This window comes from Streptomyces sp. NBC_01267 (genome assembly GCF_036241575.1).
Lineage (GTDB): Bacteria > Actinomycetota > Actinomycetes > Streptomycetales > Streptomycetaceae > Streptomyces.
In genome coordinates this window covers 4,272,672-4,330,342 of record NZ_CP108455.1, presented here as the reverse complement: position 1 = coordinate 4,330,342, position 57,671 = coordinate 4,272,672, and the positions used below count along the sequence as shown (strand labels likewise).

Annotated in this window: 51 protein-coding genes, 1 tRNA gene and 2 pseudogenes (2 of these 54 cut by a window edge); 33 read left to right on the top strand and 21 right to left on the bottom strand. The window is 68.1% G+C overall.

Features of this window, described 5'->3' with window-relative positions:
• The 6 genes from OG709_RS19915 to OG709_RS19890 all read left to right on the top strand — a co-directional run.
• Positions 1–2,252, top strand: partial view of a SulP family inorganic anion transporter gene (locus OG709_RS19915; RefSeq protein ID WP_442815277.1) — the 3' portion only. 502 nt of this gene lie to the left of the window's left edge; only the last 2,252 of its 2,754 coding nucleotides appear in the window; its start codon lies beyond the left edge, outside the window; its stop codon occupies positions 2,250–2,252.
• Between the two features lie 131 nt (positions 2,253–2,383).
• Complete coding sequence (acs, locus tag OG709_RS19910; protein WP_250305529.1) at positions 2,384–4,378, top strand: acetate--CoA ligase; 1,995 nt, start codon at positions 2,384–2,386, stop codon at positions 4,376–4,378.
• 305 nt (positions 4,379–4,683) lie between these two features.
• Entirely contained in the window at positions 4,684–6,126 is a 1,443-nt protein-coding gene (gene nhaA / locus OG709_RS19905) for a Na+/H+ antiporter NhaA (RefSeq protein ID WP_374211363.1), read from the top strand.
• A 90-nt stretch (positions 6,127–6,216) separates the two neighbouring features.
• Complete coding sequence (locus OG709_RS19900) at positions 6,217–6,723, top strand: phage holin family protein (protein ID WP_266641584.1); 507 nt, start codon at positions 6,217–6,219, stop codon at positions 6,721–6,723.
• Positions 6,720–7,646, top strand: a complete 927-nt coding sequence (locus tag OG709_RS19895) for an alpha/beta fold hydrolase (protein WP_250305531.1) — start codon at positions 6,720–6,722, stop codon at positions 7,644–7,646. The genes OG709_RS19900 and OG709_RS19895 overlap by 4 nt, the downstream gene beginning before the upstream one ends.
• 154 nt (positions 7,647–7,800) lie before the next feature.
• Positions 7,801–7,980, top strand: a complete 180-nt coding sequence (locus tag OG709_RS19890) for a hypothetical protein (protein WP_250305532.1) — start codon at positions 7,801–7,803, stop codon at positions 7,978–7,980.
• A gap of 22 nt (positions 7,981–8,002) precedes the next feature.
• Here OG709_RS19890 and OG709_RS19885 read toward each other — a convergent pair whose 3' ends face one another.
• From OG709_RS19885 to nth, 4 genes are all read right to left on the bottom strand, one after another.
• Complete coding sequence (locus OG709_RS19885; protein ID WP_250305533.1) at positions 8,003–9,349, bottom strand: 6-phospho-beta-glucosidase; 1,347 nt, start codon at positions 9,347–9,349, stop codon at positions 8,003–8,005.
• Positions 9,346–10,551, bottom strand: a complete 1,206-nt coding sequence (locus OG709_RS19880; RefSeq protein WP_250305534.1) for a MarP family serine protease — start codon at positions 10,549–10,551, stop codon at positions 9,346–9,348. Before OG709_RS19880 ends, OG709_RS19885 begins: the two co-directional genes overlap by 4 nt.
• Positions 10,552–10,689: 138 nt before the next feature.
• Complete coding sequence (locus OG709_RS19875; protein ID WP_250305535.1) at positions 10,690–11,400, bottom strand: NUDIX hydrolase; 711 nt, start codon at positions 11,398–11,400, stop codon at positions 10,690–10,692.
• A 55-nt stretch (positions 11,401–11,455) separates the two neighbouring features.
• Positions 11,456–12,433 (bottom strand): endonuclease III, encoded by a 978-nt coding sequence (gene nth / locus OG709_RS19870; RefSeq protein ID WP_329167237.1) that lies wholly within the window; start codon positions 12,431–12,433, stop codon positions 11,456–11,458.
• Positions 12,434–12,728: 295 nt separating this feature from the next.
• Between nth and OG709_RS19865 the strand changes: the two genes are divergently transcribed.
• Positions 12,729–13,403 carry a Crp/Fnr family transcriptional regulator gene (locus OG709_RS19865; RefSeq protein ID WP_164258843.1) on the top strand — a complete coding sequence of 225 codons (675 nt, stop codon included), beginning with the start codon at positions 12,729–12,731 and terminating at the stop codon, positions 13,401–13,403.
• A 63-nt stretch (positions 13,404–13,466) separates the two neighbouring features.
• Here the strand turns inward: OG709_RS19865 and OG709_RS19860 are convergent, their stop codons facing one another.
• From OG709_RS19860 to OG709_RS19845, 4 genes are all read right to left on the bottom strand, one after another.
• A complete protein-coding gene (locus tag OG709_RS19860; RefSeq protein WP_250305536.1) occupies positions 13,467–14,297 on the bottom strand; it encodes an MBL fold metallo-hydrolase in 831 nt (276 codons plus the stop codon).
• Positions 14,298–14,420: 123 nt separating this feature from the next.
• Positions 14,421–15,308 (bottom strand): NUDIX hydrolase, encoded by an 888-nt coding sequence (locus tag OG709_RS19855; RefSeq protein WP_250305537.1) that lies wholly within the window; start codon positions 15,306–15,308, stop codon positions 14,421–14,423.
• A 187-nt stretch (positions 15,309–15,495) separates the two neighbouring features.
• Entirely contained in the window at positions 15,496–15,963 is a 468-nt protein-coding gene (locus tag OG709_RS19850) for a RidA family protein (RefSeq protein WP_250305538.1), read from the bottom strand.
• Positions 15,960–16,121 (bottom strand): DUF4177 domain-containing protein, encoded by a 162-nt coding sequence (locus OG709_RS19845; protein ID WP_164258849.1) that lies wholly within the window; start codon positions 16,119–16,121, stop codon positions 15,960–15,962. The genes OG709_RS19850 and OG709_RS19845 overlap by 4 nt, the downstream gene beginning before the upstream one ends.
• A gap of 71 nt (positions 16,122–16,192) precedes the next feature.
• Between OG709_RS19845 and OG709_RS19840 the strand changes: the two genes are divergently transcribed.
• Positions 16,193–17,152, top strand: coding sequence for an ArsA family ATPase (locus OG709_RS19840; RefSeq protein ID WP_250305539.1), 960 nt, complete (start codon positions 16,193–16,195; stop codon positions 17,150–17,152).
• Positions 17,149–18,519 carry an ArsA family ATPase gene (locus tag OG709_RS19835; protein ID WP_250305540.1) on the top strand — a complete coding sequence of 457 codons (1,371 nt, stop codon included), beginning with the start codon at positions 17,149–17,151 and terminating at the stop codon, positions 18,517–18,519. The genes OG709_RS19840 and OG709_RS19835 overlap by 4 nt, the downstream gene beginning before the upstream one ends.
• 48 nt (positions 18,520–18,567) lie before the next feature.
• Here the strand turns inward: OG709_RS19835 and OG709_RS19830 are convergent, their stop codons facing one another.
• Positions 18,568–18,915, bottom strand: coding sequence for a WhiB family transcriptional regulator (locus OG709_RS19830; RefSeq protein WP_250305541.1), 348 nt, complete (start codon positions 18,913–18,915; stop codon positions 18,568–18,570).
• A gap of 426 nt (positions 18,916–19,341) precedes the next feature.
• Here OG709_RS19830 and OG709_RS19825 point away from each other — a divergent pair, with 426 nt between their 5' ends.
• Complete coding sequence (locus OG709_RS19825) at positions 19,342–21,597, top strand: transglycosylase domain-containing protein (protein WP_266641593.1); 2,256 nt, start codon at positions 19,342–19,344, stop codon at positions 21,595–21,597.
• A 234-nt stretch (positions 21,598–21,831) separates the two neighbouring features.
• Here the strand turns inward: OG709_RS19825 and OG709_RS19820 are convergent, their stop codons facing one another.
• Entirely contained in the window at positions 21,832–22,296 is a 465-nt protein-coding gene (locus tag OG709_RS19820; protein ID WP_266641594.1) for a GatB/YqeY domain-containing protein, read from the bottom strand.
• A 77-nt stretch (positions 22,297–22,373) separates the two neighbouring features.
• Between OG709_RS19820 and OG709_RS19815 the strand changes: the two genes are divergently transcribed.
• Positions 22,374–23,312: a metallophosphoesterase gene (locus tag OG709_RS19815; protein ID WP_250305544.1), complete on the top strand. Its 939-nt coding sequence runs from the start codon at positions 22,374–22,376 to the stop codon at positions 23,310–23,312.
• A gap of 87 nt (positions 23,313–23,399) precedes the next feature.
• Positions 23,400–23,473: transfer RNA gene (locus OG709_RS19810), tRNA-Pro, on the top strand.
• A 191-nt stretch (positions 23,474–23,664) separates the two neighbouring features.
• On the opposite strand, the gene OG709_RS19805 is transcribed toward OG709_RS19810, so the two are convergent.
• Positions 23,665–24,525 carry a hypothetical protein gene (locus tag OG709_RS19805; protein ID WP_015609461.1) on the bottom strand — a complete coding sequence of 287 codons (861 nt, stop codon included), beginning with the start codon at positions 24,523–24,525 and terminating at the stop codon, positions 23,665–23,667.
• Positions 24,526–25,340: 815 nt separating this feature from the next.
• Between OG709_RS19805 and OG709_RS19800 the strand changes: the two genes are divergently transcribed.
• Complete coding sequence (locus OG709_RS19800; protein ID WP_329167223.1) at positions 25,341–26,408, top strand: hypothetical protein; 1,068 nt, start codon at positions 25,341–25,343, stop codon at positions 26,406–26,408.
• Here OG709_RS19800 and OG709_RS19795 read toward each other — a convergent pair.
• From OG709_RS19795 to OG709_RS19780, 4 genes are all read right to left on the bottom strand, one after another.
• A complete protein-coding gene (locus OG709_RS19795) occupies positions 26,338–27,183 on the bottom strand; it encodes a PE-PGRS family protein (protein ID WP_266922517.1) in 846 nt (281 codons plus the stop codon). The two genes, OG709_RS19800 and OG709_RS19795, sit on opposite strands and share 71 nt — an antisense overlap.
• A gap of 190 nt (positions 27,184–27,373) precedes the next feature.
• Positions 27,374–28,897, bottom strand: a complete 1,524-nt coding sequence (locus OG709_RS19790; protein ID WP_266922516.1) for a LacI family DNA-binding transcriptional regulator — start codon at positions 28,895–28,897, stop codon at positions 27,374–27,376.
• 30 nt (positions 28,898–28,927) lie between these two features.
• Positions 28,928–29,278, bottom strand: a complete 351-nt coding sequence (locus tag OG709_RS19785; protein ID WP_266922515.1) for a helix-turn-helix domain-containing protein — start codon at positions 29,276–29,278, stop codon at positions 28,928–28,930.
• A gap of 196 nt (positions 29,279–29,474) precedes the next feature.
• The gene (locus OG709_RS19780) at positions 29,475–29,726 is read right to left on the bottom strand and encodes a helix-turn-helix domain-containing protein (protein ID WP_032791520.1); all 252 of its coding nucleotides are present in this window, start codon (positions 29,724–29,726) and stop codon (positions 29,475–29,477) included.
• A 623-nt stretch (positions 29,727–30,349) separates the two neighbouring features.
• Between OG709_RS19780 and OG709_RS19775 the strand changes: the two genes are divergently transcribed.
• The 6 genes from OG709_RS19775 (at position 30,350) to OG709_RS19750 (ending at position 36,443) form a co-directional block, all read left to right on the top strand.
• Positions 30,350–31,267: a hypothetical protein gene (locus OG709_RS19775; RefSeq protein ID WP_329167219.1), complete on the top strand. Its 918-nt coding sequence runs from the start codon at positions 30,350–30,352 to the stop codon at positions 31,265–31,267.
• Entirely contained in the window at positions 31,264–31,962 is a 699-nt protein-coding gene (locus OG709_RS19770) for an ATP-binding protein (RefSeq protein WP_266922513.1), read from the top strand. Before OG709_RS19775 ends, OG709_RS19770 begins: the two co-directional genes overlap by 4 nt.
• A 176-nt stretch (positions 31,963–32,138) precedes the next feature.
• Entirely contained in the window at positions 32,139–33,353 is a 1,215-nt protein-coding gene (locus OG709_RS19765) for a hypothetical protein (protein ID WP_329167216.1), read from the top strand.
• A 542-nt stretch (positions 33,354–33,895) separates the two neighbouring features.
• Positions 33,896–34,183, top strand: coding sequence for a plasmid mobilization relaxosome protein MobC (locus tag OG709_RS19760; RefSeq protein WP_266922511.1), 288 nt, complete (start codon positions 33,896–33,898; stop codon positions 34,181–34,183).
• Positions 34,180–35,919: a relaxase/mobilization nuclease domain-containing protein gene (locus OG709_RS19755; protein WP_266922510.1), complete on the top strand. Its 1,740-nt coding sequence runs from the start codon at positions 34,180–34,182 to the stop codon at positions 35,917–35,919. Before OG709_RS19760 ends, OG709_RS19755 begins: the two co-directional genes overlap by 4 nt.
• Positions 35,920–36,026: 107 nt before the next feature.
• The gene (locus OG709_RS19750) at positions 36,027–36,443 is read left to right on the top strand and encodes a hypothetical protein (RefSeq protein ID WP_329167213.1); all 417 of its coding nucleotides are present in this window, start codon (positions 36,027–36,029) and stop codon (positions 36,441–36,443) included.
• Positions 36,444–36,648: 205 nt separating this feature from the next.
• Here the strand turns inward: OG709_RS19750 and OG709_RS19745 are convergent.
• Positions 36,649–37,461 (bottom strand): annotated as a pseudogene (locus OG709_RS19745) (DUF317 domain-containing protein).
• A gap of 121 nt (positions 37,462–37,582) precedes the next feature.
• Complete coding sequence (locus OG709_RS19740; RefSeq protein ID WP_329167211.1) at positions 37,583–37,990, bottom strand: DUF317 domain-containing protein; 408 nt, start codon at positions 37,988–37,990, stop codon at positions 37,583–37,585.
• A 399-nt stretch (positions 37,991–38,389) separates the two neighbouring features.
• On the opposite strand from OG709_RS19740, the gene OG709_RS19735 reads away from it, so the two are divergent.
• The 4 genes and pseudogenes from OG709_RS19735 (at position 38,390) to OG709_RS19720 (ending at position 41,728) form a co-directional block, all read left to right on the top strand.
• The gene (locus OG709_RS19735; RefSeq protein ID WP_329167209.1) at positions 38,390–39,172 is read left to right on the top strand and encodes a hypothetical protein; all 783 of its coding nucleotides are present in this window, start codon (positions 38,390–38,392) and stop codon (positions 39,170–39,172) included.
• 195 nt (positions 39,173–39,367) lie between these two features.
• Positions 39,368–40,061: pseudogene (locus OG709_RS19730) on the top strand (nucleotidyltransferase domain-containing protein).
• A gap of 129 nt (positions 40,062–40,190) precedes the next feature.
• Complete coding sequence (locus tag OG709_RS19725; protein WP_266922505.1) at positions 40,191–40,859, top strand: HAD family hydrolase; 669 nt, start codon at positions 40,191–40,193, stop codon at positions 40,857–40,859.
• Entirely contained in the window at positions 40,856–41,728 is an 873-nt protein-coding gene (locus OG709_RS19720) for a DUF1932 domain-containing protein (RefSeq protein ID WP_323179497.1), read from the top strand. The genes OG709_RS19725 and OG709_RS19720 overlap by 4 nt, the downstream gene beginning before the upstream one ends.
• On the opposite strand, the gene OG709_RS19715 is transcribed toward OG709_RS19720, so the two are convergent.
• Entirely contained in the window at positions 41,704–42,255 is a 552-nt protein-coding gene (locus OG709_RS19715; RefSeq protein ID WP_329167204.1) for a guanylate kinase, read from the bottom strand. The two genes, OG709_RS19720 and OG709_RS19715, sit on opposite strands and share 25 nt — an antisense overlap.
• Positions 42,255–43,292 carry an AAA family ATPase gene (locus OG709_RS19710; protein WP_266922503.1) on the bottom strand — a complete coding sequence of 346 codons (1,038 nt, stop codon included), beginning with the start codon at positions 43,290–43,292 and terminating at the stop codon, positions 42,255–42,257. The genes OG709_RS19715 and OG709_RS19710 overlap by 1 nt, the downstream gene beginning before the upstream one ends.
• 194 nt (positions 43,293–43,486) lie before the next feature.
• Between OG709_RS19710 and OG709_RS19705 the strand changes: the two genes are divergently transcribed.
• From OG709_RS19705 to OG709_RS19680, 6 genes are read left to right on the top strand one after another with little or no spacing between them, the layout of a single operon-like run.
• Positions 43,487–44,164 carry a class I SAM-dependent methyltransferase gene (locus OG709_RS19705; protein ID WP_266922502.1) on the top strand — a complete coding sequence of 226 codons (678 nt, stop codon included), beginning with the start codon at positions 43,487–43,489 and terminating at the stop codon, positions 44,162–44,164.
• Positions 44,161–45,477 carry a N,N-dimethylformamidase beta subunit family domain-containing protein gene (locus tag OG709_RS19700; RefSeq protein WP_266922501.1) on the top strand — a complete coding sequence of 439 codons (1,317 nt, stop codon included), beginning with the start codon at positions 44,161–44,163 and terminating at the stop codon, positions 45,475–45,477. Before OG709_RS19705 ends, OG709_RS19700 begins: the two co-directional genes overlap by 4 nt.
• A gap of 13 nt (positions 45,478–45,490) precedes the next feature.
• Positions 45,491–46,633, top strand: a complete 1,143-nt coding sequence (locus tag OG709_RS19695; protein ID WP_266922500.1) for a glycosyltransferase family protein — start codon at positions 45,491–45,493, stop codon at positions 46,631–46,633.
• Positions 46,634–46,666: 33 nt separating this feature from the next.
• Positions 46,667–48,235, top strand: a complete 1,569-nt coding sequence (locus tag OG709_RS19690; protein ID WP_329167198.1) for a hypothetical protein — start codon at positions 46,667–46,669, stop codon at positions 48,233–48,235.
• The gene (locus tag OG709_RS19685) at positions 48,187–48,741 is read left to right on the top strand and encodes an FkbM family methyltransferase (RefSeq protein WP_329167196.1); all 555 of its coding nucleotides are present in this window, start codon (positions 48,187–48,189) and stop codon (positions 48,739–48,741) included. Before OG709_RS19690 ends, OG709_RS19685 begins: the two co-directional genes overlap by 49 nt.
• A gap of 22 nt (positions 48,742–48,763) precedes the next feature.
• Positions 48,764–49,402 (top strand): histidine phosphatase family protein, encoded by a 639-nt coding sequence (locus tag OG709_RS19680; RefSeq protein WP_266922497.1) that lies wholly within the window; start codon positions 48,764–48,766, stop codon positions 49,400–49,402.
• A 32-nt stretch (positions 49,403–49,434) separates the two neighbouring features.
• On the opposite strand, the gene metG is transcribed toward OG709_RS19680, so the two are convergent.
• Complete coding sequence (gene metG / locus OG709_RS19675) at positions 49,435–51,156, bottom strand: methionine--tRNA ligase (RefSeq protein ID WP_266922496.1); 1,722 nt, start codon at positions 51,154–51,156, stop codon at positions 49,435–49,437.
• A gap of 326 nt (positions 51,157–51,482) precedes the next feature.
• Here metG and OG709_RS19670 point away from each other — a divergent pair, with 326 nt between their 5' ends.
• Entirely contained in the window at positions 51,483–52,787 is a 1,305-nt protein-coding gene (locus tag OG709_RS19670; RefSeq protein ID WP_399963792.1) for a nucleotide sugar dehydrogenase, read from the top strand.
• A 14-nt stretch (positions 52,788–52,801) separates the two neighbouring features.
• On the top strand, positions 52,802–53,815 hold the full coding sequence (locus tag OG709_RS19665; RefSeq protein ID WP_266922494.1) for an NAD-dependent epimerase/dehydratase family protein: 1,014 nt from the start codon (positions 52,802–52,804) through the stop codon (positions 53,813–53,815).
• A 128-nt stretch (positions 53,816–53,943) separates the two neighbouring features.
• Here OG709_RS19665 and OG709_RS19660 read toward each other — a convergent pair whose 3' ends face one another.
• A complete protein-coding gene (locus tag OG709_RS19660; protein ID WP_266922493.1) occupies positions 53,944–55,089 on the bottom strand; it encodes a DNA cytosine methyltransferase in 1,146 nt (381 codons plus the stop codon).
• Between the two features lie 384 nt (positions 55,090–55,473).
• Between OG709_RS19660 and OG709_RS19655 the strand changes: the two genes are divergently transcribed.
• Together OG709_RS19655 and OG709_RS19650 are read left to right on the top strand one after the other, a co-directional pair.
• Positions 55,474–57,306 carry a hypothetical protein gene (locus OG709_RS19655; protein ID WP_266922492.1) on the top strand — a complete coding sequence of 611 codons (1,833 nt, stop codon included), beginning with the start codon at positions 55,474–55,476 and terminating at the stop codon, positions 57,304–57,306.
• Positions 57,306–57,671 carry the beginning of a hypothetical protein gene (locus tag OG709_RS19650; RefSeq protein WP_329167193.1) on the top strand. It continues 1,074 nt past the right edge of the window, so 366 of the gene's 1,440 nt are visible here — the first part of the coding sequence; its start codon is at positions 57,306–57,308; its stop codon lies off the right edge, out of view. The genes OG709_RS19655 and OG709_RS19650 overlap by 1 nt, the downstream gene beginning before the upstream one ends.

The window sequence follows — 57,671 nt, the reverse complement described above, 5'->3', positions numbered from 1 at the left end:
TCGTGCACGGCACGCTCGCCGGGATCGGCGTCGCCATCGCTCTCGCCCAACTCCACATCGTGCTCGGCGGCACACCTCAGAGCTCGGCCGTCGCCAACGCGCTTGCTCTACCCGGACAGTTGAGCCGCGTCGGCCCGGCCGCGCCGCTGATCGGTGCGCTCACCATCGCCGTACTGGTGCTGTGGTCACGAATCCCCGGCCGCACCGGCCGGGTGTTGGGCAGAGTCCCGGCCGCGCTCGCCTCGGTCGCCGTCGCCACCGCGGTCGCTGCCGTCGCCGCACCAGGCATCACCCGCGTCGACCTGCCGTCCTGGCGCACGCATGCGCTGCCCGAGGTGCCGCACGGCCCGGTGCTCGGGCTGCTCGGCGCGGTGTTCACGGTGACGCTGGTGGCCGGCCTGGAGTCGTTGCTCTCCGCAGTGGCCGTGGACAAACTGGCGGCGGACCGCCCTGGCCCGGCCGTCGAGCGGACCGGTCTCGACCGGGAGTTGCGCGGGCAGGGCATCGCGAACGCGGTGTCGGGGCTGCTCGGCGGGCTGCCGGTGTCGGGCGGAGCAGTGCGTGGCGCGGCAAACGTACGGGCCGGGGCGACCGGACGCGCCTCCACCGTGTTGCACGGGGTGTGGATGCTGCTCGCCGCCGGGCTGCTCGCCGCCGTCCTGGAGTGGCTGCCCCTCGCCGCCCTGGCCGCACTCGTGATGGCCGTCGGCCTCCAGATGGTGAGTTACGCGCACATTCGCAACGTTCACAAGCACCGGGAGTTCCCGGTGTACGGGGCCACCGTGGGCGGTGTCCTGTGTTTCGGGGTGATACAGGGAGTGGCGATCGGGATCGCGGTCGCGGTCGGCGTGGCACTGCACCGCCTGTCCAGAACCCGGATCACGCTGGCGGAGCAGGACGGTGTCCACCGGCTGCGGGCGCGTGGCCAATTGACGTTTCTGGCCGTCCCCAAGCTGAGCCGGACGCTGGGGCAGGTGCCACCGGGGGCGTATGCCGTCGTGGAGTTGGACGGCTCGTTCATGGACCATGCCGCGTACGAGACCCTCCAGCACTGGCAGGAGGCTCATGCGGCCCAGGGTGGCCAGGTCGAGGTCACGGGCCGGGCCGGGGCCCGGATCGCCGAGCCCGAGTCCGCCGTACACACCTGTTGCCGCCCCTGGACCCCTTGGCGCAATCACCACTGCACCGACCGCGGCACGCTGCCCGTAGCCGTGCCCATGCCCGCGCCCGCGCCCGCACCCGGCACAGCGGATCCGGCAAGGGATTCGGCAGCGGAACCGGCAGGGGATCCGGGCCCACCGGCGACCCCCTCCGGCCCCACCTCCGAGGTCGCCTGCCTCCGTACGGGGGCGGACACGGGTACGCCCGCAGACAGCACTACGGACCCGACGACCACTGCCCGCACGACGGCCTTCGCCGGCAGGGAGGGTGTACCTGGTGACGTTGCACCCGGCACAGGAATCGTGCCGGACCCGGAGGTCCCGCGCTCTACTCCCTGTACAGAGGTCGCGGTCCGGCCAGGAACCGAGGCTGGGGCAGCGGGCGCGTTCCGTGGGGAGGAGCCCCTGCCCCATCGGCCCGGGAGCCGTCAACTGGTCAGCGGGCTCAGCTCGTTCCAGCGTCATACGGCCCCGTTGGTACGGGGCGAGCTGGCGCGACTCGCCCGCGAGGGGCAGCGGCCCTCGCAGCTCTTTCTCACCTGCGCCGACTCCCGGCTGGTCACCAGCATGATCACGTCGAGCGGTCCCGGCGATTTGTTCACCGTGCGCAATGTGGGCAATTTGGTACCGCTGCCGGGCACGGACAGCTCGGACGACTCGGTGGCGGCGGCGATCGAGTACGCCGTCGACATCCTGCGCGTCGACTCGATCACCGTATGCGGGCATTCCGGCTGCGGGGCGATGACGGCGCTGCTGAACGGCCCACCGGACAGTCCGCCGGACGCCCCACAGACCCCGCTGCGGCGGTGGTTGCGGCACGGGCAGCCCAGCCTGGACCGGATGCTGAGCCGCCATCACTCCTGGGCCCGGATCTCCGGGCGGATGCCTGCCGATGCCGTGGAGCAGCTCTGCCTGACCAACGTGATCCAGCAGCTGGAGCATGTGCGCGCGCACGCATCGGTGGCGAGACGGCTCGCGGAGGGCGAGCTGGAACTGCACGGCATGTACTTCCACGTCGGCGAGGCCCAGGCGTATCTGCTCGCCGACCCTCATGAGCGGGACGGGGTCTTCGCCCAGGTGGCTCCGGTCTGACCGTTCGTATCCGAGTGATCCGCCCACGCCCGGCAGCCAGACGGAAGGAGCACGGCCGGAGCACGGGACACAGGTCTAAACCAATTTCTTACGGTTAGCCCTTGTCAGAGTGGCTCGTGGGCTGATGAGCTATGACCTGGGACATAAGGCTTTGTCGAAAGGGCGATCTCGTGAGCAACGAAAGCTTGGCCAATCTGCTCAAGGAGGAGCGGCGCTTCACGCCGCCCACCGAGCTGGCCGCGAACGCCAACGTCACCGCGGCGGCGTACGAGCAGGCAGCGGCAGACCGGCTGGGCTTCTGGGCGGAGCAGGCCCGGCGGCTGAGCTGGTCCACCGAGCCCACCGAGACGCTCGACTGGTCGAACCCACCGTTCGCGAAGTGGTTCGCCGACGGTGAGCTGAATGTCGCGTACAACTGCGTGGACCGACACGTCGAGGCCGGCAACGGCGACCGCGTCGCCATCCACTTCGAGGGCGAGCCCGGCGACAGCCGCTCCATCACGTACGCGCAGCTCAAGGACGAGGTGTCGCAGGCCGCGAACGCCCTCATAGAACTGGGCGTCGCCAAGGGCGACCGGGTCGCCATCTACCTGCCGATGATCGCCGAGGCCGTCGTCGCGATGCTCGCCTGCGCCCGGATCGGCGCGGCGCACTCGGTGGTCTTCGGCGGTTTCTCTGCCGACGCCGTGGCCTCCCGCATCCAGGACGCCGACGCCAAGCTGGTCATCACCGCCGACGGCGGCTACCGGCGGGGCAAGCCGTCCGCGCTCAAGCCCGCGATCGACGAGGCCGTCACCCAGTGCCCGCAGGTCGAGCACGTGCTCGTGGTGCGGCGCACCGGCCAGGACACCGCGTGGACCGAGGGCCGGGACCTCTGGTGGGACGAGTTCGTGGGGAGCCGGTCCACCGAGCACACCCCCGAGGCCTTCGGCGCGGAGCAGCCGCTGTTCATCCTGTACACCTCCGGTACGACGGGTAAGCCGAAGGGCATCCTGCACACCTCCGGCGGCTACCTCACCCAGGCCGCGTACACCCACCACGCCGTCTTCGACCTCAAGCCGGAGACGGACGTCTACTGGTGCACGGCCGACATCGGCTGGGTGACCGGCCACTCGTACATCACGTACGGCCCGCTGGCCAACGGCGCGACCCAGGTGATCTACGAAGGCACGCCGGACACCCCCCACCAGGGCCGGTTCTGGGAGATCGTCCAGAAGTACGGCGTCTCGATCCTCTACACGGCGCCGACCGCGATCCGTACGTTCATGAAGTGGGGGGACGACATCCCCGCCAAGTTCGACCTGTCGTCGCTGCGCGTGCTGGGTTCGGTCGGTGAGCCCATCAACCCCGAGGCGTGGATGTGGTACCGCAAGAACATCGGCGCCGACAAGTGCCCGATCGTGGACACCTGGTGGCAGACCGAGACCGGCGCGATGATGATTTCGCCACTGCCGGGTGTCACGGCGACGAAGCCGGGGTCGGCGCAGCGCGGGCTGCCGGGGATCTCCGCGACCGTCGTCGACGACGAGGCCAACGAAGTACCGAACGGCGGTGGCGGCTACCTGGTGCTGACCGAGCCGTGGCCCTCGATGCTCCGTACGATCTGGGGCGACGATCAGCGCTTCATCGACACCTACTGGTCACGTTTCGAGGGCAAGTACTTCGCGGGTGACGGCGCGAAGAAGGACGAGGACGGCGACATCTGGCTGCTCGGCCGGGTCGACGACGTGATGCTGGTATCCGGGCACAACATCTCGACGACCGAGGTCGAGTCGGCGCTCGTCTCGCACCCGTCGGTCGCCGAAGCGGCGGTCGTGGGCGCGGCGGACGAGACGACCGGTCAGGCCATCGTTGCCTTCGTGATATTGCGGGGGTCGGCGTCGGAGTCGGCGGACCTCTCCGCGGAGCTGCGCAACCACGTGGGCGCGGTGCTCGGCCCGATCGCCAAGCCGAAGCGGGTACTGCCCGTGGCGGAGCTGCCCAAGACCCGGTCCGGGAAGATCATGCGGCGGCTGCTGCGCGATGTCGCGGAGAACCGCGAGCTGGGCGACGTCACCACGCTCACCGACTCCTCGGTGATGGACCTGATCCAGACCAAGCTGCCGAGCACTTCCAGCGAGGACTGACACCGGATCAGCCCCACCGAGAACCGAGAACTGAACAGCTGAGAACTGACAGCTGACAGCTGACAGCTGACAGCGAACGCCGACCGGACCCCAGGTGCCCGGTCGGCGTTCTGCGTGTACGACGGCCACCCGGCTGGTCATCTGCAGCGCGCCGTGCGCCCGTTCTGTCCGTAAGGTGACGATCACCGCATGCTCCCTGGTGCGCCGGGTAGGGTGTTCCACAGGTAATTCAGTAAGCAAAAGGGTGCGCCGGGAAGTCTGGTCGGCATGTGTTCTGTGCTGCCCACCCGACCGGAGGTCCCCTCGTGGCCGCGCCCGCCCCGAAGCCGAAGCCGAATCCCCAACCGCCCGCGCAGTCCCGCTCCCGCGGCAGGCAGACCTTCCTGGGGCGGCTCCCGTTCCCCGAGCGGACCTTCCTCACCGACGCGCTGCGCACCGAGACCGTCGGCGGCCTGATTCTTCTCGTCGCCGCCATCGCCGCACTGATCTGGGCGAACACCCCGCTGAAGGGCAGCTACGCCTCGGTCAGCGACTTCCATCTGGGCCCCGCCACCCTCGGCCTGCACCTGTCCGTCACGCACTGGGCCGCCGACGGGCTGATCGCTGTCTTCTTCTTCGTCGCGGGCATCGAGCTCAAGCGCGAACTGGTCGCAGGTGAACTGCGCGACCCGAAGGCCGCCGCGCTGCCCGTCGTCGCGGCGCTCTGCGGGATGGCCGTACCGGCCCTGGTGTACACCCTGGTCAATGTCATCGGCAACGGTTCGCTGGACGGCTGGGCGGTGCCCACCGCCACCGACATCGCGTTCGCCCTGGCCGTCCTCGCGGTCATCGGGACCTCACTGCCGTCCGCGCTGCGGGCCTTCCTGCTCACGCTCGCCGTCGTGGACGACCTGTTCGCCATCCTCATCATCGCGGTCTTCTTCACCAGCGACATCAACTTCGTGGCGCTCGGCGGCGCCGTGCTCGCGCTGGCCGTCTTCTGGCTGCTGCTGCGGCTGGACGTACACGGCTGGTACATCTACGTCCCGCTCGCCCTGGTCGTCTGGGCGCTGATGTACCACAGCGGCGTGCACGCCACGATCGCCGGAGTCGCCATGGGCCTGATGCTCCGCTGCACCCGCCGCGAGGGCGAGCCGTACTCCCCCGGTGAGCACATCGAGCATCTGGTCCGGCCGTTGTCGGCGGGCCTCGCCGTACCGCTCTTCGCGCTGTTCTCGGCCGGGGTCTCCGTATCGGGCCGTGCGCTCACCGATGTGTTCACCCGTCCGGAGACGCTCGGCGTCGTGCTGGGCCTCGTCGTCGGCAAGGCGGTCGGCATCTTCGGCGGTACGTGGCTGACGGCCCGCTTCACCAGGGCCGAGCTCAACAAGGACCTGGCCTGGGCCGACGTCTTCGCCGTGGCCTCACTCGCCGGGATCGGCTTCACCGTCTCGCTCCTCATCGGCGAACTCGCCTTCACCGGAGACAGCTCGATGACCGGTGAGGTCAAGGCGTCCGTACTGCTGGGCTCGGTGATCGCCGCCGTGCTCTCCTCGGTCCTGCTCAAGGTGCGCGACCGCAGATACCGCTTCCTGTGCGAGGAGGAGGAACGCGACGAGGACCACGACGGCATCCCCGACATCTACGAGGAGGACAGCGCCGAGCACCATCTGCGTATGGCTGCGATCCTTGAGGGGAAGGCGGCCGAGCACCGTCGTCTCGCCGAACGGGCGGGGGCAGCAAGCGCGGACGACGACCGTCCGGCATGATCTGAAGTCAGGTCCTGCAGAAACCGACGACGGCCAGCCCGACCGGCGCGAGGTGTACGAGCGCCCGCAGATGAGAAGAGGGATTCAGCAATGAGCCACCCCAGCAGCCCTGCTGGCACCGCCGACCGCAGTCTCGGTCAACTGGTCGCATCGGCCACCGCCGAGATGTCCTCGCTCGTGCACGACGAAATCGCCCTGGCCAAGGCCGAGCTGCGCCAGGACGTCAAGCGCGGCGCGATCGGCGGCGGGGCGTTCGCGGCGGCAGGCACCGTGCTGCTCTTCTCCCTGCCGATGCTGAGCTTCGCCCTCGCCTACGGCATCCGCACCTGGAGCCACTGGAACTTGGCGATCTGCTTCGTGCTGTCCTTCGCCGCGAATGTGCTGGTGGCCGCGGTACTCGCACTGATCGGGGTCGTTTTCGCCAAGAAGGCGAAGAAGGCGAAGGGCCCGCAGAAGGTCGCCGCGTCCGTCAAGGAGACGGCCGCCGTGATCCAGGGCGTCCGCCCCCACCCCCGCCCGGCCGTCGAACGCGCGTCCTCGAACGCCCCTGCGGCGGTCACCGACAAGGCTGCGGCTGTGGCACGCTCGTCTGCATGACCGCTTCTGCCGAATCGGGTTCCGTCGTACGTATCGACGGGCCCTGGACCCACCGCGATGTCGCGGCCAATGGCGCGCGCTTCCACATCACGGAGGCGGGTGACGGGCCGCTGGTGCTGCTGCTGCACGGTTTCCCGCAGTTCTGGTGGACCTGGCGGCATCAGCTGACCGCGCTCGCCGACGCCGGGTTCCGGGCCGTCGCCATGGATCTGCGGGGGGTGGGCGGCAGTGACCGTACGCCCCGGGGTTACGACCCCGCCAATCTGGCCCTCGACATCACCGGCGTGATCCGGTCCCTCGGCGAGCCGGACGCCGCGCTCGTCGGGCACGACCTGGGCGGGTACCTGGCCTGGACGGCGGCCGTGATGCGGCCCAAGCTGGTGCGCCGGCTCGTGGTCTCCTCGATGCCGCATCCACGGCGCTGGCGCTCGGCGATGCTGTCCGACTTCTCGCAGTCCCGCGCGGGTTCGTACGTCTGGGGTTTCCAGCGCCCGTGGGTGCCCGAGCGTCAGCTCGTCGCCGACGACGCGGCGTTGGTGGGCCGACTGGTGTGCGAGTGGTCGGGGCCCGCGCGTCCCGACGACAACGCGGTGGAGATGTACCGGCGGGCGATGTCGATCCCCTCGACGGCGCACTGCGCGATCGAGCCGTACCGCTGGATGGTTCGGTCGCTGGCACGGCCGGACGGGATCCAGTTCAACCGCAGGATGAAACGTCCGGTGCGGGTACCGACGCTGCATCTGCACGGCTCGCTGGATCCGGTGATGCGTACCCGCAGTGCGGCGGGGTCGGGGCAGTACGTCGAAGCGCCGTACCGCTGGCGGCTGTTCGACGGCCTGGGGCACTTCCCGCAGGAGGAGGACCCGGTGGCGTTCTCCACAGAACTCATCAACTGGTTGAAGGACCCCGAACCCGACCGGTGAGCCCGGTTCCGGCGTGACCGGTGAGCCCCGTTCCGGCATGTCCGGTGGCCGGACGGGAACGCCTGTCCTACGAACAGCCAAATGCCTGGCGCATAGGCCAATTGGCCCCATGGGACGCGATTACCGACCATGAGGCACGGGCAAACGTGGGGGTATGGGCTGGACGCACGACTACGGTGACGCAGCAAGCAACCGCCGCTCGGCCACGGGCCTGAGCACCTACGAGAGGGACGGCACCCCCGACCGCGAGCATGATCCCCGCCTCGGCATTCCGCGTATCCTCCGCCGTCGGGCCCGCTGGGTCTCCGCGCGGCTCCGCCATTCCCGGCCGTGATTGACCGGACCGGCTCCGAGGCTCAGCGCCCCGTGAGGTAGCCGAGGCCCGGGTGCACACCCCGGTAGCCGTCGAGCAGTCTCCTCGCGACATTCACGGAATCGACCAGCGGATGCAGGGCGAACGCCCGCACCGCCGCCCGCGTCGACCCGCTCTCCGCCGCTTCCAGTACGCAGCGCTCGACTGCCTTCACGGCGGTCACCAGACCGGCCTCGTGGCCGGTCAGCTGCGATACGGGCAGCGGGTGCGGACCGTCCGCGTCGACCCGGCACGGGACCTCGATGACGGCCGTCCCGTCGAGCACGCCGAGCGTGCCCGCGTTGGGCACATTGAGGATGAGCGTGGTGCTCTCGCTCCGCGCGATGGCCCGCATCAGGGCCAGCGCGACATTCTCGTACCCGCCCGACTCCAGGTCGTCCGCGGCCCGTTCGCCGGCACCCGCCGCCTCGCGGTTCTCCGCCATGTACGTGGCTTCGCGCTCGGCGCGGGTACGGTCCCAGGCCGCCAGGGCGGGCGTCGCGGGATGCGCCATCTCGTCGTAGAACCGCGCCTGCTGGTCGCGGAGGAAGGCGCCGCGGGTCTGCTCGGCCTGCTGGTACGCGGCGACCGTCTCGCGGTTGAAGTAGTAGTAGTGCAGGTATTCGTTGGGGACGGACCGGATCGAACGCAGCCAGTCCGCGCCGAAGAGCCTGCCCTCCTCGAAGGAGGTCAGCAGCCGCTCGTCGTCGAAGAGTCCGGGCAGCAGGTCCTGCTCGCCGACGTACAGACCGCGCAGCCAGCCCAGGTGGTTCAGCCCCACGTAGTCGAACCGCGCCAGGTCGGGGTCCGCGCCGAGGGTCCGGGCGACCCGGCGGCCGAGTCCGACCGGCGAGTCGCAGATGCCGATGACCCGGCGGCCGAGATGGGCCGCCATCGCCTCGGTGACCAGTCCGGCCGGGTTGGTGAAGTTGATGACCCAGGCTTCGGGGGCGATCCGGGCCACCCGCCGGGCGATGTCGACGGCGACCGGGACCGTACGCAGTCCGTACGCGATGCCGCCCGCACCCACGGTCTCCTGGCCCAGCACGCCCTCGGCCAGCGCCACCCGTTCGTCGGCCGCCCGGCCCGCGAGCCCGCCGACCCGGATCGCCGAGAACACGAAGTCGGCCCCGCGCAGCGCCTCGTCGAGGTCGGTGGTGGTACGGACCTCCGGCGCGTCCGGCACACCCGCCGCCTGGTCGGCGAGGACCCGCGCGACGGCGGTCAGCCGGGCCGGGTCCAGGTCGTGCAGGGTGACCCCGGTGACCCGGCCGGGGGCGTGGTCGCGCAGCAGCGCGCCGTACACGAGCGGTACGCGGAATCCGCCGCCGCCGAGAATCGTGAGCCTCACAGCGCGCATCCCTGGGTGTCGACCTGCTGGTTGGCGCTGAGCCCCTTGGCGATGTCCTGACGGATCTCGTCGGCCGAGAGCGCGTAGCCGGTGTTGCTGTCGTCGAGCGATTTCGCGAAGACCACGCCGTACACCTTGCCGTTCGGGGTCAGCAGCGGGCCGCCGGAGTTGCCCTGGCGGACCGTCGTGTAGAGGGAGTAGACATCGCGGGTGACCTTCCCGCGGTGGTAGATGTCCGGGCCGTTGGCGTTGATCCGGCCGCGGACCCGGGCGGAGCGGACGTCGTACGCACCGTTCTCGGGGAAGCCCGCGACGATCGCGCTGTCACCGCTGTGCGCGGCCTGGTCGGTGCCGGTGAACGTGAGCGCGGGCGCCCTCAGGTCCGGCACGTCCAGTACGGCGATGTCACGCGACCAGTCGTAGAGCACGACCTTCGCGTCGTACAGCTTGCCCTCGCCGCCGATCTGCACGGTCGGCTCGGTGACACCGCCGACCACATGGGCGTTGGTCATCACCCTGCGGTTGCCGAAGACGAAGCCCGAGCCCTCCAGGACCTTGCTGCATCCCGTCGCCGTGCCGACGACCTTGACGATCGACTTCTTGGCGCGCTCCACGACCGGACTGTCGGCGAGCGCCGGGTCGGGCGGCTTGACCTCGGTGATCGGCTCGTTGGCGAACGGGCTGAAGACCTGCGGGAAGCCGTTCTGGGCGAGCGCCGAGGTGAAGTCGGCGAACCAGGTGCCGGCCTGGTCCGGCATCACCCGGGACACCCCGAGGAGCACCTTGGAGGTGCGGACCTCCTTGCCGAGGGTGGGCAGTGTCGTACCGGCGAGGGCCGATCCGATCAGCCAGGCCACCAGCAGCATGGCCAGTACGTTGACCAGTGCGCCGCCGGTGGCGTCGAGGGCACGCGCCGGTGACCAGGTGATGAAGCGGCGGAGTCTGTTGCCGAGATGGGTGGTGAAGGCCTGGCCGACCGAGGCGCACACGATCACGATGACGACCGCGACGACGGTGGCGCCCGTGGACACCTCGGACTTGTCGGTGACCCGGTCCCAGATCAGCGGAAGCACGTAGACGGCGACGACACCACCGCCGATGAAACCGGTCACGGACAGGATGCCGACGACGAAACCCTGGCGGTAGCCGATGACCGCGAACCACACAGCGGCCAGCAGCAGCAGGATGTCCAGCACGTTCACCGTCGGGAGCCTCGCATTTCGTTGCCGGTCACGGCCCTCCGGCCGGTGGTCCGGCCGCTCGGGGGGTCGCTGCGGATCGCAGCGTCGCCCGAGTGGCCCAGTACGGCGCCCAAGTGGCCCAGTACGTCGGCCAGCCTGTCATGCGCGCCAGTCGAGCGGGACCTGCTTCGTGCGGTCCCACGACCGCTCCCAGCCCGCGAAGTGCAGAATTCTGTCGATCACTCCTGCGGTGAAACCCCAGACCAGAGCGGATTCGACCAGGAACGCGGGGCCCCGGTGGCCGCTCGGGTGGACCGTCGTGAACCGGTTGGCGGGGTCAGTGAGATCGGCCACCGGAACCGTGAAGACCCGGGCGGTCTCCCCGCTGTCCACCGCCCGTACCGGACTGGGCTCGCGCCACCAGCCGAGGACGGGCGTCACGACGAACGCGCTCACCGGGATGTAGAGCCGGGGCAGCACACCGAAGAGCTGCACACCCGCGGGGTCGAGCCCGGTCTCCTCCTCGGCCTCGCGCAGCGCCGCCCGCAGGGGACCCGTCGTCTGCGGATCGCCGTCCCCGGGGTCCAGGGAGCCGCCCGGGAAGGACGGCTGTCCCGCGTGCGAACGCAGACTGGTCGCCCGCTCCATCAGCAGCAGCTCGGGCCCGGAGCTGCCCTCGCCGAAGAGGATCAGCACGGCGGACTGCCGCCCGCTGCCGCTCTCCGGGGGCAGGAAACTGCTGAGCTGCTCGGGCCGCACCGTCCCGGCCGCCCGTGCCACGGGCGCCAGCCATCCGGGCAGCCCGCTGTCCGTCACGGCGACCGGGCCCTCCTGGGCCCGGCCGGTGTGGGTCTCTCCCGCGCGCGTCATCGGCACCCCCGCTTCTCCCAACGACCGCGGCCGGTCTGATCGTTCCGCCCTGCTGTCACCCGGCCCCCATCGGAGGAGCGGGCTGCCCCGGGTAGTCCGCCGGGGGCTTCAGCCGCTGGCCGGGCCGCCCGCCCTTCTCGTACTTCAGGAGCTTCTGCGCCTTCTCCGGGTCGGTCTCGCCCTCGCCGTACGACGGGCAGAGCGGGGCGATCGGGCAGGCTCCGCAAGCCGGTTTGCGGGCGTGGCAGATGCGGCGGCCATGGAAGACGACCCGGTGCGAGAGCATCGTCCAGTCGCTCTTGGGGAAGAGCGCGCAGACCTCCGCCTCGACCTTCACCGGGTCCTCCTGCTCGGTCCACTTCCAGCGGCGCACCAGTCGGCCGAAGTGGGTGTCCACAGTGATGCCAGGAACCCCAAAAGCGTTACCAAGTACGACATTTGCCGTCTTCCGCCCGACGCCGGGCAGCTTCACGAGATCCTCTATCCGGCCCGGCACCTCACCGCCGAAGTCGTCCCGGAGGGCGGCGGAGAGCCCGAGGACCGATCTGGCCTTGGCCCGGAAGAACCCGGTCGGCCGCAGGATCTGCTCCAGCTCCTCGGGGTCCGCAGCCGCCATGTCCTCGGGGGTCGGGTACTTCGCGAAGAGGGCAGGGGTCGTCTGATTGACGCGCAGGTCGGTGGTCTGGGCGGAGAGGACCGTGGCGACGAGCAGTTCGAACGGGTTCTCGAAGTCGAGCTCGGGGTGGGCGTACGGGTAGACCTCGGCCAGCTCCCGGTTGATCCGGCGCGCCCGGCGGACCAGGGCGGCGTGCGACTCCGGCCTGGGGATCTTGACGGGTTTCACGGACGCGGCGGGCTCGGCGGACGCCGCCGGCGGCTTGGCGGGCACGGTCGCCTTCGCGGGTCTGTCGGGCGCGGTCGCCTTCTTGGGCGCGGTCGCCTTCGCGGGTCCGTCGGGCGCGGTCGCGTCCTTCGCTGCGGGCTTCCTCGCCGCGGCCTTCTTCACTACAGCCCCCTTCACCGGTTTCGTCACTTTCGCGGCCTCTTTCGCCCGGGTGGGCGTCTGTTCGCCCACAGCTGAATCGTGACTCGCCGACACCCGTTCAGCCCCCTTGTCCCGTGCTCTCACCGGCGATTTGGACACCCGGCCAGCCTAGAGCCCGGCACCGACATCCACCCCGGTCACAGCCAATCACCAACCCAATCGGCCCCCTCCCGCACAAGCCTGGACCCCGGTGCGTCAAACTTGTGACTGATCACACTGATTTACCCGTCCGGCATGATGGGGTCCAGCCGGTCCCCTGAGCAGGTCGACAAGGAGAGAACTCGTGGACGACGTTCTGCGGCGCGCCCCGCTCTTCGCGGCGCTCGATGACGAGCAGGCCGCTGAGCTGCGCGCCTCGATGAGTGAGGTGACGCTCGCCCGTGGCGACGCCCTCTTCCACGAGGGCGACCCCGGCGACCGCCTCTATGTGGTCACCGAGGGCAAGGTGAAGCTGCACCGCACCTCCCCCGACGGCCGCGAGAACATGCTGGCGGTGCTCGGCCCCGGCGAGCTCATCGGAGAGCTGTCCCTCTTCGACCCGGGCCCCCGTACGGCCACGGCGTCCGCGCTCACCGAGGTGAAGCTCCTCGGTCTGGGCCACGGCGACCTCCAGCCCTGGCTGAACGTCCGCCCCGAGGTGGCCACGGCCCTGCTGCGTGCCGTCGCCCGCCGCCTGCGCAAGACCAACGACCAGATGTCCGACCTGGTCTTCTCGGACGTACCCGGCCGGGTCGCCCGTGCGCTCCTCGACCTGTCGCGCCGCTTCGGTGTGCAGTCGGAGGAGGGCATCCACGTCGTTCACGACCTCACCCAGGAGGAGCTGGCCCAGCTGGTCGGCGCCTCCCGCGAGACGGTCAACAAGGCCCTGGCGGACTTCGCGGGACGCGGCTGGCTGCGCCTGGAGGCCCGTGCGGTGATCCTGCTGGACGTGGAGCGCCTCGCCAAGCGGTCCCGCTAGCTCCTGCCCGTACAGCTGTGAAGGGGGCGTCCTGCCGGTCGGCGGGGCGCCCCCTTCGCGTGCTCAGATCAGCCCGTGCTCCCGCAGGTACTCCAGCTGTGCCCGCACCGAGAGTTCCGCCGCGGGCCACAGTGAGCGGTCGACGTCCGCGTACACCTGCGCCACGACCTCCGGCGCCGTCGTGAGGCCGTTCTCGACGGCCGTCTCCACCTGGGCGAGCCGGTGGGCGCGGTGCGCGAGGTAGAAGTCGATGGCGCCCTGCGCGTCCTCCAGTACCGGCCCGTGGCCCGGCAGCACCGTCCGCACCCCGTCGTCCACCGTCAGCGAGCGCAGCCGCCGCAGCGAGTCCAGGTAGTCGCCGAGCCGCCCGTCCGGGTGCGCGACCACGGTCGTACCGCGGCCGAGGACCGTGTCACCGGTCAGGACCGCCCGGTCGGCCGGGAGGTGGAAGCAGAGCGAGTCCGCGGTGTGGCCGGGCGTCGGTACGACCCACAGCTCCAGGCCGCCGGTGGTGATGACGTCCCCCGTGCCGAGCCCCTCGTCGCCGAGCCGCAGCGCGGGGTCCAGCGCCCGTACGTCCGTACGCGTCAGCTCGGCGAACCGTGCCGCACCCTCGGCGTGGTCCGGGTGCCCGTGAGTCAGCAGGGTCAGCGCGACCCGCTTCCCCGAGCTCTCGGCGGCGGCGATCACGGCCCGCAGATGTACGTCGTCGAGCGGACCGGGGTCGATGACGACGGCCAGGTCCGAGTCCGGCTCGGAGACGATCCAGGTGTTCGTGCCGTCGAGGGTCATCGCGGAGGCGTTGGGCGCGAGGACGTTGACCGCGCGGGGAGTGGCCGGCCCGGACAGGACACCGCCCCTCGGCTGGCCGGGGAGGGCTGCTGCGTCGCTCACGCGGGGGCTCCTGTCGTACGGGCCGTTGCCTTCGGCCGCCTTGCCGTCCGGGCTCCTGCTGCCGGGGTCCCGGCCATCGGGGTCCCGGCCGTCCCGGGGAATGTCGTCACGAGGACCGCGCCGTCACTGCGGGGCTCCCGACGCCGGCAGCCGGCGGGTGAACTCATCATGGCCCGGCCAGCTCAGCACCAGCTCACCGGCGTCCAGGCGCGCCCGCGCCAGTACCGGCGTGAGGTCCTGCGTGGCCGCGCCCGCCAGCGCCTCGGCCACGGTCGCGTACGGCTGCAGGGAGCGGAGGGTCGAGATCGTCGGGGGCATCATCAGCAGCTCCCCCTTGTCGTACCGGCCGGCAGCCTCCGCGGGCCGGATCCACACCGTGCGGTCCGCCTCGGTGGAGGCGTTGCGCGTCCGCTGCCCGGCGGGCAGCGCGGCCACGAAGAACCAGGTGTCGTACCGCTTCGGCTCGAACTCCGGCGTGATCCAGCGCGCCCACGCGCCCAGCAGATCGGAGCGCAGCACCAGCCCGCGGCGGTCCAGGAAGTCCGCGAAGGAGAGATCGCGGGCGACGAGCGCCGCGCGGTCGGCCTCCCAGTCGTCGCCGGAGAGGTCGCCGACCACGGTGGTGCCGGTCTCCCCGGCGAGGAGCACGCCCGCCTCCTCGTACGTCTCGCGGACGGCCGCGCAGACGATGGCCTGGGCCGAGGCCGCGTCGACCCCGAGCCGTGTGCCCCACTCCTCGCGGGCGGGCCCGGCCCAGCCGACCGGCCGGTCGTCGTCGCGGGGGTCCACGCCGCCGCCGGGGTAGGCGTAGGCGCCACCCGCGAAGGCCATGGAGGTACGTCTGCGGAGCATGTGCACGGCGGGGCGCCCGTCCGCCGCTGTGTCCGCCCGCCCGTCCCGCAGGAGCATGACGGTGGCGGCCCGGCGGGGTTCCACGGCGGTGAGCTCGCCGGATGCCAGGGCGCGGATGCGGTCGGGCCATTCCGGCGGGTACCACTGACCATTGGACATGGGCGGAGGCTAGCCGCTCCCGCCGTGATGTTCGAGAGGGGCGCCGGACCGGGCCGCCCCGGAGAGCGTCAGGAAGGGCGGACGCCCGGAACCGTGCCCGTCGGGAAGAACGGGACGTCAGGAACGCCCGTCCGTCGGTCCCGTCGGAGAGTGCGGGACGGGGCGCCTGCCCCAGCCCCGCCCGCCCCTACGCCCGCAGCTCGACCTGGATCTCCACCTCGACCGGTGCGTCCAGCGGAAGCACCGCGACGCCCACCGCGCTCCGCGCGTGCACCCCGCGGTCGCCGAGCACCTCGCCCAGCAGCTCGCTCGCGCCGTTCAGCACGCCCGGCTGGCCGGTGAAGTCCGGGGCCGAGGCCACGAATCCGACCACCTTCACGACGCGCTCGATGCGGTCCAGGTCACCGACGACCGACTTCACCGCGGCCAGCGCGTTCAGCGCGCAGGTCCGCGCGAGGTCGTGGGCGTCCTCCGCCGTGACCTCCGCGCCGACCTTCCCGACCAGCGGCAGCTTGCCCTCCACCATCGGGAGCTGGCCCGCCGTGTACACGTACACCCCGGACTGCACGGCCGGCTGGTACGAGGCCAGCGGCGGCACGACTGCGGGCAGCGTCAGCCCCAGCTCGGTCAGCCGCGCCTCGACGACCCCGCTCATGCGGACTTCTCGCGCTTGAGGTACGCCACCAGCTGCTCGGGGTTGTTCGGTCCCGGCACGACCTGGACGAGCTCCCAGCCGTCCTCGCCCCAGGTGTCCAGAATCTGCTTCGTCGCGTGCACCAGAAGCGGCACAGTCGCGTATTCCCATTTGGCCATACGGCGACTGTAGTCGCTGTCACCGACAGCCTCCGGCGTAGTACCGCACCCGACTGGTTAGGCTCGAATACGTGAGCAGGCTTCAGGTCGTGAGCGGCAAGGGCGGGACCGGAAAGACCACGGTCGCCGCCGCACTCGCGCTCGCCCTCGCGACGGAGGGCAAGCGCACGCTCCTCGTGGAGGTCGAGGGCAGACAGGGCATCGCCCAGCTCTTCGAGACGGAGGCATTCCCGTACGAGGAGCGGAAGATCGCGGTGGCCCCGGGCGGCGGGGAGGTGTACGCCCTGGCGATAGATGCCGAACGCGCCCTGCTCGACTACCTCCAGATGTTCTACAAACTGGGCAGCGCGGGCCGGGCCCTGAAGAAGCTCGGCGCGATCGACTTCGCCACGACCATCGCCCCGGGCGTACGGGACGTGCTCCTCACCGGCAAGGCCTGCGAAGCCGTGCGCCGCAAGGACAGGCAAGGCCGTTTCGCGTACGACCACATCGTCATGGACGCACCGCCCACCGGCCGCATCACCCGGTTCCTCAACGTCAACGACGAGGTCGCCGGGCTGGCGAAGATAGGGCCCATACACAACCAGGCCCAGGCCGTGATGCGGGTCCTGAAGTCTCCCGAGACGGCGGTGCACCTGGTGACGCTGCTGGAGGAGATGCCGGTGCAGGAGACCGCCGACGGCATCGCCGAACTGCGCGCCGCCGACCTGCCCGTGGGGAACGTCATCGTGAACATGGTCCGCCCCGCGCTGCTGGACGAGCAGGCCGTACGGACCGTGTCGGGCGACCGCCGCAAGGAGGTCGCCAAGGCGCTCACCCGGGCGGGCATCAGCGGCTCGGCGAAACTGGTCACGCCTCTGCTCGCCGAGGCCGTCGACCACGCGGAGCGGGTCGAGCTGGAGCGCGAACAGCGCGCCGTACTGGCCGCGTTGGAGCTCCCCACCTATGAACTCCCGCTGCTGGGCGAGGGAATGGACCTGGCCGGGCTGTACCAACTGGCGACGGAACTGCGGAGGCACACGACGTCATGACCCTGGACCCCGTGCCCCCGCTCGACATCGACCCCCTGCTCGACGACCCGGCCACCCGCATCATCGTGTGCTGCGGCTCCGGCGGCGTCGGCAAGACCACGACCGCCGCCGCCCTGGGCGTACGGGCCGCCGAGCGCGGCCGGAGGGCGGTCGTCCTCACCATCGACCCGGCGCGCAGGCTCGCCCAGTCCATGGGCATCGACTCGCTGGACAACATCCCGCGCCGGGTGGAGGGCGTGAAGGCCACCGGCGACGGCGCGCTGCACGCCATGATGCTGGACATGAAGCGGACCTTCGACGAGATCGTCGAGGCGCACGCGGACGGTGAACGGGCCCGCGCGATCCTGAACAACCCCTTCTACCAGTCGCTCTCCGCGGGCTTCGCCGGCACGCAGGAGTACATGGCGATGGAGAAGCTCGGCCAGCTGCGGGCCCGCGACGAGTGGGACCTGATCATCGTGGACACCCCGCCGTCGCGCTCCGCGCTGGACTTCCTGGACGCGCCGAAGCGCCTCGGGTCGTTCCTGGACGGCAAGTTCATCCGGCTGCTGATGGCTCCGGCGAAGGTCGGTGGCCGGGCCGGGATGAAGTTCCTCAACGTCGGCATGTCGATGATGACCGGGACGCTCGGCAAACTGCTCGGCGGTCAGTTCCTGCGCGACGTACAGACCTTCGTGACCGCGATGGACACCATGTTCGGCGGTTTCCGCACCCGCGCCGACGCGACGTACCGGCTGCTCCAGGCGCCCGGCACCGCGTTCCTGGTGGTCGCGGCCCCGGAACGGGACGCGCTGCGCGAGGCCGCGTACTTCGTGGAGCGGCTGGCCTCCGAGGGCATGCCGCTGGCCGGTCTCGTACTCAACAGGGTGCACGGCAGCGGCGCCGCCCGGCTCTCGGCCGAGCGGGCGCTGGCCGCTGCGGAAAATCTTGACGACAGTCGCATTGTGGATCAGGAGGCCGGGAATGAAGGAGTTCGTGACTCCACGGTCACCTCTCCCGAGCCCGCCGAGACACCCCTTGCGAAGCCTCTGACGAAATCGCTGTCCACACCTCTGCCGGAACCCGAGTCGAAAGCTCTGCCGAAACCCGTCGGGGCCTCCCCCGACACCTCATCCGCGGCCACTGCCGGGACATCGGAGCCCGCCCCACCGGAGCCCGGCGTCGACGCGCTGACCGCGGGGCTGCTGCGCCTGCACGCCGAGCGGATGCAGGTGCTCGCGCGCGAACAGCGGACGCGCGATCGTTTCACCGCGCTCCACCCCGAAGTACCGGTGGTGGAAGTGGCTGCCCTGCCCGGCGATGTGCACGACCTCGCGGGGCTTCGGACCATCGGTGATCGCCTCGCGACCGGTCGTTCCCCGGCCTGAGTCCACTCCTTGCGCCCCGGGCGCTCCACGCCTGTCGCGGCGAGCGGCCTACCCCACGGCGGCGTACGTCTCCTCGAACGCTTCGTCGTCCGCGACGATCGCGGGCAGGATGCCCGAGCTCCGCTCGTACTCGGTGCGCGCGGTCTCCAGCAGCCGACGCCACGAGGTGACGGTGGGGCGCCGGCGCAACAGTGCGCGCCGCTCCCGCTCGGTCATGCCACCCCACACGCCGAATTCGACGCGGTTGTCGAGCGCGTCGGCCAGGCACTCCGTACGCACCGGACATCCGGTGCACACCGCCTTGGCCCTGTTCTGCGCTGCCCCTTGTACGAACAGTTCGTCCGGATCCGTAGTGCGGCAGGCTGCCTGCGCACTCCAGTCAGTTACCCAGCCCATCCCGGCGCCGTCCTCTCCCGAATTCGAGGCTCCCCCACGGCGGCAGCGGCATATTCACCGCTGCCAGTTGAGGACGTTACGGAAGGTGGGCACAGCGCAACACCCCCGTCGGGCCCAATCTTGGATGGCCCGAACGGACTATGCGTACGCGGCAGATCACCCAACGGAGTGACCCGAGGACATAAGCAACAAGCCCGGGAAACCGGGACGGTTCACCCGCGCAACATCGGACGCGAGGTGATGCATGGGGCGTATTCGGACATGCATTCACCCCATTCGGGGAGGGTGAATCCGTGTCGGGGGTCTTGATACCGAACAGCGCTGCTGTGACAGTTGGGTGCAGCTTAGGCCAAGGCATATCCGCGTGTCCGGCGAATGAGGGCTTCTCCTCAACGCTGATTCTTCTCGACCACGTAGGCTGCCCCCATGCCAAAGAAGCGCTCCGGCGGGGGTCTCACGACGACCCAGCAGGCCGCCAAATTTCTCGGTGTCGCAGCGCTCTCCGGAGCTGTACTGGCGGGCATCGCGCTGCCGGCAGCGGGAGCGCTGGGGCTCGCGGCCAAGGGCACCGTCCAGGGATTCGACGAGATCCCGGCCAGCCTCAAGACTCCGCCGCTCAGCCAGCGCACCACGATTCTCGACGCCAACAACGACCCGATCGCGACGGTCTACGAGCGCGACCGCACGGTGGTGAAGCTCAAGGACATCTCGCCGTACATGCAGAAGGCGCTCGTCGCGATCGAGGACGCCCGGTTCTACGAGCACGGCGCGGTCGACCTCAAGGGCGTGCTGCGCGCGGTCAACCGCAACGCCCAGGAGGGCGGCGCCGCCCAGGGCGCGTCGACGCTGACCCAGCAGTACGTCAAGAACGTCTTCGTCGAGGAGGCGGGCGACGACCCGACCAAGGTCGCCCAGGCCCAGCAGAAGAGCCTCGGGCGCAAGGTCCGCGAGCTGAAGTACGCGATCCAGGTCGAGGAGTCGCTCGGCAAGAAGAAGATCCTTGAGAACTACCTCAACATCACCTTCTTCGGCGAGCAGGCCTACGGCATCGAGGCCGCGTCGCACCGCTACTTCTCCAAGTCCGCGAAGGACCTGACGGTCGGCGAGTCCGCACTGCTCGCCGGTCTCGTCCAGTCACCGACCCGCTACGACCCGATCAACGACATGGAGGAGGCCACCAAGCGGCGCAACACCGTGCTGCAGCGCATGGCCGATGTCCATGACATCTCGCAGGACGCGGCCGACAAGGCGATGGGCACCCCCATCAAGCTGAAGGTCACCCAGCCCCGGAGCGGCTGCATCACCGCCGTCGAGGGTGCGGGCTTCTTCTGCGACTACGTACGCAAGGTGTTCCTCACCGACCCCGCCTTCGGCAGGACCGAAGCCGACCGGCAGAAGCTCTGGGGAGTCGGCGGGCTGACCATAAAGACCACGCTCGACCCCAAGGCGCAAGCCGCCTCCAACCAGGCGGCGACCTCCCGGGTCAACAAGACCGACAAGATCGCGGACGCGGTGGTGCAGGTCCAGCCGGGCACCGGCCGGATCCTGGCGATGGCCCAGTCCCGCCCGTACGGCCTGGACCAGTCGAAGCACGAGACGGTGCTGAACCTCGCCGTCGACAACAAGATGGGCGGCACGTACGCCGGCTTCCAGGTCGGCTCGACGTTCAAGCCCATCACCGCGGCGGCGGCGCTGGAGAAGGGCATCAGCCCCGCGCAGTCGTTCACCACGGACTCGAAGATCTCGCTGCCCGGTGAGAGTTTCCGAAGCTGCAGCAACCAGCCCGTCGACGACCGCCCCTGGTCCGTCGGGAACGAGCTGCCGACGGAGAAGGGCACCTTCGACATGACGAGTGCCCTCGGCAAGTCCATCAACACGTACTTCGCAAAGCTGGAGCAGAAGACCGGCCTCTGCGAGACGCTCACCATGGCGGACAAGGTCGGCTACATCCGCGGCAACAACAAGCCGCTCCAGGCCGTCGCCTCGACCACCCTCGGTGGCCAGGAGTCGACGCCGCTGGCGATGGCCTCGGTGTACGCCACCTTCGCCAACCGGGGGACGTACTGCTCCCCGATCGCCATCGAGTCGGCGACGGCACCCGGCGGCAAGCAGATCCCGGTACCGAAGTCGAAGTGCAGCCAGGCGATGAGCCAGCACACCGCGGACACGGTCAACCAGATGCTCAAGGGCGTGGTCGAGGACGGCACCGGCACCAAGGCCGGCCTCAGCGACCGTGACAACGCGGGCAAGACGGGTACCACCGACGAGCGCAAGAACGCGTGGTTCGTCGGCTACACGCCGAACCTGTCCACGGCCGTCTGGGTCGGCAGCGACGGCTCCCAGCAGATCCCGATGTCCAACATCACCATCGGCGGCCAGTACTACGACAAGGTCTGCGGTGGCTGTCTCCCCGGTCCCATCTGGCGGACGGCGATGACCGGCGCGCTGTCCTCGGACACACCCGCCTTCAACCCCGTCGATGTGCCGCGCGGCAAGAGCAAGGACGCCGGTGACCACAGCGGCGACCCGAGCGGCAACGGGAACGGGAACGGCAACGACAACGGCGGAACCGGTGGCGACAACAGCGACGGCGGCAACACGGGCAACGGCGGCACCCCGCCGGGCACCGGCATCTCGTTCCCGCCGGGCTTCATCGGCGGAAACCACGGCCACGGGAGGTAACCGAGCCGGTGGTGGTACGTGAGAGGGGCGCCCGGTCTTCTGGACCGGGCGCCCCTCTGCGTGTGCGAGCGCCTGCGCGCACCTGCGTTCCTGTGTACCTCTGTGTACCTCTGCATGCTTACGCACCTGCTGATGCGGGGGCGCGCGGCCAGGCCTCCCCGCTGGACAGCGGCGTCGGCGTCGGCCGGACCGCGGTGTCATCCGGCACACGGGCTCCGAGCCCTCGCCGTCGGCTCAGCTCGTGAGGCGCTTCTTCACCTCGGCCGCCACCCGGCCGCCCTCGGCCAGACCCGTCACCTTCGGGTTCACGATCTTCATGACGGCCCCCATGGCCCGCGGCCCTTCCGCGCCCGCCGCCTTCGCGTCCTCGACGGCCTGCGCGACGATCGCGCCCAGCTCCTCGTCGCTGAGCTGCTTCGGCAGATACGTGGCGAGCAGCTCGCCCTCCGCCTTCTCCCGCGCGGCGCTCTCGGTACGGCCACCCTGCTCGAAGGCCTCGGCCGCCTCACGACGCTTCTTGGCCTCCTTGGCGATCACCTTCAGCACCTCGTCGTCGGAGAGCTCACGCGCCGACTTGCCCGAGACCTCTTCGTTGGTGATCGCGGAGAGGGTCAGCCGGAGCGTCGAGGAGCGCAGCTCGTCACGCGCCCTGATGGCTTCGGTGAGTTCTGCATGCAGCTTGGACTTGAGCGTGGTCATGCGGCCCAGTGTCGCAGGTACGTCCCCGGGGCCGCCCGCAGATTTTGTGGCGGCCCACTGTCTGCGACGATGGAGGTATGCGCGCACGCTATGGGACCCCGCTCAAAGTCACCGCAGGAATCACGGCCGTTGGCGTGGCCGGCATCGCCTATGCCGCCGGTTTCGAGGCGCGCTCGTTCCGCCTCCGACGGGTCACCGTGCCCGTCCTGCCACCGGGTGCCCGGCCCCTGCGCGTACTCCAGGTCTCGGACATCCACATGGTGAGCGGCCAGCGGAAGAAACAGCGCTGGCTCCAGTCCCTCGCGGGCCTGCGTCCCGACTTCGTGGTCAATACCGGGGACAACCTCTCCGACCCGGAGGGCGTTCCCGAGGTGCTGGACGCGCTGGGGCCGCTGCTCGAATTCCCCGGCGTGTACGTGTTCGGCTCGAACGACTACTACGGGCCCAAGTTCCGCAACCCGGCGCGCTACCTCTTCGAGAAGGCGCAGGGCAAGCACGGGCTGAACGGCAAGGCCCCGGCGACCGGCGTCGTGCACAACCCGTGGGAGGACCTCCGCGACGGTTTCGACGCGGCGGGCTGGGTGAACCTCACCAACACCCGTGGCCGCCTCAAGCTGGACGGCCTGGACATCGCCTTCACCGGCCTGGACGACCCGCACATCAAGCGCGACCGGTACGCCCAGGTGGCAGGCGGCCCCGAGGAGGGCGCCGACCTCTCCCTGGCCGTGGTGCACGCCCCGTACCTCCGCGCACTGGACGCCTTCACGGCCGACGGCTACCCCCTGGTCCTGGCGGGCCACACCCACGGCGGGCAGCTGTGCATCCCGTTCTACGGCGCGCTGGTCACCAACTGCGACCTCGACACGGACCGGGTCAAGGGCCTCTCCGCCCACGAGGCCGGCGGCAACCGCTCGTATCTCCACGTATCAGCGGGCTGCGGAACGAACCGCTACACACCGGTGCGCTTCGCCTGCGCACCGGAGGCGACCCTGCTGACACTCGCGCCCCGGCACTGACGTGGGGGGACCCGGGGGAAACCGGATTTCGTCTCAGGGCTCGGGTCCGCTAAAGTAATCGATGTCGCCGCCACAGCGAGCGACAATCGGGGTGTAGCGCAGCTTGGCAGCGCGCTTCGTTCGGGACGAAGAGGTCGTGGGTTCAAATCCCGCCACCCCGACAGCTGAAACACCAGGTCAGGGGCCTGATCCACTTAGTGGATCAGGCCCCTGAGTGGTTTCCGGGGGCGTCTTGGGAGCCGTTTGGGAGCCGATCTCAGGATCCGGCTCCCAGGGAGCCGCGATTGAGCCTGCCGAGCAGAACCTCGACGCGACACTTACGGGACGGACGCCCGGCGGAGCCTCCCCGCGGTCAAGCAGCGGACTCCACCCCGGGGGCGGAATCCTCCGGCGGGTCGAGGAGTCTGAAAGCGCAGTCTCCCGGACGCCGCCCCAAGCGCTGGACCATGAGAGCGCCGAGGAGCGCTGTCCCCGGGCCACACACCGGTCCCGCATCCGTGCCGACATAGAACAAACCGTTCTCGTCCGGCTCCCGGCCCTCGTGCTCGGTACCGGCGGCCAGCGCGAGGCAGAAGCCGAGGAGATCGACGCGCAGGCCGACGGCCAGGTCACCTCGAAGGAACACCAGCGGGTGTGCCAGCCCTTCACTGTCGTAGCCGGCGGAGACGACGGCACCCAGCCCGTCGGGTAGCGGGTACATCTCCTCAGGGATGTCCTCCACTACGCCCTTCATGTCGACGGCAGCAAGCTTCAGGAGCTCCGTGAGGACCTCTTCGTCGCTCCGCCACCCGTCCTTCGGCGCCCAGTTTCCATCCTTGTAGAGATGGAGGACATCGGCCGTCGCGTCCGGCGGGTCTCCCAGCACCAAGTCCGCCAACACGTCGCTCGGCTCCTTCACCACTACACCTTGGCCTTCTCGCTGCGGCCAGAGGACCAGGTGAGGGAAGGGACGGTGAATGTATCGAGCGAGAAGCGACCGGATGGCAACCGACAGTTCTTGCTCGCTGAGGCCGGGGCGCACCAGCACGCAGATCCGGTCTGGAAGGACGGCCAATGCAGCCTGCATGCCGTGCTGCCCGAGGTCGATCTCGACTGCCTGTGTGTTCATCGCATCCAGCAGTACCGGCAGTTCCAATGCCCAGGCGTCATGCGCTCGGATCCTGCCCTCCCCATGGGTTCCCTCGGGTGCGACTTGCACTGCTTGCTTCTGCATAAGGTTCCCTTCCTTCGTTTGAACCGGGTCACCCAGTCTTGGTCCGGTTCACAGCGAGGAAGGCGTAAAGTCGTGAAACGCCTTGTCGTGCGCATCGCGCCTGCCACGCTCACAAGCGCCAGGTCGCATTCAGGCGAATTGATCCCACAGGAACCCCTCGTAGGGAACCTGAGCGAATTTTTTGATACAGGTTGTGCTGACGCGAGCACACACGGTACGACCGTGCCATGCACCGTTGGTCGCCACTCAATGATCGCCAGCTGGTCCTGCTCACCCGCATTGGGGAGGGGACGGAACCTGTTACCTCAGACAGCCCGGAACTTGCCGCCACCGCTCACGCCCTCAAGGGGCGGGGCTTGATCATCATGCCGAAGCAGGGCGGGAGGTGGCAGGCGGACATCACCAACGACGGACGTTTCTACTTGGAGCACGGGCACCACCCGGACCGGCCGGAGCGGACTCCACGCAGGCAGCGTTCGGCGGCCCCCAAGCTGACACCACAGGCTGGCCCTCCCAGCCGACAGACAGCGCCCTCGTCTGCGGCTGCGAAGCCCTCGCGTCCCTCACCGGCCTCGATTGGCGCGGCCCTGATCACCCAAGTGCAGGAGGCCGGCCGCTTCCTCCGTATCCCGAACCCGAGCGACGGGGAGCGGGCCCGCTACCGGCGAGCATTCGATGCTGCGCGGCAATGCGCCCCCGAGGGGTACCACCTCAAGCACACGGGGCGGGAGAGGGGTGATTTCGTTCTCGGCCTGCTCAGGGTGACCGGCGAGGACGACACCGAGTGGAATCGGATTCGCCTGGCTCGTAGCCGCGTGATCACCGACGTTGAGGACGTGGTCGCGGCGGTCACCGCAGACCACAGTGCCTTTGAGATCTCCGAGGAGGTCCTCCCCCGGGTGATCGCACTGCTCCGTCTCCTCACCGAGCAGGCCCTCGTTCGCCATGGCGAGATCGCGGTGTCCAAGAAGCGCAGGCAGGCGCGCCCCCTGCTGACGGTCCACGGCAGGACGTACGAGGTCAGCTTCCGCGAGCGGCAGAAGCAGGTCAGGTACGTGCCCAAGCAACCGGGCCGGCGTACATACGACTGGCAGCGGGTTGCTCCGGCGAACCGGTCCGAGCCGTCCGGCGAGCTGGAACTGCATCTCAGCCAGCAGTCGGGCTACGGATCCGGATGGAAGAAGGACTGGGCCGACACCGCCAAGAAGTCGCTGGAGGACCAGATCGGTTCGGTATTCCGCGCGCTCAAGGCACACGCCGAAGAGGAGGAACGGGCTCGGTTGGAACGCGAGGCTCAGCAGCGGCGGCTGCGGGAGGAGCGGGAAGCGGAGCAACTGCGACTGCGTGAGGAGCGGGAGCGGGAGGAGAGAGAGCGCCGCCTACAGGAAGCGGAGGAGATGCAGCGCAGGCAGCAGGAGTGGGAGGCCGCTGTCAGCGTCGCGACGATCAAGGCCGTGGACGCGGTGCGGGTCGAGCTCTTCAGTACGGCCTTGGAGCACTGGCGGACTGCGGGGGAGATCAGGGATTTCTGCTCAGCGCTGGACAAGGCCGCTGCCACGTCGAGCGACGGCCTCGACGCCGAAAGGCTGCGGGAGTGGTCGGCGTGGGGGAAGGCCGAGGCCGAGCGGCTCGACCCCACTGCGCGCGGCAGGGGACTTACCGGCCACGGCTTCCATGCGCAGCCGACGGGCGACCAGATGCGGCCGTTCCTCGACGGCTGGCACCCGCAGCGTCCCGAGAAAGTGGAGTCGGTGGAGAAGCCTCAGGTGGAAGTCGCGTCACCCAAGCCGGAGCCGGACCGGCGGCACGACTTCAGCGACGAACGTCTGGATCAAGGCTGGAGATATGGACGCCCAGCTCGCGCTCAATGGTGGAGGCGATGAAGCCGTGTCCGCGGTCACGTAGGGTCGTCACCGCCCGCTCGACCAGTTTCCCGAGCCGGATGACCTCCGCCCGCAGGGCGACCAGTTCGTCATAGCGCTCAGACTTGTCCTCGCCGCACCAGGCCCGCACGGTCCTCAGGACGGTCGCTTCGGCGTCCAGCTTGCGGTCATCGCGACGGCTGTAGGAGGAGTACCAAGAACCCTGGGCGCGTTCCTGCTCAAGGCTCTGCTGTTTGCGGTCCACCTCCGGCAGGATCGTGTCGGCGAGACGTTCGGCCACATGGCGGGCGAGACGTTCAGTGACTGGCCAACCTGCAAGGCAGTGGCCGTCGCGGTTCTCGTGGACCGCAGGATCGTCCCGCAGTTTCGCAGGGTCCATACCGACGAGCGGTGCGGTCTCATCCAGTCGGCCCATGTCCAGGATGCCGGCGTCCTGGACGCCTCGCCGCAGGCGCAGTTTGCTCTTCGGTCTGACGAACCCGAGGATCAGCCGCGCGGCCTCGAACTCCGCGCTGCCCCTCACGTGTCGCGACGCCTCGGCCAACGCCAACTCCGCCGCGTCGTCCGCGTGGAACTCTTCGGCCTCCGCCCACGGACCCACGAGGCACGTGGGGTTGACCCATTCCTGTAGCCCGGCGGCGTCACCGTCAAGGAACCGCACGTGGACCCCGCCCGTCCTGCCGGGGCCGCCGACACGAACAATCTCTACCTGGTGAACCGCGCTGCCCAGGTCCTTCGGCCTCACGCGATACGCCCAGTGCTCACCCATTTCCATGCGTCTATTGAGCCAGGTCTGCTGGCACCAGCGCCCGCCGATTCACCAAAACCACCAGGCGGAATCTAGCAAGCGCCCCAGGTTCCGTCGGCGTGGTCAGGATCGGTGGGTAGGCCCATCCCTTCGAGCGACGACGAAGCGCTCGTACGCCTGCACCCCCGTGGGGCACAGGCGTAACTCGCTACCGGTGTTACTCCAGGCCGCGTGCTTGCCTGCGTACGTGCAGAAGGTCGCGGAGCACGCGCACCGATGATGTGGGACACATGGCCAGCCGCGAGTCGAGAGCTGCCTCCCACTGCTCTGTCATCCCGGCCATCAGCCGCTTGCGCATGCCCGGCGTGACGTGGGCATAACGCGCCGACACAGAGCCGTCAATGTGGCCCATGCGCTGGTCCATCAGGACCTTCTCGGTGCCGAGGTCCTCCATCACGGTCCTGTGGGTGTGGCGCAGTCCGTGAGGCGTGAGGCCCTTCGCGACCGGGAGCCAGCAGGCGTCGGCCCGGTTGCCGGCGCCGCGTCCCCGTACGGGGACGCCGGGCCACGGCTCGCCGAGCAGGGGGACGGGGCGCGCTTCCTGCGGGGCCTTCTTCGGGTACCAGCCTGACACCGCCGGGGTGAACAGCCAGGTCCCGAAGCCGTTCCTGCGCCAGTGCGCCGCATGTTCCGCCACGACTCCGCCACGCACGAACCCGAGGTCGTTGACGGCCCTCTCCACCCGTGTGCGGGTGGCGTCGGCGACGCGGTCAGGGTGGTTGAGGACGTTGGACACCGTTCCCGTGGAGACCTCAGCCCGGCGTGCGACGTCGACGAGCTTCGCGCCCTGGTGCCCTCCGGTACGAGCCGCGCCTTGGCCACGGAAGACGTAGGTCCTGCCGTGGCAGGGGCAAGGTGTCGGCTTCGTTCGGGCGATGTGGTTGGCGACCAGGGCGGACAGCCAGTCCATCGAGTCGAGGGTGCGATAGCTGTCGTCCTTGGGCGGGCAGCGCACCATCTCACCCGAGTCGAGCTCGTAAAGCTGCCACTCGACACGGACGGATCCGGCGCGAACGAACTCTGTCTCCAGGCCGACGACTTCGCCCCAGCGCATGCCGGTGTATCCCTTGAGCACCACGGCGACGAACTCGTCGTCGCGGCCGGACAGCAGGGCTGCCCGTTCGGCGGTGAGCAGGACGCCGAGCGGATCGGTGACGACCTTCTCCGGGCCTCTGTCACGAGAGCGGCCCGCACGCTTGCCCCGCCCGCGTCGCCTGGTCGCCGGGTTCGACGTGATCAGACCTTCGTCGATCGCGTCCTCGAAGATCAGGTGGAACGTGGAGCGCCAGGTCTTCACGCTGGAGGCCGCGTACAGGGCCCTTTCCTTCTTCTCCCACCGGTCAACGTCCGAGCGCAGGATGCCGGCGAGCGCATGGTCCTCGAAGTCGGGGAGGAGGTGCTCCTCGATGTGGCGCTTGTAGTTCTGCATGGTCGAGGCGGCCAGGTCCTGGGCCTCGTACCAGCGACTCGCGTACTCGCCGAACGTCTCCTGCCCCAGGGCGGGGTCGCGCCAGTCGCCGCGTCGGTACTTGTTCTCGGCCTCGCTCGCTGAGCGCTGGGCCTCGCCCTTCGTGGCGAACTTGATCGTCTTGCCTTGCTCGTCGACGACCGTGAGGTGCTTGCCGGGAGCGGTCTTGTATCGGGCACGCCAGTAGCTTCCGCGCTTCTCCGCGAAACCCAAGTACGTTTCCTTCCTCTTCGGTGCGGTGTTCTACGCGGCGGTGTCGAATGCGGCTCGGTCGGATCGGCGGGGCGGCCTGGCGCGCAGGCGGCCGGAGGGTGCACCCGGCTCGGGGGCGCTGGAGCGTCGGGCAGGGGCCGCAGGCGGGGCGCCGGGGGACGGTGGCCGCGCAGCGACGGCCGGTCGCTCCTCGTGGAGGCGGATGATCTCGGCGAGATGGGCGGCGGTGAAGCGGTAGGCACGACCCACTCGGGCGAAGGGGATCTGGCGACGGCGGGCGCGATCCTTGACCCACCAGGCAGAGCAGCCGAGCACGGCGGCGACCTCGTCGGGGCGGTAGAGGCGGGCCGGTGCGACCTCGGCGCCTGTTTGCTCAGCCACGCGGGATCGCCTCCTTCGCGGTCCGGCGGCGGAAGGGCGACAAGGCAGGGGGAATGGCCTCTTGGCGCAAGGGAGTTCCTTCTCTGGCGCGGTGGTGTGACCCGTGACACGCCGGTTGATCTCTTGGTACGGGCGAGGTGATGTGAGCGGGCGCTGCCGGGTGTTGGCCCACCCGGACAGCGCTGCAAGGGCTTCGCTAACTCGTCTCGGCGAGCAGCGTGAGCGGCGAGACGTCGAGAGCGGCTGCGATGGCGACGAGGTCATCGACGTCGCAGCGGCGCTGCCGGCATTCGATGCGGGACAGCATCGTGATGGTCATGGGGCGGCCGAGCGCAGTCACCCGTTCGGCCAGCTGGCGCTGAGCGAATCCGCGCGCTGCGCGGGAACGGGTTATGGCTTGGGCGGTCAGCACACCGGCCGGACCAATTCCCAGGGGGATTTCAGGCATGCGTCTGTTGTAGCTCCGCATTGCCGGTTTGGGTAACCGGCGATCTGCTGCTATGTTCCACGTCTTTTTTGTCAGATCTGGTCCCCGGAACCCGCGAGCGACGCAACATAGACCGGAATCCGGCGCTGACCAAATGCCTGTGCTCGCCCGGAAGGCGCGCTGCCTTCAACTGCGCTGGCGTGGGTTGTTGCATCACGCGGTCACGTCAGACCGATCGCCGATGCAGGCAGACGGCGATTCACCAGTCGCCCTATTTGTGCCACTTCTAGGTCAACCGCTAATTCGGGTCTACCGTTATAGGGAAGCCGCGCACGACGCGTTCGCCGAGAGCTGTTTGCTTTCTCGGCGGAATGCTGGACTTGCACGGGGAGGGTGTGGCTGTCTTGGCCATGCACCCGGAACACCTTGCGACTCCGAGCACATGAAAACCCCCGGCGGGCCAACGCCGGGGGTCAGGGAGTCCCTACCGATATCGCCCGTACCTGAACGATCAAGACGGTGGCGGTCACAACGCCACCGGGTGAGGAACCGTCTATGCCCCAACAAGCTACAGCCCTCGCGGCCGTAGTCGCATCCTCGTCGCCGAAGTCGCCCGCTCTGCCCACGAAGGCGGGGCGATAGGCATGGCGCGGATACGCACGATCAAGCCGGAAGCCTTCATCTCCGAGTCGCTCGCCGCGGTGAGCGTCCACGCCGAGCGGACCTTCTTCGGCCTCCTCACCCAGGCAGACGACCACGGCCGTTTCCGGGACCAGGCCGCTGTCATCGCCGGCGCCCTGTGGTCCCTGCGCCCCGAACACGGCCCTCTGGAGGTCGAGGACGACCTCACACAGCTCGACGGCGCCGGTCTGGTCTGCCGGTACGAGGGTGACGACGGCAAGCGCTACCTGCACATCATCACCTGGGCTCGCCACCAGAAGATCAACCGGCCGAGCGGCAGCCGCTGCCCGGCCTGCCCGCGCCATCAGGGAAGCCGATCCACCGAGCCGGCCTCGCCTGTTCACGGTGTCCTCCGTGAACAGGACGCGAGCCCTCACTATGGAGGACCTGAGGGGTCCGGTGAATGCAGCGAGCCGTCCGTGAACCGGGAAGTTGCAGGTCAGGGCAGTTTCAGTGAGCCCTCACCACAACGCCGGGAGATGGCGGTGAGGAATCAGGGTCCGGATCTAGGACCTAGGATCCTGGATCTAGGATCACCTCCGGTGGGGAGCGCAAGCGCCCCCGCGCCACCCGCCATCTCGGGCGCGATCTCGGCCAGGGACCTGGTCGGCGAGTACGTCGCCTCCTGCGAACACCGGCCGCCCAGCGACGTAGTGGGTCGCCTGGGCAAGGTGGCCGGCAAACTGCTCGGCGAGGGCATCTCGGCCGAGCACATCCGCGCCGGGATGAGCCGCATGCGGGCCAAGGGCCTGTCCGCGAACCTGCTGCCGAGCCTGGTCAACGAGGCCATGAACGCCCCTCAGGCACCTGCCGCCCCGCACCGTGCGTGGACCAACCCGGCATCCGCTGACGTCGAGGCGGCCTACGGAGGCCAGCTGTGACCACAGCCACCACCAGCCGGGAACCGCAGCGCATCAGCTCCCTGGCAGCCCGTCTCGACACGATCCTCGCCGACCGGGGCATCGATGCCACCGCCGTACCCGCCGAGGCGCCCTCTGAGCGGGTGACCGCCCTGGAACTGGCCGAGGCGCGCATCCCACCTCGCTACCGCGATGCCCTCGCCGGCCACGATCAGGTTGTCGCCTGGGTTGACGAGGTGGCCCTCGCCGCACGGCCCGGCCCGAGCGGCACCCGGGGCATCGCGCTCGGACCGTCCCTGCTGATCGCCGGCCCCACCGGCACCGGCAAGACGCACCAGGCGTACGGCGCGGTGCGGTCGCTGCTGACCGCCGGTGTGCGCCTGCGGTGGGAAGCCGCCACTACGGCCGACCTGTACGCCCGCCTACGCCCACGCGCCGGCCACGACGCCGAGCGAGACCTCGCCACTCTCAGCACCTGCCCGCTGCTGATCCTGGACGACCTCGGCGCGGCCAAGCAGTCGGAGTGGACCGAGGAGATCACGTACCGGCTGATCAACCGCCGCTACACCGACCTGCTCCCCACCCTCCTCACGACCAATCTGCCGACCGCCGCGCTGCGCGATGCCGTCGGCGACCGCGTCGCCTCCCGTCTCGCCGAGATGACCACGACCGTCGTCCTCACCGGCGCAGACCGCAGACGCCGACCCCACGCCTGACCGCACGGCGCCGACCCACCTCACCCCTTCCCCACGCCGCCCGCCCGCGCCCACGCCTGCCCAAACGGCGCGGCGGCCTCCCTGGAGACCCCTGCATGACGCAACTCGCCCTGCCCACATTCGGGCACTGGACCTCAACGTCTCTCGCCCCTACCGCCCTCCTGGGCACTTGCACGATGCTGCTGCTCGGCTTCCTGATCAGCCGGCGCCCTACCCGAAACCGCAGCAGGCACCAGCCCGGTACACCTGCGGTCAGGGTCGCCGCACTGGCCGCGGTCGGCTGTACCGCCTACAGCGCAGACAACAGCTGGCGGTTCGCCGCCGACTACCTGGACATGAGCGGTACCACCGAGCGCGTCGCGATGTTCGCCGCCGCCGAACTCGCCCTCTTCGCCACGGCGCTGCTCGCGCGGCAGAATCTGCACGGGCCCAAGCAGGCTCCCGGCCTGCCCGGAACCCTGACCTGGGTGATCACCGCCGTGCAGGTGATCCCCGCATACGCCGAGTCAGGCGTGGTAGGCGGCACAGTGCGAGCCTTCGTCGGCCCGATCATGGCCGCCCTGCTCTGGCATCAGGCCATGGGCATCGAACTGCGCATCCGCACACCCGAGGGCGCTTCCCACAGCGTGCTCGCCCGGGTCGGGCGCGAAGCACGTGAGCGCCTTCTCTCCCGCCTCGGTATCGCCGCACGCGATCGTGATGCCGCCCAGATCACCCGCGACCGGGCCACCCGCAAGGCCGTCGCCCTGGCCTCTCATCTCGCGGAGCGAACTCAGAGGCAGCGCGCCGGCTGGCGAGGTCGGCGCACTTCACGACGACTTTCACAGGCCATCGCCCAGGCCGCAGTGGGCATCGACCAGCAGCAACGCGAAGTGCTGCTGCAGCAGCTCGCCGTCCGCCGTCACGCGGCAGCGCTGGCCACCATCGAACTCGCATCGCCTTGGACTGCTTCCCCCTTGGATGGGGGCACGACGCATCGCGGCGAGACAACGACGCTCCGGCGCAGCCAGCCGAGTGCCGACTACCCCATGCAGGGCGAGGAGGCCACGGAACACCCCGCCTCCGGCCTTCGCTCCGAGCTCCTGCCTCCTCGATCCGTGCAGAACCGACTTCCCCTGCACGATTCGGCCCCCACTCGCGAGACCGCCGAGTCGGCCCCCGAGGTCGACGTCCCCGCCGCGCAACGCTACGGACGTCCCCCCGGCGCCGAAATGGAGGAACTGCTCGCGATCGGCCGCAGGGCTGTCGCTACGCAGGGAACAGCCACTCGCGCCGTGCTGCGGAACGCCATTCGCGCGGCCGAGCTCACCATCTCCGAAGACCGGCTCACCGAACTCAAGGCCCTCCTAGCCGCAGAGCACGAGGCCAAGAACAGCATCCCGACAGGCTGACCGGATATCCGGTCAGCCCCCGGATGCCCGCACGGGGACCTGTGGACCAGCCACTCCGTCTGGTCCACGGCCCCGCCTCATTCGCGTCGCTCTGCCAGGCACGCACGGCTCTCCCCCGCGCTTTCCCACTCGAACCAGCGGGAGGCGGGGCTGCTGCCCGTCCGACGGCCTGGTGCGCTCTCCCCATCCCCTACCAGGAGCTGATCTCCATACAGGACTCGTACCCCAACAGCCCCGTGCATCAGAACGCGACCCACCCCACGCCAGCCCAAAGCGGAGCAAGTTGGAGGTTCGGACACTCCCCCGCAGGGGGAGCATCCGAACCCGGCCCCGCCCCGGGGGTGGCGGGGTCCGACCAGCGCCAGGGGGCGCCGGACGGAAAGGCTGCGACCGGGGGCGGATCGCATCCGACTACGGCCGTCCGCAAGCGCAGCCCCAAGGGAAAATCGCGACCGCGCGACAAGAAGCAGCGTCCCGCCCAGAGCGTCCGACTCAACGAACGCGAACACACAGTCATCCAGGCCGGCGCCGACGCCGTCGGCATGAGCGTCGCCGGCTTCCTCGCCCACTCCGCCTTGGCCGCCGCCCGCGACCAGACCCGCACCGCCGCAACCATCGCCGCCGAGCAGGACATCCTCACCGAGCTCTTCGCCACCGGACGCAAGCTCGGCTGGGCCGGCAGCAACCTCAACCAGATGACCAAGGCCCTCAACTCCGGCGGCGATATCGCCCGCATTGAGGAAACCCTCGCCGCCGTCCGCCACGCGGCCACCGCGACCAGGGCGGCCGTCGAGCGGATCAACAACCGGCAGAAAGACGAGACCGCTTGATCCCCCGCATCCACAAGCAAGGCAGCAGCACCCGCGGGCTGCTCAACTACCTCTACGGCAAAGGCACCCGCGAGGAGCACGTCGACCCGCACCTGGTCGCTTCCTTCGACTCCATGGCACCCGACCCCGGCCGCGACCCCTCCGCGACGAAAGAGGATCTCCAGCTGCTTCTCGACCAGCCACTGCACCTGCTCGACGAAGGCCAGCGACCCGACCAGCACGTGTGGCACTGCTCCGTACGCGCAGCAGGCACCGACCCCATTCTCAGCGACGAGGAGTGGGGCGACATCGCCCGGCGCATCGTGGCCGCCACCGGCATCGACCCCGGCGGCGTAGACGACGCCGGGTGCCGGTGGGCCGCCGTCCGTCACGCCGACGACCACATCCACATCATCGCCACCCTCGTACGCGAGGACGGCCACCGCCCCAACCACCACCGCTCCGGCCAACGCGCACAGGCCGCTGCCCGCCTCATCGAAGCCGACTACGACCTGCACCGTGTCGCCCCCGGCGACGGCACTGCGGCCAAGCGCCCCACCAGCGCCGAGCGCCACAAGGCCGAACGGCAAGGGCAAGAGCGCACGGCGAGGGAGAAGCTACGCGAGACCGTACGCACTGCCTCGGCCGGCGCTGCCTCCACGGATGAGTTCTTCGACCGTCTGGCCGCCGACGGTCTGCTAATCCGCAAGCGCATCGCACCGTCGGGCGACCTGCTCGGCTACAAGGTCGCGCTGCCTGACGACCGCAACAAGGACGACGAGCCGGTCTTCTACGCCGGCTCCACACTCGCCCCCGACCTGTCCCTGCCTCGCATACGCGAACGCTGGGCCCTTCACGCGGAGGCGGACACCGAGGGCGAGCGTGAGCCGGTGCAGCCCGCTCTGCCACCGGTGACCCATCCCGCGTTCGCTCGGCGCCGGGCTGCTGCTGCCACCTGGCAGGCTCTGCTGATCATTGATCACGGTGACGACGGCATGGCAGCAGCGCAGATCGCTGCGGCGGGAGAAGTCCTGGACGCACTCGCCAAGACCTCTGCCGTCCACACCCGTGCTGAACTCCGGCAGGCGGCCTTCGCGTTCGAGCGGGCCAGCCGCTCCCACATCCGTGCCGTACGCGGGCATGACCACGCCCTGCGACAGGCCGCCCACGATCTCGTCCACAGCGGCCCCGCCCTCGGCCGCGGCGAAGACGGAGCCACCACGGCGATGGTCATCGACATGGCCGTCTTCCTCGCGATCACTGCGGCCAACTGGCACGCCAGGAAGCACCACGGCCAGCAAGCCGCTGCGGCCCGGCAAGCCGCCGAGCACCTGCGCGCCGCCTACCAGGCCGCCGCAGCCCACCCCATCGCCGCCCTCCGCCAGCGTGGCCAGCGTCTGACGCCGCAGATCCGGCAGCGGCACGCCGATCTCCTGCACCACGTGCTGCCGGAGCTCGCGGATCGAATCGAGGCCGAGCCCGGCTGGCCGGCCCTGTCCGCCACGCTCGCCGACGCCCGGCAGGCAGGCCAAGACCCGGCCGCACTGCTCGCCGAAGCCACCCACCGTCGCGAGCTCGACACCGCCGACTCCATCAGCGACGTCCTCGTCTGGCGCCTGCGCCGAAGCGCCCATCTGCCTGCCGCGCCCGAAAGCCCTCCGGCGACGACCGCCCGAGACAGCCGACGCGCCTCGCCGTCAAACCCCGCCACACCACCGGCGGCCAGGGCAGCGAACCACTCCAGCCGTCGGCCCTGACCCGGAAAAGCGGGCGCAACATAGCCGACGATCGTCGGTTAGCCAAACCGGTGATTCTCCAGACCATTGATGGGCCCCAAGCGATCCATGAGGAGCACGACACCCGTATGGCCAATCCCGACTTCAATCCCTGGATTTTCGCCCTTCTCTGCGACTCGGACTTCCCCCGAAAAGACACCGGCACGTGGTCCCACCGCGACGGTCGCCCTTTCAGCGAGGAGGAACAGGCCCTTGCCGACAGCGCAACCCGCGCCGAAGTCGAAGAGCTGAGTGCGCAGCACACGCAGTACATGAAATACGTGCATGAGATATGCGACGCCCCTGACGTCACACAGCGCTTCCTTGCCCCGTTCATGGAGCAGCTCACCGAGAAGAAGCTCGGAAACGCAGTCGCGCTCATGAGCGAGACCGAAATGGCGGAGTTCAATCGCCTGCTCGCCCTCGCGGACGAACCGATACGCCCGTTCACCCCTTACGCCTTCTCACACCGGGAGCGTCACTCACCGGCCAGAGCAAGAAGCTGACCCGGCAGAGCCTCACCCACCCGGTAATCGCAGTCAAGGAAGGTCACATAGGAACCATCTCCCCGCGACGCCCACGAGCTGACACCGCATCCAGTACTGACGTCAGCCCGCCCCGGTAACTGTCCACCAGCCACGGAAGCTGCCAGTGCAGCGCGAAGCCGGGCCTCCCGAACGGGGGCCCGGCTTCATCGCGCGGGAGTACTGATCAGCAGGCAGGGGCACACAGGAGCCGGTCCCGTGAGCTCTCCGGCAACACCCGGCGTAGCACCGGTGCGGTGGAGCTGAGCGAGGAGGCAAACGCGGCAACAAGGCCGTGCGGCACGCTGGAGCTGAACGACGCAGCCCACAGGCACGGAGCACCCGAGCCCAGCTCGGCCCACGCCTGCCAACCCGCCACCCCTGGCACATCGCCCTCGACGATCAGGGCACAGGGATCGGCATCCTGGATGAGCGGTGGCAGCTCGCCAAGGCCGAGGCGTGAGGTGAAGGTGGGATGCATCGCCGCCGCATGCGGTTGATCGGCGTCGCGGAGCCAACCATGCGCGGACACCGCATCGAGAACGGTCTCGGGATTGGCGGCCACGTCGGTGGGATCACCTCATACATCGAGCGCGAGAAGAAAGTCGGCGATGGCCTCGCCGGGGATGCCGGAGGTGAAGTAGGCAGACCAGTCCGCGAGCGACCTGCTCGCATCCGAGCGGGCAGAGATCTGCCACGCGATCGGCAGCCCACCGAGGTGAAACGGCTCGTCCGACAGCGTCCACTGAGCCCACCGACGGGCGTCGGGACTGATGTGCAGGACGGTGCTACGCAGGACCTGGCGGTCCTCCAGCGACTCGTCGAGCTCACGTCGCCCGCGGACGGTTGTCAGGCTTGTCCAGCCGAAGCCGGCGAGAGTGTCCGCAACGACGTCGTAGAGACATCCGTCGTCGCCGGCCAGGTGCCGGGGGCCGACCCAGTACGCAGGCAGAGCGCCCCGGTTCGGGGTGGACGGGTTGAGCCGAGGGTTGGAATACAGGGCGCCTCCAAGGGCTGGGTGCGGGACATCGTCTTGCTTCCGGGCAATCGGCTGACGGGTACGGATCGCCACCCGCGCATGAGCCAGGAGACGCCAGTTCGGCTAACGCCGACTTCCCTGCCTACCGAGGATGGGCGGTTTCCAGCACGCACGTCACAGTGGCGGCGACGATGTCGGCCGGCGTCGCGGCGTCGAAGGAGATGCTGTAGCCAGGCACTTTCGTGGTGCCGGTGACGGCGATCTTCCAGCCTTCGCCGTCGCCCCCGGGACGGCCGAGCGGAAACCAGCCCAAGTAGAACCGGCCGTCCTTCGAATTGACGTGAACGTCGGCGCGGTCGTCCACAACCATGTGGAAATCCTCGGCAGAGAACTGATCCAGCACTAGCGTGGGCTGGCCCGGGCCAAGCTGCCAGGTGTGCACTTTCAGGGCATCGGTGGCGGTGGAGAAACCGGGGCTCGTGGATGGGAAGTTCACGGCGAATACCTCTCTGACCTGGGGTTCCGGAAGGTCGTCTACGTTGACATCCATCTGCGCCCGCTGGCCAGTCCTTCGCGACTCTTTCTTGTCTGCCCCCGGCGAACTGAGACAGGCTCCTCTTGTGGGATGTCAGATTCCAGGGCCGAATTTCACGGTTGCTGGCCACTCGGCGGCCGATCGGCCGCGAATCTGAGACTGGCTGGTTCTTCTGTCACGTTCAAGCTCGCGGATTCTCACTCGACCCCATTCGGGTTGGCAGATCCTTGCTGACCGGGCTCAGAGTGACGGATCCGTGCGACGCCCTTGTCCAGCCCACGCCGAGTGGCGGGCCCTCAGCGGACCTGAGCTTCTTGCGGATCCGCTCCTGCTCCATCGTCCGCTTTACCGCTTGTGCCGCCAGAGCAGCAGGCTCACCCTTCGGCGTGATACTCGGCATGACATAATGCCGAGATGGATCAGGGTGTAGCCGCCATACTCGCGGCACTGATCGCGGTGACAGGTGTGGCGCTTGGCCTGTTCGGGGCCCGCTGGCAGGCACGCAGTATGCGAGAGCAGGCGAACGCAGCCATAGAAGCGGTCAGGGCGCAGGGCCGAGACCAGAACACACAGTGGCGTCGGACCGTAAGGCGCGATGTGTGGGTCGAATATCTCGGCGCTGTGGATGAGTTCCGGCTTTCTGCCGAAGTCGTGACAGGCCATCTCGCCGATGAAGAGCTGCCGGAGGCCGAGCTGGCGCTCGAAGATACCTATGCTCGCTCCGTGAGAGCGACGGACGCTTATCGCAAGATCGAGCTCGAAGGGCCCGAGGAAATCGTCTCGAAGGGCTACGTCCTACAAGGCTCCACAGTCAACACGATCTTCGAGTTGGAACAGACACTCATTGCTACGCGATCGATGAGGGAGCTCCAAGAAGCCGGGGAGCGTGAGCAGCTGGAAGCTCTCTCGGATCATGATCAACCGATCGCTGCGATTCTCAGTTCCCTACGCGAGCTGCAGGCGATGGACTCCCAAGATCCAGGCCGCACGGAGTACGGTCAGCAGGTCGGCCGCCAAATCGTTGCCTTGGGCCTGCTATCCGCATCCGATGCTGGCGCCCTCCTGTTCACCTACAGTCAGCAGCTGTCGCTGAGCGAGGCCCTGGAGCGTTTCCCGCACGGTCGGTGGCTTCGGTTCCATGAAGTGCGAACAGACTTTGTTCAAGCGGCTCGCTCTCATCTCGATGGCGGATCTTGAGCCTGTCCATGCCCTGAGAGACCGCCATCGATCAGGCCGCGTGCCGGCCTCCGGTCGACCGCGTCCGTGAGACGGGCTGGCCGAGTGCGGCTGGAGCCTCGGAGTAAGTCCCGCCCCAGTCACGATGTAGCTGCGGGACATCTTCTGCGAAGAATCTTCCATGCGCACGCCAAGCGGAGCGCTGATAGTTGCTGCATGGATGCGATTGATGCAGCGCGTGCCGTTGTTGAGGAACATCACCCTGTCGCTCGGGCTGCGTTCTTAGGAGGCAGTGTCGTGACTGGCCGCCGCACGGCGATGTCGGACCTCGACATCGTGGTGCTCCTTCACGGATCCCCCGCCCCGTACCGGGCAAGCCTGCGGAGGGATGAGTGGCCGGTGGAGATGTTCGTGCACACCGAAGCGACGTGGCACGCGTACACCCAGCGTGAGGTACGCAAGCGCCGGTCACCACTGCTCTGGATGTGCGCCGACGGGATCCTCCTCTTCGACAAGGACGGAGTCGGGACGCACCTCGCCGCCGAAGCCCGAAGGCTGACCGCCGCAGGGCCACCCACGGTGTCGGCCGAAGAGATAGACGACCGCCGCTACGCGATCACCGACCTCCTCGATGATCTCGTGGGGAGCACTGACCAGGGCGAACGGTTGTTCATCGCCACCGAACTAGTGAGACGAGCCGGAGAGTTGGCGCTGGCCGCTAGCGGAACCTGGAACGGGGGCGGCCCGCCGCCTTGAGACCCCAGCGCCGGGTCTCAGCATGCGCCTGCACGATGGTCTGCGTGAAGTATTGGCTGGGCGGATCGAGCCCCTCGCGGCAGTCGTGGACGAGGTGCTGGAGCAGGTCGGCGGCCGGTTGTGGGTCGGCTACCAGCGCGGTGGAACCCCCTGAACAAGGTCGCTATACGGCCACAGGTCCCACTCGACGCGCGTCCAGCTCAGCCTTGCAGCGTCGCTCAGAGGCCCACGAGGCGGCGCCGACTCCGTAGCGGCGCATCCGGGCGGACTAGGGTCGTCACCTATGCAGAAGCTGGTGCTCTTCGATCTCGACAACACCCTGATCGACAGAAACGGTGCCATCCAAGACTGGGCCGCTCAGTTCGCCGCTCGGTACTCCCTCGCTGGCCACGCCGCCACGCAATTGGTTGAGTCGGTCCAGGCGCGAGCATTCCCTGCCACCTTCGAGTCCATACGGGCCGAGCACCGTCTCCCGTCCTCCGCTGATTCGCTCTGGAGGCAGTACTGCTCCGACATCGCGGCGGCGGTCAGATGCCCTGAGCGGGTGCTCACGGGCATGGATGCCCTACGAGCCACCGGTTGGCGAGTCGGTATCGCCACCAACGGGGCAACTGACATCCAGAACGCCAAGCTCCAGGCGACCGGCCTGGTCGGTCGCGTTGATGGCGTCTGCGTCTCGGAGTCCGTCGGTGCACGAAAGCCCTCTGCCGTCGTCTTCGAGGCGGCAGCCGTAGCGTGTGGCTCCCGCCTCTCCCAAGGCGGCTTGATGGTGGGCGATAACCCAGAGACCGACATTGATGGAGGTCGTCGAGCCGGCCTAGGCACAATCTGGATCCACAACGGGCGTTCGTGGCCTGTTCGGCTCGCCGCACCTGATCATTGCGTACCCGACGCGGAGGCGGCCATCGCGCTGCTGCTGGCCAATGACTGTTCGAGGAGTGTGACTAAGTGAAGTCCGACATCGCTGCGGTGGGGCTGCTGCATCCAGGCAGCATGGGCGCGGCTTTCGCAACCCAGCTCCGAGCCCGAGGCACGACCGTCCTCTGGTGCCCTGTCGGCCGCAGCAACGCTTCCAGGCAACGTGCGGAGCAAGCAGGCATGGAAGCAGTCGACGATCTCAGGCAGCTCCTACGACGCGTCGACCTGGTGGTCTCCTTGTGCCCGCCGGCAGCCGCCGAGGTGGTCGCAGCAGCAGTGGCCGAGCACGGTTTCCGCGGCGGGACGTACGTCGAGGCCAACGCAATCACTCCGCAGAGGGTCCGAGCTGTCGCCGCATGTCTGTCTGACGCAGCCGTTGTCGACGGTTCTGTCGTCGGCTCTCCTCCGGTAGGGGGGAAGCAGCCAACGCTTTACCTCTCAGGCCCCACGCGGCACGTCGCGCTGGTTGCCGACCTCTTTGAGGGGACCGCTGTGCACACACGTTCCCTGGGAAGTGAGATCGGACAGGCTTCCGCTCTGAAGCTGGCGTACTCCAGCTATCAGAAGGCGTCCCGCGTCTTGGCCGCCGTGGCATACGGGCTGGCCGACGCGAACGGCGTCGCGGACGAGCTCCTGCAGATCGCCTCCAAGCGCGCCGGCAGTTATCTGACGGAGACGGACTACATTCCCAAGACGGCCGCTCGCGCCTGGCGGTGGGCGCCCGAACTGGAAGACGCCGCAGATCTGCTCACCGAGTCGGGATTGCCGGACCGCTTCATGCGAGAGATTGCCGCTGCCCTTCACCTCTGGGACGAGGTCCACGACAGGCCCGTCACCGTCTCCCGTGCTCTCGAACTCCTGAGTTCAGTGGAGGCTCGTCACACAGACGCGCGTACGAGCTGATCAATGAGGACTGCCGCGTCCCCAGGCGAGGAGACCTCGGTGTCCACACGGAGGTCCCAGCCGGGGTGATCGTTGGTGGCGAGATCCTTCTCCGTCGCATCCCATGCGGCGAGCCTGGCCTCCGTATCGCGATCGCCTCGGCTGGTCGAGCGGAGGGCCGTGGCCTCCCGAGAGCACCATATGAGCACCGTCGACCAGGCGGCGAGGTACTTGGCGGTCACCGCCTTCACACCTGCGACCTGGCCGAGGTGGAGGATGGGGACGCGCCCACCCTCCATGGCCAGCCCGAGGCCCTGGCGGTCGACAGCGTAGGTGTTTCCGTATCGGTCATTGCGGTAGATAAGGTCGCCCCGCCTCTCTAGATCCGCCAGCTGATCCGGGGTACCCATCCGGTATCCCGCAGACTTGCCGCTGCCGATTTTGAGTCGGCTGAAGAGGACATAACGCGAGTCGAGTTCGGCGAGAGCCGCCGTCACCGTGTCCTTGCCGGCGGCAGGCGGCCCGTAGAGCAGGATTCCCTGGTTCATCAGAACACCGTTCCCAACACCCGTCGTACTTGGTCAGTGAGGGATATAGCCGCGCCGAGCCGGTTGTCCACCACCATATGGGCGACGGCAGGGCGCAGTTCGACGTCGACGGATTTCACGTACTCGTCCCAGTGCTGAAGCTTCCAGCTGTCGCGGGCGGCGGACCGGAAGCTGATGTACTCACGCATCGTTTCCACATCGCACTTGATCCAGACTATGGAGACGCTGACGCCTCGGGCCTCGCATCGGTTGGTCAGGCGCTGGATCCAGCGGACATCCATCACTTCCGAGACGAACGGCGCTGTCAGCACCGTGCTGATGGAGCAGTCGATGTTGGCGTAGGCGGTCTCAAGCAGGCACTGGTACTCAAGGGGCCGCACCTGCTCACGGTAGAGCTCGGAATGCCGGTCGTTGGGCTCGCTGCCCATCTCCACCAGAAGCCGCTCGACCAGGGGACGCGTGATCGGGTCCTTGTCGAGGACCGGCCATCCTGTGAGCTGGGAGATGAAGCGGGAGAACTCCGACTTTCCGCTCCCTGCGAAGCCGCCGACGATGAGCAGAGACGGGCGATGAGGATCTCCGCCCGTGTGCCGACGCTTCCACGCGTCGATGATCCGCTGTTGAACGTCGAGATCGCCGCTGGCATCCGTGCCTGGCGTGATCTGAGAGAGCGCCCGCTCGACAGCGACTACGTGGGCCCCGTTGCGGGACTCCGTCGCCGGCGTGAGGTTCAGGTGCGTGGCCTCGTCGGGCAAAGGATGGCGGAATCCCAGCTCGGGTTCCGTACCGCGGTACAGAAGGCAGTACGCGCGCCGATAGTGCGGACCCGGGTATACCTCGCCCTGCTCATGCTGCCAGAGCGTCTGAAAGTTGGCTGCGGGCACCGTGATAGCGGCCCTTGTGGCCACTTCGCGCAAACGCTCGCCGGCACGCTCGAGGGTTAATCCGTGTGCCTCGCGCACCTCGCGGAGCTTGTCCGGGCGCCATCCCGCACGGCTCCTCGACACGTCAGTTACCGCCTGCCCATCGGTCAACATGATCGGGACTGTAAGTCTGCCCTGTGCGAAGTCGTGTGTAAGCAGATGTTGAAAAGTCGGAGTGCTCGCCGATGAACGGCCTCACTAGCCCGCCGTGATACACGGATGACCTGCGCCCCGCTGTCATGGACCTTGTCAGCCCGCCGAGCTCCCAACTGGCGGTCGATCGCTACTGGTTCATGGAGGAGCTGAGGATGCTCGAGATCGGAGAGCAGCACAGCGCATCGGCCGAACGGTCGGAGCAACAGATCGCCTACTACCGCGCAAGGGCTGATGAGTACGACACCGCATACGCGGACCGTATGGGGATGCCCCGGCTCTCGCCCGTGCTCGATCGCTTGCCCATCAGCGGAGACGTCCTGGAGCTGGCGTGCGGCACGGGCCAGTGGACCCACCTGCTCGCCGGGCGCTCCCGCAGCTTGACCGCAGTGGACGCCGCGCCCGAGATGCTGGCTATCGCGAAACGCCGTCTGGAGGGCTCGACGACTCGCTTCATCGAGGCGGACATCTTCAGCCAGATTTCTGATCGCCAGTACGACACCGTGTTCTTCGCTTTCTGGCTCAGCCATGTGCCGCCCGCATACCTGGAACTCTTCTGGAAGGCCCTCCGGAAGGCTCTGAAGCCCGGTGGCTGCGTGGTCTTCCTCGACGACTCCCGTGCAAAGGCGGAGATCGAGCAGACAATCGAGGGGCGTGCGGTTCCGACGGTGCGCCGGAGACTCTCCGACGGAAGTCAGCACCTGACCGTGAAGGTTCTTTACGACGCCGGCGGGCTCACGAAACGGCTGGACGCCCTGGGCTGGGAGTCTCACGTCGAGCAGGTCGATCGCTACCACTACGTCGGAGTCGCCCGGCCGCAGGCCCACTCATGACCGGCATCAACGGATACCCGGCGTCCCTCTCGGTCCACGCCGGCCGCAGCATCCGACTTCACATCGCCACCTCCGCAGATCGCTTCCGGCTCGACTTCTACCGCTGGGGCTCGACACCCAAGCACACGGGACACGTCGAGTGGCCCGGACGGGACGCCGTACCCGGACTGTACGACGAGGACTGGCAGTGGCCAGCCTACGACTTCATCGTTCCGCGAGACTGGCAGTCCGGTGTCTACATCGGAGTCCTGAGCACGGGGGTCCGTCCGAGCCAGCCAGTCATGGACGCTCGCGAGGCCAGATTCCTTCTGGTCGTCACGCCCGCCGTTCCCTCGGGCCGCAAGGTCCTCTACAAGATCCCTGTTTCCACCTATCACGCCTACAACACAGCGGGGGGTGGAAGCCTCTACAGCGCCTCCCGGGTGACCCTGCGCCGACCCGGCGGCGGTGTCGGCGGTCCGGTCAAGGGCCTGCCCGATCCGTACGACACCTCGTCACCTCGGCAGACGTTTGCGCACTGGGATGCTCCCTTCATCTCCTGGATGGAGGAGAACGGGATTCAGAGCGACTACTGCACGGATCTCGACCTCGACGAAGGCCGACTCCTCGGCAACGGATATCGTCTCCTGGTCTCCTCCGGGCACGACGAATACTGGACCGCCCAGACCCGTCGGAACGTAACCGCCTTCCGCGACACAGGTGGCAACATCGCCAACTTCGGAGCCAACAGCTGCTGGTGGCGAGTGAGTGCCGACGAGGACCGCTCGGCCCTTGAGTGCGCGAAGTTCCCTCCCGACGCCCCTGCCGGAACAGACCCGGACAGCTCGTACGGCTGCCCCGACCACTGGTGGGAGTCGGAGCCTGAGAACGCCCTCTTGGGCGTGAGCTACCGAAACGGCGGCGGGCATTGGGACGGCCCGCGCGCACCCCTCGGATTCACCGTCACCGACGCGGACCACTGGGTGTTCTCCGGGACCGGCCTCAAAACCGGTGACACATTCGGCCAGGACAGCGCGCTCGTCGGGTACGAATGCGACGGCGCCGCATACGAGATCGATGGGCGGAGACGCCCGCGGCCCACCGGCCAGGACGGAACGCCGAAGAGCTTCCAGATCCTCGGCATCGCCCCACTGCCCTCCGATTGGAACTTCGCAGCCCGCGAGCCCGTGCCCAGCCCCCGTGCGGCCACCCTCGGTCTCTACAGGGCGACCGGCACCGTCTTCACCGCCGCCACCACTGACTGGTCCCGACTGCTCGCCACCGACCCCCAGGTCGCGGCCATCACCCACAACGTCATCACCCGGCTCGCCTGACGAAGGGATCGTCGTGTCCGCACTCACACAGCCGCTCAGCGTGATCATCGGCGTCAACGGCATCGGCATGGGGCATTCCGTCAGGCAGAGCGTGATCGCCCAGTACCTGCGCGACCGCGGCCACCAGGTACGGATCATCACCAACGGGAGCACGCGAGTCGAGTACTTCCGCGACCTCGGATTCCCCGCGTGGGACGGGTGGATGCCGACGCTCCTTGCCCGCGACGACCGCATCCACGCAGCCGACGTCTTACGCACCAACATCCGGCAGACTCCCGCCGGCATCAGCCGACACCTGCGGCTGCGCCGGGCCATCAGGGAAACCGGCGTCCCGGATGTGTTCATCACGGACTACGAGCCCAACACACCGCGATTGGCCTACCACTTCGGCAGACCCCTCATCTCGGTGGACCAGCAGAGCAAGTACCGGCACCTCGACCTGCCGCCGGTCGGCCGGTACGCGCGCACCGCCGACGAGCAGCGGCTGCGCTACTTCGCCCCTCGGGCCGACCGATCCTTCATCTGCTCATACGTCCCCCTGAAGGCCGACGACCGCAAGCTGGAGTTCATCGCCCCCGTCGTTCCGGACTTCGTCCGTTCCGCCCAGGTCATGACCGGGACGATGACCACGGCCTACTTCTCGCGGTACTTCGAACACGGCCCCGAGGACTCCGTCCGCACCCTCGCAGACGTCTTCCGCCAGTACGTCCCAGACCGGACCTTGCGGATCTACGCGCACTCGGACGAGGTCGAGAACCTGCGCCAGTACGCCGGCGACAGGATCGAGATCTGCCCGTTCGACCGCCAGTCGTTCATCTCCGACCTGGCGCGCTCCGAGGCCGTCTTCTCCAACGCCGGCTTCAACCTCATCAGCGAAGCGTTCGTCCTCGGCAAACCGGTCCACCTGGTGCCGCTGCCCACGTACGACCAGCACTGGTGCGCCAAGGTGGTCCACGAGGCGGAACTCGGCACCAGCGCTCAACGGATCGAACGCGGGGCGATACTCGACTTCCTCAACCGGGCCCGGGAGCTTCGCGCCAACGTCGAACGCCATCGGGACAAACACCTCACCCAAGACCCCCGCGAGCGAATCGCCTCCTACCTCGAGACCCTGCCCGCAGCCGGTGGGCGGGTCCCTACCCCCTCCACCCGGTAGGCGGCCATGGAGCTGCCTTCACTGCCCGTGTACGTGACCACCGCCGTGGGCGTGGCGGCCACAGTGCTCTGCTACCGCTTCGCCATCTCTCCAACCGTGCGGACACTGGCCTCTCGGCCGACGTTCTGGCGAGTGACGCTCGCGACGGCCGCCCCCTCCGCCTTGCTCGCCTTCCTCCCCACACCCGCCCCCGGCCTCTTCCGCTGGTTCGTCGTATTCGTGGTCGCCCTGCTGACGTGGCAGGGCACCACGAGCGACTACGACGTGACCCAGCCCATCGGCCCGCAGCGCCAAGCCAAAGTGGTGCTGCTGCTCCTCGCGGTGTCTTCCTGCTTCTGGGCACCAGCCATGCTGCCGTGGCTCGCTGTCTACTGCGGCCGGCTGCGCGGTTGGAAGCACCACGCGATGATGCCGTTGCGGCTGGTCAAGGCGTACCTCGCTTGGGTCTTCGTGGCGACGGTCCTCAGTACGCCAGAATCCTCAACCGCCCTCGTACTGGTTCTCGGCTGCGTCTCGCTCTCCCACTACGTCAAGCCGGCGTGGAGCAAGGCCCGCCTCGGGCCGCGCCCCTGGTCCTGGGCCTGGCACAACCGCACCCACTACCTCACAGCTTCCGCCTACTCCTGGGGATGGGCACGCTTCCTGCCCCCTGAAACCGTGACCGGCATCCTGCGCCGCGCACGCGTTGTGGACCGCCCCCTCAACATCCTGACGGTGCTGGTCGAAGCCGCTGGCCTCATCGCTTTCCACGACCGCCGTCTTCTTGTCGTCGTGTTGGCCGCAACGGCCGTTTTCAACCTCGCAGTCGTCTTGGCCTCCGGCATCTTCTTCTGGGAGAACATCTGCACCAACGCGGCACTCGCGCTGACCGTGGCGTTGCTCCCTGATCCGGAGTACGCCCCAACGTTCGGCTGGCCGGCCGTCGTCATCGCACTCCTGGTCTTCGTCCTCAGCACGGCTGACCTGCTGTGGCAGCCGTGGCACCTCGGCTGGTGGGACTCACCGTTCACCGCACGCGTCAACTGGCAGGTGGAGACGGCCTCCGGCGCGAAGCTCGGGCTCTACAACGACTTCATGTGCCCGTACGAGCGCGAGTTCGGTCGCGTCCTGGGCTACTTCCTCACCAGCGAGCCCATCCTCCACGGCCACCTCGGCATCGTCTGGGACCGAGTACTGCGCGACCGCCTCGTCGGCGCAGTAGACGATCCCGCCGAACTCCAGCATCTCAAGCAGACCTATGGCCGAGCGCAAGCGGACGACGAGCAGGCAGGCGAGCACATCGCCTTCCTGACCGCGATGTTTATCGAGCTCAACGCCGGTACGCCGAAGGGTCCGCTGCCCCGGCGGCTGCGCCGGCTCAAGGCCCCCGGCGGCCAGCTCTACCACTGGGGCGACCTTCCTCCCTACCGCGGTGAGGAACCGGTGCGCCGCATCACCATCCGCTACCAGGAACGCTGCTACCGCCCGGAAACCGGCGACTTTGCCCTGCTCGCCGACCGCGTCGTACAGGAAATCCACCTACCCGCCATTACGACCGACCACGGGAGTCCTTCATGCGCAAAGTCTTCATCGACTGCGGAACCAACCTCGGAATCGTGCTGAGCCGCTTCATCCACGAGCTCCCCGACCACGACTTCTACGCGTTCGAACCCAACAAGGATCTGCTGCCCGCCATTCACCGCGAAGTCGAACGGGCGGCCCACTCACCCCGTGTCGAGGTCTCTCACGGCGCCGTATGGACGCATGACGGGGTGATCGATCTGTTCCTCGGCCACCACGAGAGCTCCACCGTGATGCCCGGCAAGCGGGTTCCGCCGGTGTACGACCAGCAGATCGACTACGACTCACCGATCCCGGTGCCCGCCATCGACTTCAGCGCCTGGCTGCGCCAGACCGTCGCCCCGGACGATCACGTCGTCGTGAAGATGGACATCGAGGGCGCCGAGTACCCGGTACTCACGAAGCTGATCGCCGACGGGACGATCGGCCTCATCTCCGTCCTCTACGTCGAGTGGCACTACGACCGCTTCCCAGCCATGACACGAGCCGACCACGACCATCTCGTCACCGCCGTATCCGCCATCGTCGACGTCCGCGACTGGGACTGACCGAGAAGGGAGACGGACCACCATGAGCACGAAACACATCTACCTGGTCAAGCACGGTGAGACCGAGGAAAACGCCCGCGGTATCCACCAAGGCAGAGCTGTCGGCGGCACGCTCAGCGAGCGCGGACGCGACGACATCCGCACCGTTGGCTGCACCCTGGCCGCAACCGGACTCGTGGCCGACCAGATGCTCGTCAGCCCGATGTCCAGATGTAGTGAGTCGGCCGCACTCCTTACGGCCCCGCTCACGCCGGCCGACGCACGCGTGGACGATCGACTGGCAGCGAAGAACAGCGGCCATCTTGGTGGCCGGCCCAGAGACCTCGCGGCGGCAGAAGCCGACCGTCAAGGTGTCCCCATCTACCAGCTCCGCACGCCGGGCGGCGAATCATCCGAAGACGTACAAGCCCGCTACTCACACCTGTGGGACGAACTATCCACCGGACCGCACCGCACGACCGTGCTGGTCGGACACGGCGGTGGGATCGCCTGCCTCCTGCTGAAGCTCACGCAACACGGCTTCGAGCACTACCTCGAGTATGTGCCCGGCTCCGGAGGCGTGACATGGATCGAGATCGACGAAGGTACCCCTCGAATCCAGCTCATGAACGTGCCGCCCTCCGAACTGGCCGGGCGTCTCAACGCCCGTACCGCCCGATGAGGCCAGGGCCGGTACGGGCGCACGGGGCCTCGTCAGACGTCGGCGCCGCCGAAGCGGGTCCTGTAGGACTCCAGGTCCTCCTCCGAGATCTTCGCGAAGAGCACTGGCGGCACAGTGAAGGCTGTACCGGCGGGAACGGCGTCCAGGGACTTGGCCTGCTCGGCGGTCACCCAGGTCGCGGTGTCGCCTTCCAGGGCGAAGGCACCGCGCATTGCGGCGGCCGAAGCCGGGATGAACGGCTCGGAGACGACCGCGTAGAGGTGGATGAGGTTCATCGCCGTACGCAGGGTCAGGGCCGCACCCTCCGGGTCGGTCTTGATCTCCAGCCAGGGGGCCTTCTCCTCCAGGTAGGAGTTGCCCGCCGACCACAGGGCGCGCAGCGCGGCCCCGGCCTTGCGGTACTGGAGGGCTTCCATGTGCTCCTCGTACTCGGCCAGCAGGCGCGCGATCGCGTCTCCCAGCCGCGCCTCCACCTCGCCGGCTGCGTTGCCCTCAGGGACGTCGTCCCCGAAGCGCTTGCGGGAGAAGGACAGCACGCGGTTGACGAAGTTGCCGAGGGTGTCGGCGAGGTCCTTGTTGACCGTGGCGGCGAAGTGCTCCCAGGTGAAGGAGGAGTCGTCGGACTCGGGGGCGTTGGCGATCAGGAAGTAGCGCCAGTAGTCCGCCGGCAGCATCTCCAGCGCGGCGTCAGTGAAGATGCCTCGCTTCTGGGAGGTGGAGAACTTGCCGCCGTAGTATGTGAGCCAGTTGAATCCCTTGACGACGTCGACCTTCTTCCACGGCTCGCGGACACCGAGTTCCGTGGCCGGGAACATCACCGTGTGGAACGGGACATTGTCCTTGGCCATGAACTGGGTGTAGCGCACGGTGTCGTCGGCCTCGTACCACCACGACTTCCAGTCCCGCAGCTCGCCATCCGGTGCAGCGTCCGACCACTCCTTCGTCGCGCCGATGTATTCGATCGGGGCGTCGAACCAGACGTAGAAGACCTTCCCCTCGGCCGCGAGCTCCGGCCAGGTGTCGGCCGGAACCGGGACGCCCCAGTCCAGGTCGCGGGTAATCGCCCGGTCGTGCAGACCCTCGGTGAGCCACTTGCGGGCGATGGAGGAGGACAGCTGAGGCCACTGCTCCTCGTGCCGGGCGACCCACGCCTCGACCTCGTGCTGGAGCTTGGACTGCAGCAGGAACAGGTGCTTGGTCTCGCGGACCTCCAGTTCCGTAGAGCCGCTGATCGCCGAGCGAGGGTTCAGCAGGTCGGTCGGGTCGAGTACGCGGGTGCAGTTCTCGCACTGGTCACCGCGGGCCTTGTCATAGCCGCAGTGCGGGCAGGTGCCCTCGACGTACCGGTCCGGGAGGAAGCGGCCGTCGACCGGCGAGTACACCTGGCGGATCGCCCGTTCCTCAATGAAGCCGTTCTTGTGCAGCTGGCGCGCGAAGTGCTGCGTGATCTCGACGTTCTGCTGCGAAGAGCTGCGTCCGAAGTAGTCGAAGGCGAGCTGGAAGCCGTCGTACACGGCCTTCTGCGCGTCGTGGGCCTGCCCGCAGAACTCCGCCACCGACACTCCGGCCGCCTTGGCCGCCAGCTCGGCCGGTGTCCCGTGCTCGTCGGTCGCGCAGATGTACAGGACGTCGTGACCACGCTGGCGGAGGTACCGGGAGTACACATCCGCCGGAAGCATCGACCCGACCATGTTGCCCAGGTGCTTGATCCCGTTGATGTAGGGAAGCGCGCTGGTTACCAGGTGTCGAGCCATCCTTGGATGCTCCATTTCGTACGTAAGGCGCCGGCGGCGGTGCCGCGGCGGGCCCAAGTCGGGAGGCTGCAGCAGGCGCGACCACTCAGGTCGCTCAGTCGGGTGACGCACGGTGATGGGTCGGGTCTGCAGGCCGCCGCCATCGTATCGAACCTGGGCATCCCCCCGGCGAGCTGTTTATCCCGCGGACGAGCCCGCGTGGAAAAGGCGCTCGGCCGTCCGAGACAGGCGGCCAAGCGAGTCTCGTACGGCCGAGGCATTCCTCATTTTAGGACAACCGCGCCCCGGCAGTTCTGCACGCACTGTCCTCAACCCACTCCAAAGAGGTGGTCCGCATGATCACGAAGAGCGAGGTTCAGCCGCGGCACGTACTCATCGTGGGGCAGGGGTACGTCGGGCTCCCCCTCGCTGTCCGGGCTGCTGAGGTGGGGCACCGCGTCGTCGGCTTCGACGTCGCTGCCGAGCGTGTGAAGCGGTTGATGGCTGGCGAGTCGTACGTCGAGGACGTTCCGGACGCGAGGCTAGTTCCGCTCCTGGCCTCCGGGGCCTATCGCGCCAGCCTCGACACGGCTGACTGCACGGACTTCGATCTCGCGATCGTCACTGTCCCCACGCCACTCCGGGATGGAGCCCCCGACCTCTCGCACGTCGAGGACGCTGCGTGGATGCTCGGTCGTCACCTCAAGCCTGGGGCGACCGTCGTCCTGGAGTCCACTACGTACCCCGGCACGACCGAGGAGCTCTTCGGCCCGATCCTCGAACGAGCTTCCGGCCTGACCGCCGGCCGTGACTTCCAGCTCGGCTACAGTCCCGAGCGCATCGATCCCGGCAACCGGGAGTGGCGGCTGGAGAACACTCCCAAGGTCGTCTCCGGCATCGACGCCGCATCGGCAGCGGCCATCCAGGACTTCTACGGCTCGCTCGTCGACACGATCGTCCAGGTCTCCAACTGCAGGGAGGCCGAGCTGGCGAAGCTGCTGGAGAACACCTTCCGGCACGTGAACATCGCCCTGGCCAACGAGCTGGCAATGTTCGCCCACGACCTGGGCATCGACATCTGGGCCGCGATCGACGCCGCGGCCACCAAGCCCTTCGGCTTCATGCGCTTCACGCCAGGACCTGGCGTCGGCGGTCACTGCCTGCCCATCGACCCGTCCTACCTCTCCTGGCAGGTCCAGCGGACTCTGGGCCGCAGCTTCCGCTTCGTCGAACTGGCCAACGACGTCAACAACCACATGCCTGACTACGTGGTCCGTCGCCTCGTGGACGCACTCAACAAGCGCAGGAAGGCGCTCAACGGCTCCCGCATTTTGCTGCTGGGCCTGGCCTACAAGGCCAATACCGGCGACGCCCGAGAAACCCCAGCGGCTCGCATCGCGGAACTACTGACAGGCATGGGCGCCGAGGTCCAGGCCGCGGACCCTCACGTGAACGACGATGCCCACCCCCGTGCTGCCGCTCTGGAGAACCTCCAGCGTGTCGATGCCACCCCGGAGCACCTCGCCGCAGCCGACGCCGTCGTTCTTCTAGCCGACCACGACGCCTTCGACTACGCCGCGATCACCGCTCACGCCCCGTACGTACTCGACTGCCGCCGCCGGCTGGCCGGCGCCCACATCGACGCTCTCTGAAGGGAAACCTCCTCGTGAACATCGTGATCACCGGCGGCGCCGGATTCATCGGCAGCAACCTCGCCCGGACCCTGGCGAACGACCCTGCGATCACCCAGATCCGAGTGATCGACAACCTCAGCACCGGGTCGAAGCAGAACCTCGCGGACCTGGACGTCGACTTCTTCGAAGGTGACATCCAGGACGTCGCTCTCCTGGACGAGGCGTTCCACCGCGCGGACGCCATCGTTCACCTCGCCGCTCTGCCATCCGTCCCTCGCTCCGTGAAAGATCCGCTGGCCAGCCACCATGCCAACGCGACGGGAACGCTCCAGGTCCTCGAAGCCGCCCGCCGTGCCGGCAACCTGCACGTGATCGCGGCTTCCTCATCCTCGGTCTACGGCTCGAATCCATGCCTGCCGAAACATGAGGGCCTGGCCACCGCCCCGATGAGCCCGTACGCAGTCACCAAGCTCGCCACCGAGGCGTACCTGGGGGCGTACCACCACAGCTACGGCCTGCCGGTCCTGCCGTTCCGCTTCTTCAACGTCTACGGCCCGGGGCAGCGAGCCGACCATCCTTACGCCGCCGTCATCCCGAAGTGGATCAGCGCCACACTCGCCGGCCAACCTGTCACTGTGCACGGCGACGGCACTCAGACGAGAGACTTCACGTACGTGGGCACTGTCTGCCGCGTCCTCACGGACGCGCTCCTCCGCCGGGCCTCCGAGCCGCGCCCCGTGAACCTGGCCTTCGGAACCCGCATATCCCTCATGGACCTGATTCGAGTGATCGAGACCGCCACTGGTCGCACCGTCCAGCGCAAGCACTCGTCCAATCGCGTCGGCGATGTCCCGCACTCTCAAGCCGACAGCAGCCACCTACGAGCGCTCTTTCCGGCAGTGACACCCGTGGCACTTAGGGAGGGAGTCACCACGACAGTGGACTGGTTTCGCCCCTCTATCGAGAGCGCAGACCCAGCTGAATTGCAGGAAAGAAGAAATCGAGGTAAGCCGATTGCGTTCGCCGCCCTACCTAGTAACTCGTGATTCCGCCAGCACTACTTGATCATTTGCGGCAGAGACTCTTTGCGTGAAGCGCTCCGTGAAAATACGGCCACCACCAGGATAATTGCCCGCCTCTACTACCCTCGGCCGGACATCAGTTCGTTGGAGGCTCAGCAGGCGAGATCTACAGCAGCGGTAGCGAAGCCATCATCGCGCTGTCGAGACGCGTCGCTCTTCGCCTGCAGAACTTCAGCATCGAAGAGCCTGGAGGTCAACGCCTCGGTCAGGGGTGGGGGTACGGCGTTGCCAATGATGACCTGAACCTCGGTGCGAGTCAGCTCGTAGCGAGGCTTGACCCTCTCGTCGACGAACTTGAAGTAGTCCGGGAAGCCCTGGATGCGCGCGGCCTCATGGGCGGTTAGACATCGAGGAACAGCAGGGTGGACAAAGCGTCCGCGCCCCATCGTCGCAAATCCGCTGGTAATGGTCTGAGACGGACGGTCCCACCATAGACGGCCATACATGGCGGTATAGTTATGCTCGCCGCGATGGCATTCGGGGCGCTCTTCGTTCGGCAGATTGTGCTCGTCATTCTCGAAGAGATACTTCATACGCCGCTGGTTGTCCGCGTTGGGTATGGCAGCTTCATCAAAAAATGATTTGGCGGGAACGTCGAGCAGGTCACCGATCGCCCAACGCAGGTCATGCGGTACGGCAATGCCGTCCTCGACCTTCAGCAAGTCAGCAGCCGAGAACCCAAAAGGCAGCGCGTCTTCGCGGATGGCCAGTAGTATGTGGCGCTTGCGTGTCTGAGCGACCCCGAGCTTGAGCAGGTCGATACGCCCAGTGGCGACATCGTATCCAAGCCTCTTGAGGTGAACGATGGCGCGGGAGACCACCTGCTGCTTGTCGTTGACAACGGCCAGCACGTTCTCAATGACGACTGCGCTGGGGCGCAGAACCTCTGCGGCACGAGCCATACGCAGGTACAGCCGGTTCTTGGGATCATCGCGGCGGGTGTGGTTGTTGAGGTTACTGTGCCCCTGACACGGTGGCCCACCGATCAGGAGCTCCACCTGACCCACCGTGGATAGAGTCTTCTCCTCCTGAGCGGTCAACGTGGCGCCAAGGTCACCATCGAAGAAGGATTCGACGGTCCCCTGTTGGACGTTGGCCTTGGGAAAGTTAGCCTTGAAGACCTTGGTGGGAGCCGCCTCAAAGTCAACCGCGAGACGAACGTCGAGCGAGACGTCAAGCCTGTGCGCTGCCTGGGCAATACCGAGGGTGAGGCCACCGCAGCCGGCGAAGAGGTCCACGACTCGCAGGGAACCGACACCCTCCTCAAACTTCGGCCGACGCTTGGCCCGCAAGGGGTGTCGCTCACCCACGTATGACCCCCATCTGCACTTGCTCGTAGAACCGGCGGAACGAGCGGTCATCGTACTCGATCAAGGTTGATCACGCGCTGCAGACGGGCACATACCCATCGGCTGACGTGCCGATCACGTCGGGTTCGCGCCCCCTGAACAACCTCGTCAACGACCATCGTCCTGCGGCCCTGTTGCTGCCTACGTTCCTTCAAGGGGGCCAGAGCCAAGCCAGGAGCGTTTTCGCGCCGTGTCGCAGCATTTGATCTACTGTCAGGCTCGCTGGCAGCTAAAATTCTGCAGCTCTGGGTTCGGTCGACGAAGGACAGCAGCATGCCGCTAGAGGTCAACAAACACGTCCAACGGATACGTCGTTATCAGCCGTTCGACGTCGACACCTCTGAGATGGTCTATGAGCTGCAGGCAGACTGGACACAGCCACAGTTCCCCGTCGTGACGCTGGACTACCTGCTAAGCGCCATCGAGCGACAGACCACGAAGACCATCGTCCTCACCGGAGACGCCGGGCATGGCAAGACGAGCCTGTGCGCCAGCCTTCTGGCCAAACTGCGGGCTGGTGACGAGCCGATCACGCCAGATGTCCGGAAGGCGGTCTTCCTCGGCCTGTCCGAGGCAAAAGGCGCGAGCCGCCCTGTCGGCCGGACCCGTAACGGACGCCCGCTGTACATCCTCAGCGATCTGAGCGAGCTCAGCCCGCAGGCCGGTGCTCACAAACTCGTGGAGCTTCTCGACCCTCCGGACAAAGGCATCGCGATCATCTGCGCGAACGAGGGCCAACTACGCAAGTGCGTCGCCGAGGATGACAACCTCGGCAAAACCGGCACGGGACGTGCCAAGGTTCTGGTGCAGACCCTCACGGAAGGCATAGTTCGCGGGCAGGTCAGTGACTCTGATGGTGCAGTGACCGTCATCAACCTCAACTACCAATCCGTAGCGGCAGACAGTTCCAACGGCGGGCTCATCCCTTGGATCCTGAAGCAGTGGACAACGACCCAGTCATCGCGGTGGAAGCGGTGCGAGACCTGTGATGCACGCAAGGTCTGCCCGATCCTGGCCAATCGCAACGAACTGAGTGATCCCACCCGCGGGCCACAGCGCCGGGTCGCGATCCGGGACATGTTCGCTGCGGCCGAGCGGACCGGGGCCGTAATCACGACACGTCAGGCGCTGTCGGTCACCAGCTACATGCTCACCGGCGGCCTCTCCTGCGATGACGTCCACGCCAGGTACCAGCGGTCGCATTCGAACCGGCAGTGGCAAGCTCCCCACCTGTACCACCAAGCGCTCTTCGGCGACCGGTTGAGTCAGCAACAGCGCCACCTGGTTCCTGCCTTCTTCGCGCTACGGAAGTTGGACCCGGGCCGGGTCTCCCGTCGCCAGGTCGACGACCGACTGGACCCAGATACGGGGGGCGACTTCCCTCCCGCGGATGCCAGCAGCTACCTGCAGAAGGTCCGCACGAATCGGGACGCCCAGAAGCAGGCCGAACAGTTGCGGGGCCTGTACACGTTCCTGCGGCGAGCCGACTTCTTCAACAGTGACGACGATACGGACCGTTTCGCCCGAATGGGTCTGCAGGCCGGAGACGACTTTGTGCGTGTCCAGGACAAGAACCGGGACCCGGCAGACACCAGAGTGCGAGACCTATTTCTCAAGGGCCTGGAGGCCGTCCAGGGCATTCACCGGGCATCGAGCAACCCTGACTTCTTCGTACTTGACCCCGCCTTCTTCACACACCGCGCCCGCGCGGCCGTGGTCTCCCGGCGAGTGCCCAGCAAGGGCGTCGAGGTGGTCGACCAGGTCACCCAGTGGCAACGGGAAGCCGGGACGAGCACCACCCCCGAGATGCGGAACGCCGTCGAGTGGCTCAACCGGGCCATCTACATCCGTATCCCAGCCGTCGCCCCTGACCAGGACGCAGTCTCGGTGGAAGCGGACCTCTTGCGTTTCGAGTTGTTGACGCGGTGGGCCGCGGGCCTGCGCAGCGAGGTGCAGCACGAGGCAGAGATCCGCGGCCTGAGTGGATCCCTGGCTGAGCTGGCTGACTCGTCGAACAAGGACGACGAGATCCAGGTACTGGTGGGCAACGTCATGCGAAAACTCATGATCGACGTCGGCGACAAGATCAGGTCGGTGCGTGCGTAATGGCTGATCGTTCCAAGGCCGAGGTGGTCCTTCGCCTCTTTGGGGTGAATCTCGAACAGCAGGGCCGCGGTTTCTACATCCCGCTTGAGATGCTCGCGATCGCCCGCGGCGTCTACCTGGCGCATCAGGAGGACCCGGAGCAGTTCGCAGGGCTCCTGGACAACGGAGCCGGCACGGCTTACAAGAGAACCTCGCACGACCTGGCCCGGCGAATCGCGACCAAGGCCCCCATAGTCGAGGGCGATGAAGAACTAGGCAAGGCCGTCGAGCTGGACTCTCCCGAGACGATGGAAACGCTCCACGCCCTGTTCTCCTCCCTGTTGGTTGAGATCCCAGGGCGTCGCAGCCAGCCCAGTTGGTTCGGC

Excerpts from the sequence above, each read along its gene's own strand:
- OG709_RS19820 (WP_266641594.1), bottom strand. The coding sequence starts at position 22,296 with ATGACCACGCTCAAGTCCAAGCTGCATGCAGAACTCACCGAAGCCATC.
- OG709_RS19850 (WP_250305538.1), bottom strand. The coding sequence starts at position 15,963 with ATGAGCGGGGTCGTCGAGGCGCGGCTGACCGAGCTGGGGCTGACGCTG.
- OG709_RS19780 (WP_032791520.1), bottom strand. The coding sequence starts at position 29,726 with ATGCCTGAAATCCCCCTGGGAATTGGTCCGGCCGGTGTGCTGACCGCC.
- OG709_RS19795 (WP_266922517.1), bottom strand. The coding sequence starts at position 27,183 with ATGGAAATGGGTGAGCACTGGGCGTATCGCGTGAGGCCGAAGGACCTG.
- acs (WP_250305529.1), top strand. The coding sequence starts at position 2,384 with ATGACCTGGGACATAAGGCTTTGTCGAAAGGGCGATCTCGTGAGCAAC.
- OG709_RS19765 (WP_329167216.1), top strand. The coding sequence starts at position 32,139 with ATGCTGCTGCTCGGCTTCCTGATCAGCCGGCGCCCTACCCGAAACCGC.
- OG709_RS19855 (WP_250305537.1), bottom strand. The coding sequence starts at position 15,308 with ATGTCCAATGGTCAGTGGTACCCGCCGGAATGGCCCGACCGCATCCGC.
- OG709_RS19705 (WP_266922502.1), top strand. The coding sequence starts at position 43,487 with ATGCTCGAGATCGGAGAGCAGCACAGCGCATCGGCCGAACGGTCGGAG.
- OG709_RS19725 (WP_266922505.1), top strand. The coding sequence starts at position 40,191 with ATGCAGAAGCTGGTGCTCTTCGATCTCGACAACACCCTGATCGACAGA.
- OG709_RS19805 (WP_015609461.1), bottom strand. The coding sequence starts at position 24,525 with ATGCAGAAGCAAGCAGTGCAAGTCGCACCCGAGGGAACCCATGGGGAG.
- OG709_RS19715 (WP_329167204.1), bottom strand. The coding sequence starts at position 42,255 with ATGAACCAGGGAATCCTGCTCTACGGGCCGCCTGCCGCCGGCAAGGAC.
- OG709_RS19825 (WP_266641593.1), top strand. The coding sequence starts at position 19,342 with ATGCCAAAGAAGCGCTCCGGCGGGGGTCTCACGACGACCCAGCAGGCC.
- OG709_RS19815 (WP_250305544.1), top strand. The coding sequence starts at position 22,374 with ATGCGCGCACGCTATGGGACCCCGCTCAAAGTCACCGCAGGAATCACG.
- OG709_RS19895 (WP_250305531.1), top strand. The coding sequence starts at position 6,720 with ATGACCGCTTCTGCCGAATCGGGTTCCGTCGTACGTATCGACGGGCCC.
- OG709_RS19655 (WP_266922492.1), top strand. The coding sequence starts at position 55,474 with ATGCCGCTAGAGGTCAACAAACACGTCCAACGGATACGTCGTTATCAG.
- OG709_RS19735 (WP_329167209.1), top strand. The coding sequence starts at position 38,390 with ATGGATCAGGGTGTAGCCGCCATACTCGCGGCACTGATCGCGGTGACA.
- OG709_RS19845 (WP_164258849.1), bottom strand. The coding sequence starts at position 16,121 with ATGGCCAAATGGGAATACGCGACTGTGCCGCTTCTGGTGCACGCGACG.
- OG709_RS19875 (WP_250305535.1), bottom strand. The coding sequence starts at position 11,400 with ATGACGCGCGCGGGAGAGACCCACACCGGCCGGGCCCAGGAGGGCCCG.
- metG (WP_266922496.1), bottom strand. The coding sequence starts at position 51,156 with ATGGCTCGACACCTGGTAACCAGCGCGCTTCCCTACATCAACGGGATC.
- OG709_RS19740 (WP_329167211.1), bottom strand. The coding sequence starts at position 37,990 with ATGGATGTCAACGTAGACGACCTTCCGGAACCCCAGGTCAGAGAGGTA.
- OG709_RS19680 (WP_266922497.1), top strand. The coding sequence starts at position 48,764 with ATGAGCACGAAACACATCTACCTGGTCAAGCACGGTGAGACCGAGGAA.
- OG709_RS19760 (WP_266922511.1), top strand. The coding sequence starts at position 33,896 with ATGAGCGTCGCCGGCTTCCTCGCCCACTCCGCCTTGGCCGCCGCCCGC.
- OG709_RS19835 (WP_250305540.1), top strand. The coding sequence starts at position 17,149 with ATGACCCTGGACCCCGTGCCCCCGCTCGACATCGACCCCCTGCTCGAC.
- OG709_RS19750 (WP_329167213.1), top strand. The coding sequence starts at position 36,027 with ATGGCCAATCCCGACTTCAATCCCTGGATTTTCGCCCTTCTCTGCGAC.
- OG709_RS19685 (WP_329167196.1), top strand. The coding sequence starts at position 48,187 with ATGCGCAAAGTCTTCATCGACTGCGGAACCAACCTCGGAATCGTGCTG.
- OG709_RS19900 (WP_266641584.1), top strand. The coding sequence starts at position 6,217 with ATGAGCCACCCCAGCAGCCCTGCTGGCACCGCCGACCGCAGTCTCGGT.
- OG709_RS19830 (WP_250305541.1), bottom strand. The coding sequence starts at position 18,915 with ATGGGCTGGGTAACTGACTGGAGTGCGCAGGCAGCCTGCCGCACTACG.
- OG709_RS19890 (WP_250305532.1), top strand. The coding sequence starts at position 7,801 with ATGGGCTGGACGCACGACTACGGTGACGCAGCAAGCAACCGCCGCTCG.
- OG709_RS19700 (WP_266922501.1), top strand. The coding sequence starts at position 44,161 with ATGACCGGCATCAACGGATACCCGGCGTCCCTCTCGGTCCACGCCGGC.
- OG709_RS19710 (WP_266922503.1), bottom strand. The coding sequence starts at position 43,292 with ATGTTGACCGATGGGCAGGCGGTAACTGACGTGTCGAGGAGCCGTGCG.
- OG709_RS19775 (WP_329167219.1), top strand. The coding sequence starts at position 30,350 with ATGGCGCGGATACGCACGATCAAGCCGGAAGCCTTCATCTCCGAGTCG.